Source organism: Pantoea sp. ICBG 828 (assembly GCF_002928355.1).
GTDB classification, from domain to species: Bacteria; Pseudomonadota; Gammaproteobacteria; order Enterobacterales; family Enterobacteriaceae; genus Pantoea; species Pantoea dispersa.
The window spans coordinates 57672-112016 of the sequence record NZ_POWN01000011.1 but is presented as its reverse complement, the minus strand read 5'-3'; the positions used below and the strand labels follow the sequence as shown (position 1 = coordinate 112016).

The 54345-nt window shown below is 58.1% G+C and carries 62 protein-coding genes (2 of these 62 running past the window's edge); 17 read left to right on the top strand and 45 right to left on the bottom strand.

Features of this window, described 5'->3' with window-relative positions; genetic code table 11:
- The 16 genes from rplB to fkpA all read right to left on the bottom strand — a co-directional run.
- Window positions 1-697, bottom strand: the 5' portion of a protein-coding gene (rplB, locus tag C1Y43_RS21335; protein ID WP_010618573.1) for a 50S ribosomal protein L2. 125 nt of this gene lie to the left of the window's left edge; the window shows 697 of its 822 coding nt (coding positions 1-697); its start codon is at window positions 695-697; the stop codon falls past the left edge of the window.
- Between the two features lie 17 nt (window positions 698-714).
- The gene (rplW, locus tag C1Y43_RS21330; protein ID WP_010618574.1) at window positions 715-1017 is read right to left on the bottom strand and encodes a 50S ribosomal protein L23; all 303 of its coding nucleotides are present in this window, start codon (window positions 1015-1017) and stop codon (window positions 715-717) included.
- Window positions 1014-1619, bottom strand: a complete 606-nt coding sequence (rplD, locus tag C1Y43_RS21325) for a 50S ribosomal protein L4 (protein WP_021508215.1) — start codon at window positions 1617-1619, stop codon at window positions 1014-1016. The genes rplW and rplD overlap by 4 nt, the downstream gene beginning before the upstream one ends.
- Window positions 1620-1629: 10 nt before the next feature.
- Window positions 1630-2256 carry a 50S ribosomal protein L3 gene (rplC, locus tag C1Y43_RS21320; protein WP_021508214.1) on the bottom strand — a complete coding sequence of 209 codons (627 nt, stop codon included), beginning with the start codon at window positions 2254-2256 and terminating at the stop codon, window positions 1630-1632.
- Between the two features lie 32 nt (window positions 2257-2288).
- Complete coding sequence (gene rpsJ, locus C1Y43_RS21315) at window positions 2289-2600, bottom strand: 30S ribosomal protein S10 (RefSeq protein ID WP_006120582.1); 312 nt, start codon at window positions 2598-2600, stop codon at window positions 2289-2291.
- A 306-nt stretch (window positions 2601-2906) separates the two neighbouring features.
- Entirely contained in the window at window positions 2907-3389 is a 483-nt protein-coding gene (bfr, locus tag C1Y43_RS21310) for a bacterioferritin (RefSeq protein WP_021508213.1), read from the bottom strand.
- A 103-nt stretch (window positions 3390-3492) separates the two neighbouring features.
- Window positions 3493-3687, bottom strand: coding sequence for a bacterioferritin-associated ferredoxin (gene bfd / locus C1Y43_RS21305; RefSeq protein ID WP_058776567.1), 195 nt, complete (start codon window positions 3685-3687; stop codon window positions 3493-3495).
- Window positions 3688-3863: 176 nt separating this feature from the next.
- Window positions 3864-5048: an elongation factor Tu gene (gene tuf / locus C1Y43_RS21300; protein ID WP_058770981.1), complete on the bottom strand. Its 1185-nt coding sequence runs from the start codon at window positions 5046-5048 to the stop codon at window positions 3864-3866.
- Window positions 5049-5117: 69 nt separating this feature from the next.
- Window positions 5118-7232 (bottom strand): elongation factor G, encoded by a 2115-nt coding sequence (gene fusA, locus C1Y43_RS21295; RefSeq protein ID WP_021507461.1) that lies wholly within the window; start codon window positions 7230-7232, stop codon window positions 5118-5120.
- 93 nt (window positions 7233-7325) lie between these two features.
- A complete protein-coding gene (rpsG, locus tag C1Y43_RS21290) occupies window positions 7326-7796 on the bottom strand; it encodes a 30S ribosomal protein S7 (RefSeq protein WP_007886246.1) in 471 nt (156 codons plus the stop codon).
- Window positions 7797-7892: 96 nt separating this feature from the next.
- Entirely contained in the window at window positions 7893-8267 is a 375-nt protein-coding gene (rpsL, locus tag C1Y43_RS21285; protein WP_010616440.1) for a 30S ribosomal protein S12, read from the bottom strand.
- Between the two features lie 124 nt (window positions 8268-8391).
- The gene (gene tusB / locus C1Y43_RS21280) at window positions 8392-8679 is read right to left on the bottom strand and encodes a sulfurtransferase complex subunit TusB (RefSeq protein WP_058759912.1); all 288 of its coding nucleotides are present in this window, start codon (window positions 8677-8679) and stop codon (window positions 8392-8394) included.
- A 9-nt stretch (window positions 8680-8688) separates the two neighbouring features.
- A complete protein-coding gene (gene tusC, locus C1Y43_RS21275; RefSeq protein ID WP_021507459.1) occupies window positions 8689-9048 on the bottom strand; it encodes a sulfurtransferase complex subunit TusC in 360 nt (119 codons plus the stop codon).
- Window positions 9048-9434, bottom strand: coding sequence for a sulfurtransferase complex subunit TusD (gene tusD / locus C1Y43_RS21270; protein WP_021507458.1), 387 nt, complete (start codon window positions 9432-9434; stop codon window positions 9048-9050). The genes tusC and tusD overlap by 1 nt, the downstream gene beginning before the upstream one ends.
- A complete protein-coding gene (locus tag C1Y43_RS21265; RefSeq protein ID WP_104094141.1) occupies window positions 9434-10156 on the bottom strand; it encodes a transcriptional regulator in 723 nt (240 codons plus the stop codon). The genes tusD and C1Y43_RS21265 overlap by 1 nt, the downstream gene beginning before the upstream one ends.
- A gap of 186 nt (window positions 10157-10342) precedes the next feature.
- Window positions 10343-11173 carry an FKBP-type peptidyl-prolyl cis-trans isomerase gene (gene fkpA, locus C1Y43_RS21260; protein WP_021507456.1) on the bottom strand — a complete coding sequence of 277 codons (831 nt, stop codon included), beginning with the start codon at window positions 11171-11173 and terminating at the stop codon, window positions 10343-10345.
- 280 nt (window positions 11174-11453) lie between these two features.
- Here fkpA and C1Y43_RS21255 point away from each other — a divergent pair, with 280 nt between their 5' ends.
- On the top strand, window positions 11454-11672 hold the full coding sequence (locus C1Y43_RS21255) for a SlyX family protein (protein ID WP_010616434.1): 219 nt from the start codon (window positions 11454-11456) through the stop codon (window positions 11670-11672).
- A gap of 55 nt (window positions 11673-11727) precedes the next feature.
- On the opposite strand, the gene slyD is transcribed toward C1Y43_RS21255, so the two are convergent.
- The 4 genes from slyD to kefG all read right to left on the bottom strand — a co-directional run bounded on the left by slyD (window position 11728) and on the right by kefG (window position 15079).
- Window positions 11728-12291: a peptidylprolyl isomerase gene (slyD, locus tag C1Y43_RS21250; protein WP_021507454.1), complete on the bottom strand. Its 564-nt coding sequence runs from the start codon at window positions 12289-12291 to the stop codon at window positions 11728-11730.
- A 195-nt stretch (window positions 12292-12486) separates the two neighbouring features.
- The gene (locus C1Y43_RS21245; RefSeq protein ID WP_021507453.1) at window positions 12487-12681 is read right to left on the bottom strand and encodes a YheV family putative zinc ribbon protein; all 195 of its coding nucleotides are present in this window, start codon (window positions 12679-12681) and stop codon (window positions 12487-12489) included.
- 44 nt (window positions 12682-12725) lie between these two features.
- Window positions 12726-14528 (bottom strand): glutathione-regulated potassium-efflux system protein KefB, encoded by a 1803-nt coding sequence (kefB, locus tag C1Y43_RS21240; protein ID WP_021507452.1) that lies wholly within the window; start codon window positions 14526-14528, stop codon window positions 12726-12728.
- On the bottom strand, window positions 14528-15079 hold the full coding sequence (gene kefG / locus C1Y43_RS21235; protein ID WP_021507451.1) for a glutathione-regulated potassium-efflux system ancillary protein KefG: 552 nt from the start codon (window positions 15077-15079) through the stop codon (window positions 14528-14530). Before kefG ends, kefB begins: the two co-directional genes overlap by 1 nt.
- A 114-nt stretch (window positions 15080-15193) precedes the next feature.
- Here kefG and C1Y43_RS21230 point away from each other — a divergent pair, with 114 nt between their 5' ends.
- Window positions 15194-17098 carry an ABC transporter ATP-binding protein gene (locus C1Y43_RS21230; RefSeq protein WP_104189617.1) on the top strand — a complete coding sequence of 635 codons (1905 nt, stop codon included), beginning with the start codon at window positions 15194-15196 and terminating at the stop codon, window positions 17096-17098.
- Between the two features lie 164 nt (window positions 17099-17262).
- Here C1Y43_RS21230 and tauD read toward each other — a convergent pair whose 3' ends face one another.
- Genes tauD through tauA form a run of 4 tightly spaced genes read right to left on the bottom strand, consistent with a single transcriptional unit; the run spans window position 17263 to window position 20684 of the window.
- Entirely contained in the window at window positions 17263-18102 is an 840-nt protein-coding gene (tauD, locus tag C1Y43_RS21225; RefSeq protein WP_021507449.1) for a taurine dioxygenase, read from the bottom strand.
- Window positions 18099-18929 carry a taurine ABC transporter permease TauC gene (tauC, locus tag C1Y43_RS21220; RefSeq protein ID WP_021507448.1) on the bottom strand — a complete coding sequence of 277 codons (831 nt, stop codon included), beginning with the start codon at window positions 18927-18929 and terminating at the stop codon, window positions 18099-18101. Before tauC ends, tauD begins: the two co-directional genes overlap by 4 nt.
- Window positions 18926-19693: a taurine ABC transporter ATP-binding subunit gene (gene tauB, locus C1Y43_RS21215; RefSeq protein WP_021507447.1), complete on the bottom strand. Its 768-nt coding sequence runs from the start codon at window positions 19691-19693 to the stop codon at window positions 18926-18928. The genes tauC and tauB overlap by 4 nt, the downstream gene beginning before the upstream one ends.
- Window positions 19694-19703: 10 nt before the next feature.
- The gene (tauA, locus tag C1Y43_RS21210; RefSeq protein WP_104189641.1) at window positions 19704-20684 is read right to left on the bottom strand and encodes a taurine ABC transporter substrate-binding protein; all 981 of its coding nucleotides are present in this window, start codon (window positions 20682-20684) and stop codon (window positions 19704-19706) included.
- Window positions 20685-20919: 235 nt separating this feature from the next.
- On the opposite strand from tauA, the gene C1Y43_RS21205 reads away from it, so the two are divergent.
- On the top strand, window positions 20920-21900 hold the full coding sequence (locus C1Y43_RS21205; protein WP_021507445.1) for a LacI family DNA-binding transcriptional regulator: 981 nt from the start codon (window positions 20920-20922) through the stop codon (window positions 21898-21900).
- A 1-nt stretch (window position 21901) separates the two neighbouring features.
- On the opposite strand, the gene C1Y43_RS21200 is transcribed toward C1Y43_RS21205, so the two are convergent.
- Window positions 21902-22504: a LysE family translocator gene (locus C1Y43_RS21200; RefSeq protein WP_104189615.1), complete on the bottom strand. Its 603-nt coding sequence runs from the start codon at window positions 22502-22504 to the stop codon at window positions 21902-21904.
- Between the two features lie 60 nt (window positions 22505-22564).
- On the opposite strand from C1Y43_RS21200, the gene C1Y43_RS21195 reads away from it, so the two are divergent.
- The 3 genes from C1Y43_RS21195 (at window position 22565) to C1Y43_RS21185 (ending at window position 24733) form a co-directional block, all read left to right on the top strand.
- Window positions 22565-23581, top strand: a complete 1017-nt coding sequence (locus C1Y43_RS21195) for a hydrolase (RefSeq protein WP_058759291.1) — start codon at window positions 22565-22567, stop codon at window positions 23579-23581.
- Window positions 23582-23583: 2 nt separating this feature from the next.
- Window positions 23584-23802 (top strand): YheU family protein, encoded by a 219-nt coding sequence (locus C1Y43_RS21190; protein WP_021507442.1) that lies wholly within the window; start codon window positions 23584-23586, stop codon window positions 23800-23802.
- Between the two features lie 61 nt (window positions 23803-23863).
- Complete coding sequence (locus C1Y43_RS21185) at window positions 23864-24733, top strand: phosphoribulokinase (protein WP_021507441.1); 870 nt, start codon at window positions 23864-23866, stop codon at window positions 24731-24733.
- Window positions 24734-24803: 70 nt separating this feature from the next.
- Here the strand turns inward: C1Y43_RS21185 and C1Y43_RS21180 are convergent, their stop codons facing one another.
- The gene (locus tag C1Y43_RS21180) at window positions 24804-25208 is read right to left on the bottom strand and encodes an OsmC family protein (RefSeq protein WP_021507440.1); all 405 of its coding nucleotides are present in this window, start codon (window positions 25206-25208) and stop codon (window positions 24804-24806) included.
- Between the two features lie 304 nt (window positions 25209-25512).
- Between C1Y43_RS21180 and crp the strand changes: the two genes are divergently transcribed.
- Both crp and C1Y43_RS21170 read left to right on the top strand, forming a co-directional pair.
- Entirely contained in the window at window positions 25513-26145 is a 633-nt protein-coding gene (crp, locus tag C1Y43_RS21175; RefSeq protein WP_000242755.1) for a cAMP-activated global transcriptional regulator CRP, read from the top strand.
- Between the two features lie 58 nt (window positions 26146-26203).
- On the top strand, window positions 26204-28279 hold the full coding sequence (locus C1Y43_RS21170) for a YccS/YhfK family putative transporter (RefSeq protein ID WP_021507439.1): 2076 nt from the start codon (window positions 26204-26206) through the stop codon (window positions 28277-28279).
- On the opposite strand, the gene C1Y43_RS21165 is transcribed toward C1Y43_RS21170, so the two are convergent.
- Window positions 28276-29493, bottom strand: a complete 1218-nt coding sequence (locus C1Y43_RS21165) for an aspartate aminotransferase family protein (RefSeq protein WP_058780170.1) — start codon at window positions 29491-29493, stop codon at window positions 28276-28278. The two genes, C1Y43_RS21170 and C1Y43_RS21165, sit on opposite strands and share 4 nt — an antisense overlap.
- An 87-nt stretch (window positions 29494-29580) precedes the next feature.
- Window positions 29581-30156 carry an aminodeoxychorismate synthase component II gene (locus tag C1Y43_RS21160; RefSeq protein WP_058770975.1) on the bottom strand — a complete coding sequence of 192 codons (576 nt, stop codon included), beginning with the start codon at window positions 30154-30156 and terminating at the stop codon, window positions 29581-29583.
- Between the two features lie 151 nt (window positions 30157-30307).
- On the opposite strand from C1Y43_RS21160, the gene C1Y43_RS21155 reads away from it, so the two are divergent.
- Both C1Y43_RS21155 and C1Y43_RS21150 read left to right on the top strand, forming a co-directional pair.
- Window positions 30308-30688 carry a type II toxin-antitoxin system RelE/ParE family toxin gene (locus tag C1Y43_RS21155; protein ID WP_233209873.1) on the top strand — a complete coding sequence of 127 codons (381 nt, stop codon included), beginning with the start codon at window positions 30308-30310 and terminating at the stop codon, window positions 30686-30688.
- Window positions 30666-30989, top strand: a complete 324-nt coding sequence (locus tag C1Y43_RS21150) for a DNA-binding transcriptional regulator (protein WP_104189611.1) — start codon at window positions 30666-30668, stop codon at window positions 30987-30989. The genes C1Y43_RS21155 and C1Y43_RS21150 overlap by 23 nt, the downstream gene beginning before the upstream one ends.
- Here the strand turns inward: C1Y43_RS21150 and C1Y43_RS21145 are convergent.
- From C1Y43_RS21145 to ppiA, 3 genes are all read right to left on the bottom strand, one after another.
- Window positions 30981-31583, bottom strand: coding sequence for a putative adenosine monophosphate-protein transferase Fic (locus C1Y43_RS21145; RefSeq protein WP_104189609.1), 603 nt, complete (start codon window positions 31581-31583; stop codon window positions 30981-30983). The two genes, C1Y43_RS21150 and C1Y43_RS21145, sit on opposite strands and share 9 nt — an antisense overlap.
- Window positions 31573-31743: a YhfG family protein gene (locus C1Y43_RS21140; RefSeq protein WP_021507436.1), complete on the bottom strand. Its 171-nt coding sequence runs from the start codon at window positions 31741-31743 to the stop codon at window positions 31573-31575. Before C1Y43_RS21140 ends, C1Y43_RS21145 begins: the two co-directional genes overlap by 11 nt.
- 100 nt (window positions 31744-31843) lie before the next feature.
- Window positions 31844-32416 carry a peptidylprolyl isomerase A gene (gene ppiA / locus C1Y43_RS21135; RefSeq protein WP_021507435.1) on the bottom strand — a complete coding sequence of 191 codons (573 nt, stop codon included), beginning with the start codon at window positions 32414-32416 and terminating at the stop codon, window positions 31844-31846.
- Window positions 32417-32677: 261 nt separating this feature from the next.
- Between ppiA and tsgA the strand changes: the two genes are divergently transcribed.
- On the top strand, window positions 32678-33856 hold the full coding sequence (tsgA, locus tag C1Y43_RS21130; RefSeq protein ID WP_021507434.1) for an MFS transporter TsgA: 1179 nt from the start codon (window positions 32678-32680) through the stop codon (window positions 33854-33856).
- Window positions 33857-33905: 49 nt separating this feature from the next.
- Here tsgA and C1Y43_RS21125 read toward each other — a convergent pair whose 3' ends face one another.
- Window positions 33906-35189: a cytosine deaminase gene (locus C1Y43_RS21125; protein WP_021507433.1), complete on the bottom strand. Its 1284-nt coding sequence runs from the start codon at window positions 35187-35189 to the stop codon at window positions 33906-33908.
- A gap of 235 nt (window positions 35190-35424) precedes the next feature.
- On the opposite strand from C1Y43_RS21125, the gene nirB reads away from it, so the two are divergent.
- The 5 genes from nirB (at window position 35425) to C1Y43_RS21100 (ending at window position 41052) form a co-directional block, all read left to right on the top strand.
- Entirely contained in the window at window positions 35425-37965 is a 2541-nt protein-coding gene (nirB, locus tag C1Y43_RS21120; RefSeq protein ID WP_104189639.1) for a nitrite reductase large subunit NirB, read from the top strand.
- Window positions 37962-38288 carry a nitrite reductase small subunit NirD gene (gene nirD, locus C1Y43_RS21115; RefSeq protein ID WP_021507431.1) on the top strand — a complete coding sequence of 109 codons (327 nt, stop codon included), beginning with the start codon at window positions 37962-37964 and terminating at the stop codon, window positions 38286-38288. The genes nirB and nirD overlap by 4 nt, the downstream gene beginning before the upstream one ends.
- A 30-nt stretch (window positions 38289-38318) precedes the next feature.
- A complete protein-coding gene (gene nirC, locus C1Y43_RS21110; RefSeq protein ID WP_104189607.1) occupies window positions 38319-39122 on the top strand; it encodes a nitrite transporter NirC in 804 nt (267 codons plus the stop codon).
- A 46-nt stretch (window positions 39123-39168) separates the two neighbouring features.
- The gene (gene cysG / locus C1Y43_RS21105) at window positions 39169-40533 is read left to right on the top strand and encodes a siroheme synthase CysG (RefSeq protein WP_104189605.1); all 1365 of its coding nucleotides are present in this window, start codon (window positions 39169-39171) and stop codon (window positions 40531-40533) included.
- Between the two features lie 72 nt (window positions 40534-40605).
- Entirely contained in the window at window positions 40606-41052 is a 447-nt protein-coding gene (locus tag C1Y43_RS21100) for a hypothetical protein (RefSeq protein WP_058780174.1), read from the top strand.
- A 40-nt stretch (window positions 41053-41092) separates the two neighbouring features.
- Here the strand turns inward: C1Y43_RS21100 and trpS are convergent, their stop codons facing one another.
- From trpS to pilM, 12 genes are all read right to left on the bottom strand, one after another.
- On the bottom strand, window positions 41093-42097 hold the full coding sequence (trpS, locus tag C1Y43_RS21095) for a tryptophan--tRNA ligase (protein ID WP_058770971.1): 1005 nt from the start codon (window positions 42095-42097) through the stop codon (window positions 41093-41095).
- Window positions 42098-42112: 15 nt separating this feature from the next.
- Window positions 42113-42790, bottom strand: a complete 678-nt coding sequence (locus tag C1Y43_RS21090) for a phosphoglycolate phosphatase (protein ID WP_021507426.1) — start codon at window positions 42788-42790, stop codon at window positions 42113-42115.
- Complete coding sequence (rpe, locus tag C1Y43_RS21085; protein WP_021507425.1) at window positions 42774-43457, bottom strand: ribulose-phosphate 3-epimerase; 684 nt, start codon at window positions 43455-43457, stop codon at window positions 42774-42776. Before rpe ends, C1Y43_RS21090 begins: the two co-directional genes overlap by 17 nt.
- Before the next feature lie 65 nt (window positions 43458-43522).
- On the bottom strand, window positions 43523-44335 hold the full coding sequence (gene dam, locus C1Y43_RS21080) for an adenine-specific DNA-methyltransferase (protein WP_021507424.1): 813 nt from the start codon (window positions 44333-44335) through the stop codon (window positions 43523-43525).
- Between the two features lie 96 nt (window positions 44336-44431).
- Window positions 44432-45454 carry an SPOR domain-containing protein gene (locus C1Y43_RS21075; RefSeq protein ID WP_104189603.1) on the bottom strand — a complete coding sequence of 341 codons (1023 nt, stop codon included), beginning with the start codon at window positions 45452-45454 and terminating at the stop codon, window positions 44432-44434.
- A gap of 94 nt (window positions 45455-45548) precedes the next feature.
- Complete coding sequence (gene aroB / locus C1Y43_RS21070; protein ID WP_104189601.1) at window positions 45549-46637, bottom strand: 3-dehydroquinate synthase; 1089 nt, start codon at window positions 46635-46637, stop codon at window positions 45549-45551.
- Window positions 46638-46676: 39 nt separating this feature from the next.
- Window positions 46677-47198 carry a shikimate kinase AroK gene (gene aroK / locus C1Y43_RS21065; RefSeq protein WP_010617392.1) on the bottom strand — a complete coding sequence of 174 codons (522 nt, stop codon included), beginning with the start codon at window positions 47196-47198 and terminating at the stop codon, window positions 46677-46679.
- 481 nt (window positions 47199-47679) lie between these two features.
- Window positions 47680-48939 carry a DNA uptake porin HofQ gene (gene hofQ, locus C1Y43_RS21060; protein ID WP_104189600.1) on the bottom strand — a complete coding sequence of 420 codons (1260 nt, stop codon included), beginning with the start codon at window positions 48937-48939 and terminating at the stop codon, window positions 47680-47682.
- Entirely contained in the window at window positions 48881-49261 is a 381-nt protein-coding gene (locus C1Y43_RS21055; protein WP_088517932.1) for a HofP DNA utilization family protein, read from the bottom strand. The genes hofQ and C1Y43_RS21055 overlap by 59 nt, the downstream gene beginning before the upstream one ends.
- Complete coding sequence (locus C1Y43_RS21050; protein WP_166718452.1) at window positions 49251-49739, bottom strand: flagellar hook-basal body complex protein FliE; 489 nt, start codon at window positions 49737-49739, stop codon at window positions 49251-49253. Before C1Y43_RS21050 ends, C1Y43_RS21055 begins: the two co-directional genes overlap by 11 nt.
- A complete protein-coding gene (locus C1Y43_RS21045) occupies window positions 49732-50274 on the bottom strand; it encodes a PilN domain-containing protein (protein ID WP_104189598.1) in 543 nt (180 codons plus the stop codon). The genes C1Y43_RS21050 and C1Y43_RS21045 overlap by 8 nt, the downstream gene beginning before the upstream one ends.
- Window positions 50274-51083, bottom strand: coding sequence for a pilus assembly protein PilM (gene pilM, locus C1Y43_RS21040; protein ID WP_104189596.1), 810 nt, complete (start codon window positions 51081-51083; stop codon window positions 50274-50276). Before pilM ends, C1Y43_RS21045 begins: the two co-directional genes overlap by 1 nt.
- A 148-nt stretch (window positions 51084-51231) precedes the next feature.
- Between pilM and mrcA the strand changes: the two genes are divergently transcribed.
- Window positions 51232-53781 (top strand): peptidoglycan glycosyltransferase/peptidoglycan DD-transpeptidase MrcA, encoded by a 2550-nt coding sequence (gene mrcA / locus C1Y43_RS21035; protein ID WP_031279687.1) that lies wholly within the window; start codon window positions 51232-51234, stop codon window positions 53779-53781.
- Between the two features lie 83 nt (window positions 53782-53864).
- Here mrcA and nudE read toward each other — a convergent pair whose 3' ends face one another.
- Window positions 53865-54345 carry the 3' portion of an ADP compounds hydrolase NudE gene (gene nudE, locus C1Y43_RS21030; protein ID WP_058774993.1) on the bottom strand. Its footprint extends 86 nt past the window's final position, so only the last 481 of its 567 coding nucleotides appear in the window; its start codon lies beyond the right edge, outside the window; its stop codon occupies window positions 53865-53867.

Sequence of the window (54345 nt, the reverse complement as noted above, 5' to 3'; positions counted from 1 at the left end):
CGTGCGGGTGATCGACTGGGTTCATCGCAGTACCGCGAACGGTAGGACGAACACCACGCCAACGGGTTGCACCGGCTTTACCCAGAACGCGCAGCATGTGCTCAGCGTTACCGACTTCGCCCAGGGTTGCGCGGCAGTCAGCTTCGACTTTACGCATTTCGCCTGAACGCAGACGCAGGGTAACGTAGGAACCTTCACGCGCAACGATCTGCACGTAAGCACCAGCAGAACGGGCAATCTGACCGCCTTTACCTGGTTTCATTTCTACGTTGTGCACGGTTGAACCAACCGGGATGTTACGCATCGGCAGGGTGTTACCTGCTTTGATCGCAGCATCAACGCCAGACTGAATCTGGTCGCCAGCTTTCAGGCCTTTAGGGGCCAGGATGTAACGGCGCTCGCCATCTTTGTACAGAACCAGTGCGATGTTCGCAGAACGGTTCGGATCGTACTCAAGACGCTCAACAACTGCCGGGATACCATCTTTGTTGCGTTTGAAGTCAACAATACGGTAAGCCTGCTTGTGACCACCACCGATATGACGGGTAGTGATACGACCATTGTTGTTACGACCACCGGATTTGCTGTTTTTTTCAACCAGCGCGGCAAAAGGCTTGCCTTTGTGCAGCTCAGGGTTCACCACTTTAACAACGTGACGACGACCCGGAGATGTCGGTTTACATTTAACAACTGCCATTGTCTTTCTCCTCCGACTTACTCAGCGCCGCCGACGAAGTCCAGGTTCTGGCCTTCTTTCAGGGTGACGTAAGCTTTTTTCCAGTCGCTACGACGACCGATACGCTGTCCGTGACGCTTAACTTTACCCTTAACAACCAGGGTGTTTACGTCTTTCACTTCTACTTCGAACAGTTTCTCAACAGCAGCAACGATCTCTGCTTTGGTCGCGTCTTTGGCAACTTTGAGAACGATGGTATTGGTTTTTTCCATCGCGGTTGATGCTTTTTCAGATACGTGCGGCGCGCGCAGTACTTTCAGCAGACGTTCTTCACGGATCATGCCAGCATCTCCTCAACTTGCTTAACTGCTTCTGCAGTCATAACGACTTTGTCGAAGGCGATCAGGCTAACTGGGTCGATACCCGCTGCATCACGCACGTCAACCTTGTACAGGTTACGCGCAGCCAGGAACAGATTCTCATCCAGTTCACCGGTGATGATCAGCACGTCTTCCAGCGCCATGTCTTTCAGTTTCTGTACCAGCAGCTTAGTTTTAGGCGCTTCAACAGAGAACGACTCGACAACGATCAGACGGTCCTGACGTACCAGCTCGGACAGGATGCTTTTCAGCGCGCCGCGGTACATCTTTTTGTTAACTTTTTGACTGTGGTCCTGTGGACGCGCAGCGAAGGTCACGCCACCTGAACGCCAGATCGGGCTCTTGATAGAACCTGAACGCGCACGGCCGGTGCCTTTCTGACGCCATGGCTTTTTGCCTGAACCAGTTACTTCAGCACGAGTTTTCTGCGCGCGAGTACCCTGACGAGCACCTGCAGCGTAAGCAACAACAACCTGGTGAACCAGCGCTTCGTTGAAATCACGACCGAAGGTAGTTTCGGAAACAGTCAGCGCGCTCTGCGCGTCTTTCAGTACTAATTCCATTGCTATCCCCTTACGCCTTCACAGCTGGTTTAACAATCAGGTCGCTGCCGGTTGCACCCGGGACAGCACCTTTGACCAGCAGCAGGTTGCGCTCAGCGTCAACACGTACTACTTCCAGGCTCTGAACGGTTACGCGCTCATTACCCAGCTGACCAGCCATTTTCTTGCCTTTGAACACTTTGCCCGGAGTCTGGTTCTGACCGATAGAACCCGGAACGCGGTGAGACAAGGAGTTACCGTGTGTAGCGTCCTGGGTACGGAAGTTCCAGCGCTTAACGGTACCTGCGAAACCTTTACCTTTAGAGGTACCGGTAACGTCTACTTTTTTAACGTCAGCGAAAATTTCAACACTGATGCTCTGGCCAACAGAGTATTCTTCACCTTCGGTGCGGAATTCCCACAGACCACGGCCAGCTTCAACGCCAGCTTTAGCAAAATGACCTGCTTCCGGCTTACCAACACGGTTTGCTTTTTTCGCACCGGTGGTAACCTGGATCGCCTGGTAACCATCGTTTTCCAGACCTTTGACCTGGGTAACGCGGTTTGCTTCAACTTCGATTACGGTTACTGGGATTGAAACGCCTTCTTCAGTGAAGATGCGCGTCATGCCCACTTTTTTACCGACTAAACCAATCATTGTATCAACCTCTCAATCGCTCGATGACCTGATTAACCCAGGCTGATCTGCACGTCAACACCGGCAGCCAGATCCAGACGCATCAGAGCATCAACGGTTTTTTCAGTTGGCTCAACGATGTCTACCAGACGCTTGTGAGTGCGGATTTCGTACTGATCACGCGCATCTTTGTTAACGTGCGGAGAGATCAGAACGGTGAAGCGCTCTTTGCGAGTCGGCAGCGGGATCGGACCACGTACCTGCGCACCAGTGCGCTTGGCAGTCTCGACGATTTCCGCGGTTGATTGATCGATCAGGCGATGATCAAACGCTTTAAGACGGATACGGATTCTTTGGTTCGACATGAGACCAAGGCTCCAAACATTTTATAAACGAAAAAAATTACTACCCGCACCCATTACGATTGATGGGGGAGTGTAATCGTTCAGCATATAACTCCCCAATCGGGAGTATTGTCAGGCGATACACTAATCGCTATCGCCTGCGATTCTGCTCGAATCGCGCCACACCAATATCGGCAGGCCCGCGCATTATACGCAAATCTGTTCAGGAAGCAACCCATGCTGCGTTTTTAACCGCAAAAGCGCGCGCCGGTAAAAAAGCCCGCACGGGGCGGGCTGCAATGGATAGATGGAACGGCACGGCAAACGCTACTTATCGCCCTCTTCTTTCAGCTGGGCCTGCAGATAGTTTTGCAGACCCAGTTTCTGAATCAGGTCGAGCTCAGTTTCCAGCCAGTCGATATGGTGCTCTTCATCCGCCAGAATCTCGATCATCATGTCGCGGCTGACGTAATCATGAACTTTATCGGCGTACGCAATCGCTTCGCGTAAGTCTTTCGCCCCTTCCAGTTCGAGCGTCAGGTCCGATTGCAGCATTTCCGGTACGTCTTCACCAATGCGCAGCCGGCCGAGATCCTGCAGATTAGGAATGCCTTCGAGAAACAAAATGCGTTCGATGTACTTGTCCGCATGTTTCATTTCATCAATGGATTCATGGTATTCGACATCGTTGAGGCGTATCAGGCCCCAGTTTTTGAACATGCGCGCATGTAGAAAGTACTGATTGATTGCAACCAGTTCATTTCCCAGCAATTTATTGAGGTGAGTAATAATTTTGCCGTCGCCCTTCATTTTGCTTCCTCCGCTTGCAGATAAATAGAGCGTAGATGCGGATAAAAAGAAGTCAAAAAAACGCGACAGTTTTTGGGGTTATTCAGGCGAAGCGGATGCGTAGTTACGCTATCTCTTTGTAAAGCGGCACGTTTTGCATTTCATCATCCATAATCTCGCGCGCCACGCGAATACACTTGCCGCACTGCTTGCCGACAGGCACCAGCTGGCGCAGTTGCTGAATCGATTTGGGTTGATAACGGCGGACAACTTCACGCAGGGTTCGGTCGCTTACGGCATTACACAGACAGACGTACATTTACAGCCCACTCCAGTACAATTTCTGATCAAAGTGTAAATGAGAATGGTTTTTATTTCAACGTAACTTTTGTGTGGGATTAGGCGTGCCGGTCAATGCAAAGCAAAAAAAAGAGCACCGAAGTGCTCTTTTTCATGCTGCGGTGGCAACCGGAGTTACCACCGTTATTAACGCAATTAAGCGAGAACTTCAGCAACAACGCCCGCGCCAACGGTACGGCCGCCTTCGCGGATTGCGAAACGCAGACCCTGGTCCATCGCGATTGGGTGGATCAGCTCAACGGTCATTTTGATGTTGTCGCCTGGCATTACCATCTCAACGCCTTCTGGCAGTTCGATGTTGCCGGTCACATCAGTAGTACGGAAGTAGAACTGTGGACGGTAGCCTTTGAAGAACGGAGTATGACGGCCGCCTTCGTCTTTAGACAGTACGTACACTTCTGATACGAACTTGGTGTGTGGCTTGATGGTACCTGGCTTAGCCAGAACCTGACCACGCTGGATCTCTTCACGCTTGATACCGCGCAGCAGAACACCACAGTTCTCGCCTGCCTGACCCTGGTCCAGCAGTTTGCGGAACATTTCAACACCGGTACAGGTAGATTTAGCAGTCGCTTTGATACCAACGATTTCTACTTCGTCGCCCACTTTCACGATGCCGCGCTCAACACGACCGGTAACAACGGTACCACGGCCAGAGATTGAGAATACGTCTTCGATTGGCAGCAGGAACGGCAGATCGATAGCACGTACTGGATCTGGAATGTAAGTATCCAGGTGACCAGCCAGCTCAACGACTTTCGCTTCCCACTCAGCGTCGCCTTCCAGCGCTTTCAGCGCAGAACCGCGTACGATTGGGGTATCGTCGCCTGGGAAGTCGTACTGAGACAGCAGATCGCGAACTTCCATCTCAACCAGTTCCAGCAGCTCTTCGTCATCAACCATGTCGCACTTGTTCAGGAACACGATGATGTAAGGAACGCCAACCTGACGACCCAGCAGGATGTGCTCACGGGTCTGTGGCATTGGGCCATCAGTCGCAGCAACAACCAGGATCGCGCCGTCCATCTGCGCAGCACCGGTGATCATGTTTTTCACATAGTCGGCGTGGCCTGGGCAGTCAACGTGTGCGTAGTGACGGGTCGGGGTTTCATATTCAACGTGAGAGGTGTTGATGGTGATACCACGAGCCTTCTCTTCTGGCGCGTTATCGATCTGATCGAATGCACGAGCCTGGCCGCCGTAGGTTTTAGCCAGAACGGTGGTGATGGCTGCAGTCAGGGTGGTTTTACCGTGGTCAACGTGACCGATGGTGCCCACGTTTACGTGCAGTTTGTTACGTTGAAATTGCTCTTTCGCCATGGCGATAATCCTTACGTTATGCCTTCATCAGTGATGAAGGCATCAGTTCACAATTTTTAAACCGTAGCCTTATTTGCTACGAGCTTCAATAACGGCCTGAGCGACGTTGTTCGGCGCATCATCGTACTTCAGGAACTCCATGGAGTAAGAAGCACGGCCTTTGGTCAGAGAACGCAACTGAGTCGCGTATCCGAACATTTCAGACAGCGGAACTTCAGCGTGAATCTGAACGCCAGTTGCGTTAGATTCCTGACCTTTCAGCATACCACGACGGCGGCTCAGGTCACCGATAACGTCACCGGTGTTCTCTTCTGGGGTTTCTACTTCAACCTTCATGATTGGCTCAAGCAGAACCGGCTGTGCTTTCTTAAAGCCATCTTTGAAGGCGATAGAAGCGGCCAGTTTAAACGCCAGCTCAGAGGAGTCAACGTCATGGTAAGAACCGAAGTGCAGGCGCACGCCCAGATCAACTACCGGGTAACCGGCCAGTGGACCAGACTTCAGCTGCTCCTGGATACCTTTATCAACCGCAGGGATGTATTCACCAGGAATCACACCACCTTTGATATCGTTGACAAATTCGTAGCCTTTCGGATTCGAACCCGGCTCCAGTGGGTACATGTCGATAACAACATGACCGTACTGACCACGACCACCAGACTGCTTGGCGTGTTTACCTTCGATATCGGTAACTTTAGAGCGAATCGCTTCGCGGTAAGCAACCTGAGGTTTACCGACGTTCGCTTCAACGTTGAATTCACGCTTCATGCGGTCAACGATGATGTCGAGGTGCAGCTCACCCATACCAGCGATGATGGTCTGGTTAGACTCTTCGTCAGTCCATACGCGGAATGACGGGTCTTCTTTCGCCAGACGACCCAGAGCCAGACCCATTTTTTCCTGGTCAGCTTTGGTTTTCGGCTCAACGGCGATAGAAATTACCGGCTCAGGGAATTCCATACGCTCCAGAATGATCGGGTTAGATGGATCACACAGGGTATCACCGGTGATCACGTCTTTCAGACCGATTGCTGCAGCGATGTCGCCTGCGCGAACTTCGCTGATCTCTTCACGTTTGTTGGCGTGCATCTGAACGATACGACCGAAACGCTCACGTGCAGATTTCACGGAGTTCAGTACGGTATCGCCCGAGTTAACCACACCCGAGTAAACGCGGAAGAAGGTCAGGTTACCTACGAACGGGTCGTTGGCAATTTTGAACGCCAGCGCAGAGAACGGCTCGTCGTCAGTTGCGTGACGCTCAGCCGGGGTATCTTTACCGTCGTCCAGGATACCGTTGATCGCCGGAACGTCAGTTGGTGCTGGCAGATATTCAACGACTGCATCCAGCATCGCCTGAACACCTTTGTTCTTAAATGCAGAACCACAGGTCACGAGGATGATCTCGTTGTTCAGTACGCGCTTACGCAGAGCAGATTTGATCTCTTCTTCAGACAGTTCTTCACCGCTAAAGAATTTCTCCATCAGCTCTTCAGAAGCTTCAGCAGCTGCTTCAATCAGCTTGCCACGCCACTCTTCAGCCAGTTCCTGCAACTCAGCACGGATATCTTCGTAAACGAAGGTAGTACCCTGATCGGCGTCGTTCCAGTTGATCTCTTTCATCTTGATCAGGTCAACAACACCGGTGAAGTTCTCTTCTGCGCCGATAGCCAGCTGCAGTGGAACCGGAGTTGCGCCCAGACGTGATTCGATCTGACCAACAACTTTCAGGAAGTTCGCACCCATACGGTCCATTTTGTTAACGAACGCGATACGTGGAACTTTATATTTGTTTGCCTGACGCCATACGGTTTCAGACTGCGGCTGCACGCCACCTACTGCACAGTAAACCATTACTGCGCCGTCGAGCACACGCATAGAACGTTCTACTTCGATGGTGAAGTCAACGTGTCCCGGGGTGTCGATGATGTTGATGCGGTGCGGCTCAAACTGCTTCGCCATACCTGACCAGAACGCAGTGGTCGCTGCAGAGGTGATGGTAATACCACGCTCCTGCTCCTGCGCCATCCAGTCCATGGTTGCAGCGCCATCGTGCACTTCACCGATTTTGTGGTTAACACCGGTGTAGAACAGGATACGCTCGGTGGTAGTGGTTTTACCGGCGTCAATGTGTGCGCTGATACCGATGTTACGGTAGCGCGCAATGGGTGTTGTACGAGCCATTTGATTCCTCTGATTCTCGGACGTTCAATGTAAGTCGACCCCAGCGGGTTGGCTGAATGAGCGCCCGCTGGTTTAACAACAACTACGTGGCGATTACCAGCGGTAGTGTGCGAACGCCTTGTTGGCTTCAGCCATACGGTGAACGTCTTCACGTTTCTTCACTGCAGTACCTTTGTTTTCTGCAGCGTCAGAAAGTTCGTTCGCCAGGCGGAGAGCCATCGATTTATCACCGCGTTTACGAGCAGCTTCTACGATCCAACGCATTGCCAGGGCATTACGACGAACCGGACGGACTTCAACTGGAACCTGGTAGGTTGAACCACCAACGCGACGTGACTTAACTTCGACAGTCGGACGTACGTTTTCGAGTGCAACTTCGAAAGCTTCCAGACCATCTTTACCAGCACGTTGAGCCAGGGTATCAAGTGCGGTATAGACGATTGATTCAGCAGTAGATTTTTTACCATCTACCATCAGGATATTTACAAATTTAGCCAGCAGCTCTGATCCGAACTTAGGATCCGGCAGAATTTTACGCTGACCAATGACGCGACGACGTGGCATGGAAATACTCCGTTGTTAATTCAGGATTGTCCAAAACTCTACGAGTTTATTTTGACATTAAAGTTAAAACGTTTGGCCTTACTTAACGGAGAACCATTAAGCCTTTGGCTTCTTCACGCCGTACTTGGAGCGAGCCTGCTTACGGTCTTTAACACCTGAGCAGTCCAGCGCGCCACGAACGGTGTGGTAACGCACACCTGGCAGGTCTTTTACACGACCGCCACGGATCAGGATCACGGAGTGCTCCTGCAGGTTATGACCTTCACCGCCGATGTAGGAGGTGACTTCAAAACCGTTAGTCAAACGCACACGGCAGACTTTACGCAGTGCGGAGTTTGGTTTTTTCGGGGTAGTGGTGTAAACACGAGTACAAACACCACGTTTTTGCGGGCAAGCTTCCAGCGCCGGCACGTTGCTTTTAGCAACCTGACGAACGCGTGGTTTGCGAACCAGCTGGTTAACTGTTGCCATTAAATAGCTCCTGGATTTAGCTTTTGCTTCGTAAACACGTAATAAATCGCCTCGTATTACTACGAGGAGGCAGAATTTTAGGGCTGTGCCCATAGGGTGTCAAGAAATAACCAGGTTTTACCCTTCACCAGGCCACTTGTTGTGGATGCTTCGTCGTCAGCGTAACGAAACCAGTATAGTTCAGACGCGACACATTGGTCGAAATTTGCGCAGTCAGCCCGCGCGCCATCACGTCTTCTTCTAATACCCACAGCGTGGCGGGCGATGCCAGCAGCTGCTGCAGCTTCTCACTGCCTGCCAGCGCGGCCGTCACACCATCCTGTAACAGCAGCACGTCATCGCCCTCCTGCAACAGCAGCAGCAGGCTATCGAAATCGCATTGCCAGGGAGAGTGCAGCAGGGTGTAGAGCATGGTCAGTTCTCAGAAACGGAGGATACGGTCATAAGTTGCCAGCGTCTGGCGCAGCGCGGCAGGTTCAAGCAGCTGCGCATCCAGCACGCGCGCTGCCGTGAGGCTCTGGCCACGTGCCAGCAGTGACGCCTGACAGATATAGCAGCGATCGATGTCGTATAGCGCCAGCACGCCAAAGGTCGCAATATAGTCACGCGCCAGAATCTGCGCCGGCTGCTGATCGCGGTTGAGCTGCAGCACGCCGTCGCCAATAAAGAACAGGCCGATATCCTCGCTCAGCGCGCCGGTCGCCAGCACGGCATCCAGCCCTTCCCGGCCAGCACTGCTGCCGTGCGGAGCCTGCGTAAACAGAAACGCCACGCGGTTCATCAGAACTGCACCAGGCGATCGCAGCTCAGCGCGGCTTCCGCCAGTGCGCCCAAACCGCTAAGGGTAAATCCGGGCTGCAGATTGCTGCCCGCCAGCTGCAGGCGCGCCGCCTCCTGCGCATCGGTCACGCCGCGCCGTAACGCGGCTGCCACACAGATATTCAGCGCCGCGCCACTGTCGTCGCGCAGCTGCTGCCAGGCGCGCACCATGTCCACTTCATCGCTGGCCGGCGCGCTGAGCTGGTTAGCATTCAGTACGCCTTCGCGGTAAAAGAACACGCTTTCCAGCTGATGTCCCTGCGCCAGCAGCGCACGGGCAAACAGCAGCGCGCTACTGGCGTGCTGTGTGCCGTAAGCCGGCCCGGTGACCAGAAGCGTGTAGCGCATTAGCGTTCCTGCCCCTGCAGATCGCCACTCTTAAACTGGCGGATATACAGATACACGGTGTGCTTAGAAATATTGAGGCGATCGGCCACCTGGTTAATGGCGTCCTTAATATCGAAAATGCCCTTCTCGTACAGATTGAGGACGATCTGGCGATTCTTGGCGTTATTCGACACGTTGCGATCGGCGCTCACCTCTTCAATAGTGAACTCCAGCGTCTGGGTGACCAGATCCTCTACCGAGCTGGCAAAGTTGACGTTGGAATCCACCTGCTGCGTCTCTGGCGGCATGAAAGTCGACATAATTTGCGAAAACGGTACGTCCAGGTTCATATTGATGCACAGCAGACCAATCACCCGCTGCTGCCGGTTACGAATCGCAATGGTTACCGACTTCATCAGCACGCCACTTTTGGCCCGCGTGAAGTAGGCGCGCGACACATTGCTCTCCGCGCCGTGCATATCATGCAGCATGCGCAGCGCCAGATCGGTAATTGGGGAACCCACTTTGCGGCCGGTATGTTCGCCATTGGCGATACGCACGGCGGAGCATTTAAGATCTTCCAGAGAGTGCAGCACGATTTCGCAGTGCGAGCCAATCAGCATCGCCAGACCGTCGACCACCGCTTCGTAGGATTTAAGAATATCGTAGTCTGCTTGTTCGAACGGACGCTGCTCCAGTAAATCGAAGTCAGTCAGTTCGCCGGGATTGAATGGATTAGACATCGAAGACATTACCCTAAATGGCTGGAGCCTGTCTCGACAGCATTGGGGCAGACTCATCTTATGATCATTGTGCAGGCGCTAGTCTGGCAAATGTCGCCGTTTTTAGCCAGAGCTTTACTCATCGCGCCGCAAATTCAGGATGAGCGAAAACAAAACCGCCGCCCGAAGGCGGCGGTGCAAGTCAGCTTACTGTGCTTTCTTGTCAGCAGCGGCCGGAGCCTGCGCTTTCTCATCGGCTTTCGGCGCCGGCTTGATGTCGAGCAGCTCAACATCGAACACCAGCGTTGAGTTGGCCGGAATACCCGGCACGCCGTTTTTGCCGTAAGCCAGGTTCGGTGGGATCACCAGCTTGATCTTACCGCCTTTCTTCACGTGCTTCAGACCTTCGGTCCAGCCCGGGATTACGCCGTCCAGACGGAACGACAGCGGCTCGCCGCGCGTGTAAGAGTTGTCGAACTCGGTGCCGTCAATCAGCGTACCTTTGTAGTTAACCACCACGGTATCGCTGTCTTTCGGGGTTTCACCGCTGCCCTCTTTCTCTACCTGATACAGCAGGCCAGATTCGGTTTTCTTCACGCCCTTCTCTTTGGCGAACTTGTCTGCGTAAGCGGTGCCTTTGTCGGCATTCTCTTTCGCGTCTTTTTCCATCTTCGCCTGAGCGGCCCCTTTCACGCGGCCTTCAAACGCCTGCAGCGTCTGCTCGATCTCTTCGTCAGACAGCTTGCTCTTGCCGCCAAACGCATCCTGAACACCGGCAATCAGCTGGTCTTTGTCCAGTTTGATACCCAGTTTCTCCTGCTCCTTCAGAGAGTTGTCCATGTAGCGACCCAGGGAGGCGCCCAGCGCATAGGCTGACTGCTGGTCTTCGTTTTTGAAGGCAGCATTTTTCGGCGCCTGTGGCGCAGCCTGCGCTGCGTCAGCCGGTGCCGCAGTGGTTTCTGCTGCCATTGCCAGCGGTGCATTCAGCGCGACGGCCATGGTGGTAGCTAACAATGTGACTTTAAACAGTGATTTCATCCTTTCTCCAAAACCGAAGCTTCAAAACCTCGGGAATCATTGCGGACAGTGGCCCACACTATAACTTTACGTGGCAGTGGCGAACACTCCCACAGTGTAATTACCCGGTCAACCTCCGACCTTTTTTGCTTCAGGAAGTTTCATCAGAGATATAGGCGCAACGCGGGAATTCAATGCATACGCCAGAACGAAGGTGAAATATCAGGTGATTCTGACACGAAAGACCGTAGAATCACGCCCGACAAGATCAACGCGCAGCACCGTGACAGGAGGAGTGATGATGCAACAACCAGAATGGGATCAACGCCTTGAGGCGCTGGAGAGCAAGCTGGCTTTCCAGGAACATACCATTGAGCAGCTCAATCAGACGGTGGTTCAGCACGAGCTGGAAATGAGTAAACTGCGTGAGCAGGTGCGTCTGCTGGTGGATAAAGTGAAGGCCGCCGCCCCGTCCATGGTCGCTTCGCAAGCGGAAGAGACCCCGCCGCCGCACTATTAATATCGCGTGCTTTGCTGCCCAATAAAAAGGCCACCCGCAGGTGGCCTTTTTACGCTTAGTGGTTGCAGCCGCAACCACCGTGGCCGCCGCAGCCGCCGTGACCGTGCTCATGATCGTGACCATGGTCGTGGTCATGATCGTGATGATGGCCGTCAGCGCCATGAACGTGGCCGTGAGCGATCTCTTCTTCCGTGGCTTCACGGATAGCAACCACTTCCACATTGAAGTTCAGGTTCTGACCCGCCAGCATGTGGTTACCATCAACCACCACGTGCTCATCTTCCACTTCGGTGATCTCGACCGGCACCGGGCCCTGGTCGGTTTCTGCCAGGAAGCGCATGCCAACCTGCAGCTCGTCAACGCCCATGAACACGTCTTTCGGTACACGCTGCACCAGGTTGTCATCGTACTGGCCGTACGCGTCGTTTGCCGGGATATGCACGTCAAACTTGTCGCCGACCGCGTGATTTTCCAGCGCTTTTTCCAGACCAGAAATCAGGGAACCATGACCGTGCAGATAATCCAACGGCGCACTCACCGGTGACTCGTCAACCAACACACCGTCTTCGGTACGAACCTGATACGCCAGGCTCACCACCAGGTCTTTTGCTACTTTCATGATATCTCCTAACCGTTGAGAACAAAGAATCCCGTCTCATTGGTCTATTCTCGCGTGCAATAACCAACCAGAAAGGTTCAGTACTGAGGATGCCAACAGTGCTGTTGGACCATACTGCTCAGCGTTAATGGCGCCGATTGTAGCGGAATTCAATACCGCTGTAAGGCTAAGCTTAAAAAAAGCTGCGCCATCGCGCTACTCCGGATGAAAAATGCCAATCACTTGCTCAGTGCTGCGAACCTGATCGCGCGCCTGCTTGTCCGCCTCACGCATCTGGTGGCCGCACTTCACGCACTCCACCACATCGACATTGTTTTCACGCCACATCGCCAGCGTGTCTTTCTCCTGACAGTGCGGACAGACCGCACCAGCAATAAAACGTTTACGCATAGTCTTTCCTGCCCGTTATCAGAACGGATACGTTAAGTGTAGCCTTACTCATCATCCCAGCCGTCAAACTGCCGTTTTTCATGCTGCATTTCACGCTGGAAAATGTCCTCCAGCTCGCGTCGCGCCTCACGCACGCGTGAAACCTGCACGCTGTCGTCGTGGCTCGGCACCAGCTCACGCAGCATGCGCATATCCAGCCGGCGGAAGTGCTGCTGCGCGCGCTGCGCCTGATGCGGATGCATGCCCAGCGATATCAGCGCTTTGCGGCCTAACTCCAGCGCGCTGGAGAAGGTTTCACGCGAGAACAGCGTGACGCCCGCCTGCAGCAGCTCATGCGCCTCGACACGACCGCGCGCCCGCGCCAGGATCTCCAGCTGCGGGAAGTGCTGCTGGCACAAGTGCACGATGGTCATCGAATCTTCCGGATCGTTACAGGTGATGACAATCGACTGCGCATTCTCCGCCCCGGCGGCACGCAGCAGCTCGAGCTCAGTGGCATCGCCATAGTAAACCTTGTAGCCATATTTGCGCATCAGGCTGACCGCAGAGATATCGCGCTCCAGCACGGTGATGCGCTTGTTGTTGGCCATCAGCAAACGCCCGACCACCTGACCAAAACGGCCAAAGCCCACCACTATCACCTGGGGCTGATCGTCCTCGACAAACGGCTTTTCGCCGTCCTCTTCCGGTTCGTTGAAGCGGCGCGCCAGAATCTTATCCACGCCCTGCATCAGCAGCGGCGTGGTCATCATCGACAGCGTCACCGTGACCAGCAGCAGCGGCAGCTGATCGCCGCTGAACAGTTTTGCCGACGACGCCGCCGAAAACAGCACGAAGGCGAATTCACCGCCCTGACTCAGCACGCCGGCAAACTGCAGACGCTCCGAACTGCGCAGGCCATAAATGCGCGCCAGCACATAGAGCACCAGCGTTTTCACCGCCACCAGCAGCACCACGCCGATCAGAATTTCGAGGATGTGGGTATAAAGCACGCCGAGGTTGAGCGCCATGCCCACCGAAATAAAGAACAGCCCGAGCAGCAGCCCTTTAAACGGCTCAATGGCAACTTCCAGTTCGTGGCGATACTCACTCTCTGCCAGCAGAATACCGGCGATGAACGTCCCCAGCGCCATCGACAGGCCCAGCGCATCCATAAACAGCGCCGAACCGAGCACCAGCAGCAGCGAGGCGGCGGTAAACACTTCCCGCACGCCGGACGCGGCGATGAAACGGAAAATCGGCCGCAGCAAATAGCGTCCGCCCACCAGCATACCGGCGAATGCCAGCACCTTCATGCCCACCTTGAGCCAGTCGACATGGCCACTGTCGCTGCCGGCCAGCAGCGGTACCAGCGCCAGCGCCGGAATCACCGCCAGGTCCTGGAACAGCAGCACCGAGAAGCCCAGCTGCCCCGCTTCGCTACGGTTCATGCCTTTGTCGCGCATCAGCTGCAGCGCCATGGCGGTCGAGGACATCGCCAGGCCGATACCGCCAATCACCGCGGCCTGCCAGCTGAAGTCGGTCAGCCACAGCAGCACGCCGAGGATCGCTGCCGAAACCAGCACCTGCGCGGCACCGACGCCAAAAATAGAGCGCCGCAGCGCCCACAGCTTGGCCGGGTTCAGCTCCAGCCCGATGATAAACATCAGGAACACCACGCCAAGCTCCGAGAAGTGCAGAATCTCGTCCACATCGCTGATGAAGCCCAGCCCCCACGGGCCAATGGCGATACCGGCCAGCAGATAGCCCAGCACCGCACCAATGCCGAGCCGGGCGGCAATCGGCACCACCAGCACCGCCGCCACCAGATAAATCACGCCGGCGGTGAGTAACGTTTCGCCTTGCATCACACTCCTCCGTTCGGCAGCGGTGACGCCAGCCAGTCGCCATAGGCGCGCGCAAAATTGCGCAGCACCTCGGGTGTCTGACGACGCGCCCAGTAAATCACCATCGGCGTCAGCCAGTGCATGCGACACATCTGCGCCGTCAGCTCAAACGGTCGCATAATGTCGCTCATCGGGTAGCGATTGAGGCCGCTGTGGTGATACGCCGTCTCCGGCTCACCGGTCGTCACCACGCTGCGCCAGTATTTACCTTCCAGCGCATTACCGTCCTGGCCGCTGGCAAAGCCGCGCGACAGCACGCGATCCAGCCACTCTTTCAGCAGTGCCGGACAGCTATAGGTATAAAGTGGATGCTGAAACACCACGATTTGATGGTCGCGCAGCAGTTGCTGCTCGTAATGAATATCAATAAAGAAATCCGGATAGTGGGCGTATAAATCGTGCACCGTGACGTGGTCCAGTTCCATAGCCGACTGCAGCAAAACCCGATTAGCAATCGAATCCTGTGATTCCGGATGGGCGTAAAGCAGCAATATTTTGGGCGGCTGCGACATCGTTCCCCTCCAAAGCGTCGTCACCGCGGCGGAATTCCGCTACCATGCTCGACGCAACAAACATTATCGAATTATGTTGCCGATAAATTAACATATTCTGACGATACGGCGCTTATGATTGTCTTTTCCGCATTACAAATCCGTCGCGGCACTAATGTGCTGCTGGATAACGCAACGGCCACCATTAACCCGGGGCAAAAAGTCGGCCTGGTGGGTAAAAACGGCTGCGGTAAATCCACGCTGCTGTCACTGCTGAAGGGTGAAATCAGCAGCGATGCCGGCAACGTCACCTTTCCCGGCAACTGGGCGCTGGCATGGGTGAATCAGGAAACCCCGGCGCTGAGTAAAGCCGCGCTGGAATATGTTATCGACGGTGACCGCGAATATCGTCAGCTCGAATCCGAATTAGCGGCAGCTAATGCGCGCGACGATGGCAACGCCATTGCGCTGCTGCACGGCAAGCTGGACGCTATTCAGGCGTGGAGCATACACGCACGCGCCGCCAGTCTGCTGCACGGATTGGGCTTCAGCCAGGAACAATTAATGCGGCCGGTGAGCGATTTCTCCGGCGGCTGGCGTATGCGTCTCAACCTTGCTCAGGCGCTGGTATGCCGTTCCGACCTGCTGCTGCTCGATGAACCGACCAACCACCTCGATCTCGACGCGGTGATCTGGCTGGAGCGCTGGCTGAAGAGTTATACCGGCACGCTGATCCTGATCTCGCACGACCGCGACTTCCTCGACCCGGTGGTGGACAAAATCATCCATATCGAACAGCAGACGATGTTCGAATACACCGGCAACTACAGCTCGTTCGAGCGTCAGCGCGTAGCCAAACTGGCGCAGCAGCAGGCGCTGTACCAGAGCCAGCAGGAAAAAGTCACGCACCTGCAAAAGTACATCGATCGCTTCCGCGCGCAGGCCACCAAAGCCAAACAGGCGCAGAGCCGCATCAAGATGCTGGAGCGTATGGAGCTGATTGCCCCGGCGCACGTCGATAACCCGTTCAGCTTCAGCTTCCGCGCGCCAGAAAGCCTGCCTAACCCGATCCTGAAAATGGAGCAGGTTTCGGCGGGTTACGGTGAGCGGGTGATTCTGGATGCCATCAAACTCAACCTGGTGCCGGGTTCGCGCATCGGCCTGCTGGGGCGTAACGGCGCCGGTAAATCCACGCTGATCAAACTGCTGGCGGGCGAGCTGGAGCCGCTGGCGGGCAAAGTGGGTCTGGCGAAAGGGATCAAGCTGGGTTACTTCGCGCAGCATCAGCTTGAGTATCTGCGCGCCGATGAGTCGCCGCTACAGCATCTGGCGCGCATCGCCCCGAAAACGCTGGAGCAGCAGCTGCGTGACTACCTGGGCGGCTTTGGTTTCCAGGGCGATAAAGTCAGCGAAGCCACCGAGCGTTTCTCCGGCGGCGAGAAAGCGCGACTGGTGCTGGCGCTGATCGTCTGGCAGCGGCCGAATCTGCTGCTGCTCGACGAACCGACCAACCACCTCGATTTGGATATGCGCCAGGCGCTGACCGAAGCGCTGATCGACTTTGAAGGCGCACTGGTGGTGGTGTCGCACGATCGTCATCTTCTGCGTTCGACCACCGACGATCTTTACCTGGTGCACGACCGCAAAGTGGATGTGTTCGAGGGCGATCTGGATGATTATCAGCAGTGGCTGAGCGACCTGCAGAAGCAGGAAACGCAGCAGGATGCCGCGCCGAAGCAGGACAACGCCAACAGCGCGCAGTCCCGCAAAGATCAGAAGCGCCGCGACGCCGAGCTGCGCGCGCAGACGCAGCCGCTGCGCAAAGAGATCGAAAAGCTGGAGAAGCAGATGGCCAAATGGCAGACGCAGCTCAGCGAAGCCGAAGCACAGCTGGCCGACAGCGCCATTTACGAGCAGAGCCGTAAGGCCGATTTAACCGCCGCCCTGCAGCGCCAGGCGGAGAGCAAATCGGCGCTGGAAGAGGTCGAAATGGCGTGGCTGGAGGCGCAGGAGCAGCTGGAGCAGATGCTCGCGGGGTAAAGGTACGCGATGATGTCATAGAGGGTGCGCGATGATGCCCTCACCCTGACCCTCTCCCATAGGGAGAGGGAATAAACCTAACTCCGCCTTACCTGCTACGCACGGTCGGCCCCCTCTCCCGCTGGCGGGAGAGGGTTGGGGTGAGGGCAATCAACGCTCCGAAATCACACCGGCACATCCCCTAACACCGTCGCGCGATGCATCACGCGTCGCGCCGGATAATAATCCGCGTTGGCATAATGCTGCGTCACGCGGTTATCCCAGATTGCCACATCGTTCGGCTGCCAGCGCCAGCGCACCTGAAACTCCGGCTTGGTGGCGTGCGCAAACAGATAGCCCAGCAGCGCCTCACTCTCCTTCTCGCTTACGCCCAGCAGCCTGGTGGTAAAACCTTCATTAACAAACAGCGCCTTGCGTCCGCTCACCGGATGGGTGCGGATCACCGGATGCTGCACCGGCGGATGCTTCGCCACGGCCTGCTGCCAGCGCTGATGCTCCTCTTCCGTCTTACGGTACTTATACTCCTGGAACGATTTCTTAAAATCGTGCTCCGCCTGCAGGCCACTCAGCAGCTGTTTGAACGGCTCTGACAGCGCCTCGTAAGCGGCAATCCCGCTGGTCCACAGCGTATCGCCACCGCTCTCCGGCAGCAGCTTTGAGGCCAGAATGGCGATCGCCGGCGGCGTCTGAATAAAGGTGACGTCGGTATGCCAGTTATCGTTGTCCGGCGGATTATCCTGATGCGTATCCAGCACGATAATCTCTTCCACGCCTTCGGCATGCGGATAAACCGGATGAATGTGCAGATCGCCGAAGCGGATCGCCAGCGCGCGCTGCTGCTCCGGCGTAATGCGCTGATCGCGCAGAAACAGCACCTGGTGACGCAACAGACCATGGTAAAGCTGCTCAAACTGCGCGTCACTCAGCGGACGGCTGAGGTCGACATCGCTGACCTGCGCCCCGATATACGGACCCAGCGCGGTAAAATTCACTCGTTCGTTCATTGCTGTTCTCCATTCCAGGGCGTCAGTCGGCGCTGTAGCGCACGTAAACCCAGTTCTAAACTAAAGGCAATCAGGGCGATCACCGCGATGCCCGCCAGCACCACATCGGTGGCGAGAAACTCCCCAGCTGACTGCACCATAAAGCCCAGCCCGCGCGTCGCGGCAATCAGTTCGGCCGCCACCAGCGTGGACCAGCCCACGCCAAGACCGATGCGCAGGCCGGTGAGAATCTCCGGCAACGCTCCGGGCAGAATGACAAAACGCAGCAGCTGCCCGCGCGTCGCCCCCAGCGCCTGAGCGGCACGGATCCGCACCTGCTGCGTATTCTTCACGCCGGCCAGGGTGGATAAAGTCACCGGCGCGAAAATTGCCAGATAAATCAGTAAAATCTTTGAGGTTTCGCCAATGCCAAACCAAATCACCATCAGCGGCAAATAGGCCAGCGGCGGTACCGGTCGATAGAGTTCAATCAGCGGATCGAGCAGCCCGCGCACCGCCGGGCTAAGCCCCATGGCAATGCCCACCGGAATGCCGATCAGCGCGGCAAAGAACAGCGCCACCAGCATGCGCGTCAGGCTGGCACCAAGATGCTGCCATAGCGTGGCATCCATAAAGCCCTGCGGACCGGCAATAACCAGCAGCTTATGCAGCACCTGCTGTGGTGGCGGCAGGAACAAGGGCGCAATCAGCCCCAGCGCGGTCACGCCCCACCACAGCAGCAGCAGCACGGCCACGCTCAGCAGGCTCAGCGACAGCTGGCGGGAAAAGGGCCAGCGCAGGCGACGAACGCGGGACGTCCGGCGCTTGTCATCAATAACGGCACTCATACAAACGCCTCCCGCTGCGCGAATACCTGGTTCAGGACATACTCACGTCGTTCGATAAATGCCGGATCGGATTTAATGCTGCGGCACGGCTCGCCCGCGGCGAAGCGCTGGCCAAAGTCGAGCTTCAGGCGTTCCACTACGCGACCCGGACCCGGCGACAGCAGCACCAGTTCGCTGGCGAGAAAGACGGCTTCTTCGATGTCATGGGTGATCAGCAGAATCTGCTTGCCGGTATCGCGCCATAACGTCAGCAGCAGCGTCTGCATCTGCTCGCGCGTGAAGGCATCCAGCGCACCGAACGGCTCATCTAACAGCAGCAGCTGCGGATCAGCGGCCAGCGCACGGGCAATCCCCACGCGCTGACGCTGCCCCCCAGAGAGCTGCCAGATAAAACGCTTTTCTGCGCCCTCGAGCCCGACCTTACGGATCAGACGGCGAGCGATCGCGTGCCGTTCAGCTTTTGCCATACCCGCCAGCTGCAGGCCGAACGCCACGTTATCGATAACGTTACGCCACGGCAGTAGCCCTTCGTTCTGAAAGACCACGCCGCGCTCTGCGCCCGGTCCGCGTACCGGCTTGCCATCCAGCGTGATACTGCCGGACTCCAGCGGCAGAAAACCGGCGATCAAGTTCAGCAGCGTGGTTTTGCCACAGCCGGACGGCCCCAGCACCACCAGTAATTCGCGGCTGGCCAGCTGCAGATTGATATCCTGCAGCGCCGGTTGCCCGGCGTAACGTGCGTTGAGATGGGTGATGCTGAGCATAAGGCCTCCGTTATTTGGCTAAGGGGGCAACAAAGCGCGTGGTGACAAAGCTGCTGTAGTCACTGGCGGCATCCGGCACTTTGCCCTGCTCTTTCAGAAACTGTGCGGTATCGACAATCGCCTTGTTGACCGGTTTGCCCAGCTGTTCCACCTGCTGCTGCGCCGTCAGGTAGGTATTGCCTTTCACCAGTCCGGGGACGTCACTTTCCGGCACGCCGCTCAGGCGCGACAGCTTGCTGAGGTTATCCGGTTGCTGCAGCCACTGTTCCGGGTTGGCGATATAAGCCTGCTGCGCGGCAATCGCGCTGCGGGCGAAAGCGGTGACCACTTCAGGATGCTGCCGGGCAAAATCCTTGCGCACCACCCAGACGTCGAGCGTCGGTGAGCCCCACTGCCCGACCTGCGACGAGTCGGTCAGCACCTTGCCGTCTTTCTCCAGTTCATTGACGGCGGGCGCCCAGACATAGGCGCCGTCGATATCACCGCGCTGCCAGGCAGCAATGATCGCCGGCGGCTGCAGATTAACCAGTTGCACCTGGGTGGGTTTGATGCCCCAGTGTTTCAGCGCGGCCAGCAGGCTGTAATGGGTGGTGGAGATGAAGGGAACGGCAATGCGTTTGCCGATCAAATCTTTGGGCGAGCTGATGCTTTTTTTCACCACCAGCGCTTCAGAATTGCCCAGCTGTGAAGCCAGCAGGAAAGCTTCAATCGGCAGCTGCTGCGTGGCGGCCACCGCCAGCGGGCTGGAACCAATGTTGCCAATTTGCACATCGCCCGAGGCTAACGCACGCAGGACGCTGGCGCCGCTGTCGAATTTGCGCCAGTCAACCGTGGCACCGCTCTCTTTGGCAAAGGTATTGTCAGCCTGCGCCACTTTGGCCGGTTCCGCCGACGTCTGATAAGCCACGGTCACATTGACCGCCTGCGCCTGAAAGGTCATCAGCGCTAACGCGGCTGCTACCGCGCTTATTGTTTTGGTTACTGCCATCATCATGCACCCCAATGTTGAGTCGTGACGGCAGTGTCGCCAGCAGCAATGATTTCATAAAGGAATTAAAAATTATCCCTAATAAAAATCGGTTCTTAGATCAACATCGGGTAACGCTATGCAAAAAGTGCAAATACAAAACCGCTGGTGTGGAAGAAATATGTCAGGCGCTCACATGCCGACTGTGGTATTGATCTCGTCTTGATTTTTTCCCCCTTTTACAGCGGTACTGGCCTCCATGTCGATTGAGAAAGTTGCGCGCCTCGCGGGCGTGTCGAAAGCCACGGTTTCACGGGTGTTAAACCAGCATCCTGGCGTCCGGCCAGATACGCGTAAACGGGTGCTGGCCGCAATTAATGTGTGCGAATACCAGCCCAACCTGCTGGCGCGCCAGCTGCGTACCGCGCAAAGCAACATGTTGCTGGTGCTGATTTCCGATATCACCAATCCGTTCTGTTCACGGGTGGTGCAGGGCATCGAGGCGGAGGCCGAAGCGCACGGCTATCACATCCTGTTATGTAATTCCGCGTCACAGCTGCGGCGCGAAACCGCCTATCTGGCACTGCTGGCCGGCAAAGTGGTGGATGGGGTGATCACCATGGACGCCGCGGCCTGTCTGCAGGGACTGAAAGAGTTGATTGGTGATGCGCCGTGGGTGCAGTGTGCGGAGTACGATCCCTCGGTGAACGCCTCAAGCGTCACCATCGATAACCGTCAGGCGGCCTATGACACGGTGCACTATCTGGCCGGCAAAGGGCGTCAGCGCATTGCGCTGGTCAACTGTGATATGCGCTATCTCTATTCGCACCAGCGCGAAAGCGGCTATCGCGACGCCATCACGCAGCTGGGGCTTGACTGGCACGGCGTCGCTTACGCCAGCGACATCTCCTGCGAAGCGGGCAGCGCGGCGCTGCGCGAACTGCTAACGCAGCCAGAGCGGCCGGATGCGGTGTTTGCGGTATCGGACGTGCTGGCGGTTGGCGTGATTCACGCTGCTCTGGAGGCCGGACTGCGCGTGCCGGAGGATCTGGCGGTGGTCGGCTTTGACGGCATTCCGTTCACCAGCAGCATCAACCCGCCGCTGACCACCATTGCCCAGCCGATGAACCAGATGGGTGCCCGCAGCGTGCAGCTGCTGCTGGCGCGCATCCGTCAGCGCCAGGCGGCCGTGGTGCATGAAGTGCTGCCGTGGACGCGCATTGAGCGCGCCTCCAGCTGACTCAGTGCCAGATCAACAGCACGCAGGCTGCGGTCAGCGACCCCATGGCGAGGTTGAAGATTTTCCACGCGCGCGGACTGCGCAGCAGCCGGCCAATCAGCGAGCCGAAACCCATCCAGATCACGCCGGAAACCACGTTCACCAGCGCCATGCCGAGGCTGATCGCCACCACGGAATGCAGATAGGCGCTGCCGGCAAGGCTGAAGCTGGCGACCGCACCCAGCGCCATCAGCCAGGCTTTCGGGTTGATCAGTTGCAGTAACCCGCCCTGCCAGAAAGGCATCTGCTTCACGCTGGCATCGTCGGTCTCCAGCGTTTCGTATTCGGCGGTGGCAATTTTCCACGCCAGCCACAGCAGATAGAGGCTACCGGCCACTTTCAGTACCAGATGCAGTGAGGGATAGAGCAGAATCAGGCTGCCGATGCCAAACGCCACCATCAGCAACATCACCTGCATGCCAATCATGATACCAATCAGCAGTGGAAAGGTGCGCAGGAAGCCAAAATTAGCACCTGAGGCGGTAAGTAACATATTATTGGGCCCTGGCGTGATGGCCGCGACCCAGAGAAAGCCCAGCATTGATAAAAAAAGACTCAGTTCCATGTATATTCGGGTGCTCCTCACCCAGAAAAGCGAACAACCCATCGAAGCTATCAGCGAGTTATGCATCAGACAAGTACTATCCCAGGCTATTTTGATCGCCCGAGCGGCGAGCGCTTTACCCCGCTGCGCGGCTTCGGCAATGCGCATCTGCAAACGCTGCTGCCGCGCCTGCTGCGCCGGCGCGTCACGCTGCGCCCGCACTGGCAGCGCCTCGATCTCCCAGACGGCGACTTCGTCGATCTGGCGTGGAGCGAAGATCCGGCACAGGCACGTCACAAGCCGCGCATGGTGCTGTTCCACGGGCTGGAAGGCAGTTTCCGCAGCCCGTATGCCCATGGGCTAATGCAGGCGTGTCAGGCGCGCGGCTGGCTGGCGGTGATCATGCACTTCCGCGGCTGCAGCGGCGAGCCTAACCGTCTGCAGCGCATCTATCACTCCGGTGAAACTGAAGATGCGACCTATTTTCTGCACTGGCTGCAGCGCGAATGGGGCACGGTGCCGACTGCCGCGGTCGGCGTTTCGCTCGGCGGCAATATGCTGGCCTGTCTGCTGGGGCTGCAGGGCACGTCGGCCCCGCTGGATGCCGCGGTCGCCATTTCCGCGCCGCTGGCGCTGGAGCCGTGCAGCCAGAAGCTGGACGTGGGCTTTTCACGCTTTTATCAGCACTACCTGCTGACCCAGCTGAAGAAAAACGCCACGCGCAAACTGCGCGCCTGGCCGGGCACGCTGCCGGTCGATCTGACGCAGCTGCGCGCCTTCCGCCGGCTGCGTGAGTTTGATGATGCGATTACCGCCCGCGCCCACGGGTTTATTGATGCGCGCGACTATTATCAGCGCGCCAGCGCCATGCCATTGCTGACCGGCGTGCGCAAGCCGCTGCTGATCATCCATGCGAAAGACGATCCCTTCATGACCGATGCGGTGATCCCGCAGCCGCAGCAGTTGTCTGCCACAATTGAGTATCAGCTGACGCAGCAAGGCGGTCACGTCGGCTTCGTGGGCGGCAGCCTGCTGCGACCCAAAATGTGGCTGGAGCAGCGCGTGCCGGACTGGCTCTCAACTTATCTGGATATGTAATTGTGATTATTCCCTGGCAAGAACTCGACCCGACAACGCTGGAAAACCTGATAGAAAGTTTTGTGCTGCGTGAAGGCACCGATTATGGCGAGCAGGAGCGCAGCCTGACGCAGAAAGTGGCCGACGTGCGCCGCCAGCTCGAGCAGGGCGAAGTGGTACTGGTGTGGTCAGAATTGCATGAATCGGTCAATATTATGCCGCGGCGGGAATTTCGCGGCTGATGCGTCAGGCGGCAATTCGTGGTAACAATGCTCATCGCCGGACTTCACAGGGAGCGCTGTTATGTCAGCCAGGCATCCAGTCATAGCCGTTACCGGTTCCAGCGGCGCCGGAACCACCACCACCAGTCTCGCCTTCCGTAAAATTTTCCAGCAGCTGGATCTGCACGCGGCGGAAGTAGAAGGCGACAGTTTCCATCGCTATACCCGTCCGGAAATGGACATGGCGATTCGTAAGGCGCGCGACCTCGGGCGTCACATCAGCTACTTTGGCCCGGAAGCCAACGACTTCGGCCTGCTGGAGCAGACTTTTCGCGACTATGGCCAGAGCGGACTCGGCCAGTCGCGCAAATATCTGCACACCTACGATGAAGCGGTGCCGTGGAATCAGGTGCCGGGCACCTTTACACCCTGGCAGCCGCTGCCGGAAAACACCGATGTGCTGTTCTATGAAGGCCTGCACGGCGGCGTGGTGACGCAGCAGCATAACGTGGCGGAACATGTCGATCTGCTGGTTGGCGTGGTACCGATTGTTAATCTGGAGTGGATTCAGAAACTGGTGCGCGACACCAGCGAGCGCGGCCATTCGCGCGAAGCGGTGATGGATTCGGTGGTGCGTTCGATGGAAGACTACATCAACTACATCACGCCGCAGTTTTCCCGCACGCACCTCAACTTCCAGCGCGTGCCGACCGTGGATACCTCGAACCCGTTTGCCGCGCGTGAGATCCCGTCGCTGGATGAGAGCTTTGTGGTGATCCATTTTCGCGGCCTGGAGGGCATCGCTTTTCCTTATTTACTGGCGATGATCCAGGGCTCGTTTATTTCCCACATGAATACGCTGGTGGTGCCGGGCGGCAAGATGGGACTGGCGATGGAGTTGATCATGACGCCGCTGGTGCAGCGGTTGATTGAAGGAAAACGCATTGAATAGCGCAGGCTAACGCGCCAGTTTCGCCGGGAGGAGCTGAGATCGGGAGCGCAGGGCCGCGCTCCCGGCTGGATTACAGCTCCACCACTTCGTAGCTGTGCGTTATCTCGACGCCCTTGCCCAGCATGATCGCGACCGAGCAGTACTTCTCCGCGGACAGATCCACCGCGCGCGCCACCGCTTTATCGCTCAGCGCTTTGCCGCTGACAATAAAATGCAGATTGATATGCGTAAAAATGCGTGGCGCTTCTTCGCGGCGTTCCGAGGTCAGTTTGACTTCACAATCGGCGACATCGTTGCGCCCCTTTTGCAGAATCGACACCACGTCAATCGCGCTGCAGCCGCCCGCAGCCATCAACACCATCTCCATCGGGCTGGGCGCTTTATCACCGGAATTGCCGTCCATTAATACCTGATGACCGGATGAGGATTCTCCGAGAAAGGTCAGCCCTTCCACCCATTTCACTCGTGCCTGCATTATTCTTTCTCCTGAAGCGGCGGTTTTGCCGCCAGAGTACGCTTTCACCTGACAAACAGCAATGCAGACGCATCCCCCACCTGCTGAAGCGAGACAACAGGAGACAGGTTGCAAAAGCTATGCTACAAACAGTGCTGAAAATATTTTCGTCACGAAAGACGAAAGCGGGACGAATCAAAAGCATCGCTTACGAATCCACCCCCGAATAACTGTCCCTCACGGGAAACGCTGGACGATTTCACCGCCTGACAGGGAAAACTGCCCCCTGTATTTTGGGCACGATTACAACAGAGGATAATAGCGAATGGTTCTCGGCAAACCGCAAACAGACCCTACACTCGAATGGTTCCTGTCCCATTGCCATATTCACAAATATCCATCCAAAAGCACCCTCATCCATCAGGGTGAGAAAGCGGAAACGCTGTACTACATCGTGAAAGGTTCCGTCGCGGTACTGATTAAAGATGAAGAAGGCAAAGAGATGATTCTCTCCTACCTCAATCAGGGGGATTTCATCGGTGAGCTCGGCCTGTTTGAAGAGGGCCAGGAGCGTAGCGCCTGGGTACGTGCGAAAACCGCCTGCGAAGTGGCTGAAATTTCCTACAAAAAATTCCGTCAGCTGATTCAGGTCAATCCGGATATTTTAATGCGCCTGTCGGCGCAGATGGCGCGTCGCCTGCAGGTAACATCTGAAAAAGTCGGCAACCTTGCCTTCCTCGATGTGACCGGCCGTATCGCGCAAACGCTGCTCAACCTGGCGAAACAGCCTGATGCCATGACGCACCCGGACGGTATGCAGATTAAAATCACCCGTCAGGAGATTGGTCAGATCGTGGGCTGCTCACGCGAAACCGTGGGTCGTATCCTGAAAATGCTGGAAGATCAGAACCTGATCTCCGCACACGGCAAAACCATCGTCGTTTACGGCACCCGCTGATTTCTTCTCACCCACGGCGTGATGGCAACATCGCGCCGTTTCTGTTTACGATGAGCTGATGTGGCGTCGAATCATCTATCATCCGGAAGTTAACTATGCGCTGCGGCAAACGCTGGTGCTGTGCCTGCCTGTGGCGCTCGGCTGGCTGTTTGGCGATCTGCAAAAAGGGCTGCTGTTCTCCCTGGTGCCGGCCTGCTGCAACATCGCCGGTCTGGATACGCCACATAAGCGGTTCTTCAAACGGCTGATTGTCGGCGGCGCACTGTTCGCCAGCGGCAGTTTTCTGATTCAGTACCTCACGGCTTACGCTGTGCCGCTGCCGCTGATTCTGCTGGTGTTACCGCTGCTGGTGGGCGTGACCGGTGAAATCAGCCCGCTGCATGGTCGTTTGCTGCCCGGCACGCTGATCGCCGCCATCTTTACCTTAAGCCTCGTCGGCCGTATGCCGATGTGGGTCCCGCCGCTGCTGTATATCGGCGGGACGCTGTGGTACGGGCTGTTTAACTGGTTCTGGTTCTGGCTGTGGAAAGAGCAGCCGATGCGCGAGACCCTCAGCCTGCTGTACCGCGAGCTGGCCGATTACTGCGACGCCAAATACACCTTGCTGACGCAGCTGACCGATCCGGAAAAAGCGCTGCCGCCGCTACTGGCGCGTCAGCAGAAAGCGGTCGATCTGATCACCACCTGTTATCAGCAGATGCATATGCTGTCCGCCAGCCGTGATAACAGCCACAAACGCCTGACGCGCGCCTTTCAGGTTGCGCTCGATCTGCAGGAGCATATCTCGGTCAGCCTGCACCAGCCGGAAGAGGTGCAAAAGCTGGTGGAGCAGAGCCACGCCGAGGCGGTGATCCGCTGGAACGCGAAAATCATTTCGGCACGGCTGCGCGTGCTGGCCGATGCCATTCTCTATCACCAGCTGCCGGAACGCTTCCACATGGAGAAGCCGCTCGGCGCGCTGGAGAAAATTGCCCGGCAGCACCCGGATAATCCGGTCGGTAATTTCTGCCTCTACCATTTCAGCCGCATCGCGCGCGTGCTGCGCACGCAGAAGCCGCTATACACCCGCGACCTGATGGCCGATCGCCAGCGTCGCCTGCCGCTGTTGCCGGCGCTGCGCAGCTACCTGTCGCTGAAATCTGCCGCGCTGCGGACGGCGGCGCGCTTCGCGGTGATGCTGATGTTCGGCAGCGCGCTGGCGCTGTTCTTCAATATTCCCAAGCCTTACTGGATTCTGATGACCATCATGTTTGTCAGCCAGAACGGCTACAGCGCCACGCGCGTTCGCATTCAGCACCGGGCACTCGGCACCTTCGCCGGCTTGCTGATCGCCGCGGCGTCGCTGCGCTTTGCCGTACCGGAGTCGATTGCCCTGCTGACCATGCTGGTCATCACCCTCGCCAGCTATCTGATCACGCGTAAATATTATGGCTGGTCGATGATTGGCTTTACGGTGACGGCGGTGTATTCGCTGCAGCTACTGTCACTGAATGGCGCGCAGTTCCTGCTGCCACGCATGATGGATACGCTGATGGGCTGCCTGATTGCCTTCGCCGGTATGATCTGGCTATGGCCGCAGTGGCAGAGCGGGCTGCTGCGCAATAATGCGCACGATGCGCTGGAGGCTTATCAGGAGGCGCTGCGCCTGCTGCTCGGTCCGGAGCAGGCGCCGGAGAAGCTGGCGTATCAGCGCGTCAAGGTTAACCAGGCGCACAACGCGCTGTTTAACTCGCTCAACCAGGCGTCTACCGAACCGGGCTTTAACTTCCAGTATCTGAAAGATATGCGCCTGTGGGTGACCCACAGCCAGTTTATCGTTGAACACATCAACGCCATGACCATTCTGGCGCGCGAGCACACCATGCTGACGCCAAAGCTGGCGGAGCGCTATTTGCAGTCCTGTGAAATCGCGCTGCAGCGCTGTCAGCAGCGGCTGGCTTACGACGGGCCGGGCAACGACAGCAATATTCTGGAAGCGCCGGAGAATCTGAATGAGGGGCCGGTGACGATTGTCGAACAGCATGTGAAGCGCATTCTGCAGCATCTCAATGTGATGCACACCATTTCTTCACTGGCGTGGAGCCAGCGCCCGCATCACGGCCGCTGGCTCAGCGTGCTGAAGCCGAAAGGTTAGTTCAGGACTTTCGCGATCGCCCGGGCAAAGCGCGCCATGCCTTCTGCGATATCGGTTGGCTCAATCACCAGCGACGGCACAAAGCGAATCACATCGCTGCCGGCGGTCAGTACCATCAGACCTTCAGCGGCGGAAGCGTTGAGGATATCGCGCGCTTTGCTGGCGTGCTGCGCGTTGAGTACGGCACCCAGCAGCAGCCCTTTGCCCCGAATTTCACTGAAGATGTCGAACTGCTGATTGATCTTCTGCAGCGCCGAGACAAACTGCTCACGACGCGCGTCGACACCATTCAGTACCTCGGGCGTATTGATGATATCCAGCGCGGTTTCGGCAATCGCACAGGCCAGCGGGTTGCCGCCGTAGGTGGTGCCGTGCACGCCCGGCGCCATCACCGAGGCGATTTCATGGGTGGTCAGCATCGCGCTCACCGGGAAACCGCCGCCCAGCGCTTTAGCGGTGGTGATGATATCTGGCTTGATACCATAGTGTTCGTAAGCAAACAGCTTACCGCTGCGGCCCATGCCGCTCTGCACTTCATCCAGCACCAGCAGCGCGTTGTGCTGATCGCACAGCGCACGCAATCCCTGCATGAATTCCGTCGTTGCCGGCATCACGCCGCCTTCCCCCTGAATCGGCTCCACCACAATCGCGCAGGTGTGGTCGTCAATCACCGCTTTCACCGCGGCCAGATCGTTAAACGGCACATGGACGATATCCGCCGGCTTCGGACCAAAGCCATCGGAGTATTTCGGCTGACCGCCCACCGAGACGGTGAACAGCGTGCGGCCGTGGAAGGCGTTGTGGAAAGCGATAATTTTGCTTTTGAACGGGCTGTGCTTTTTGCAGGCGTAGTAGCGCGCCAGTTTGAACGCCGCTTCGTTCGCTTCGGCACCGGAGTTACCGAAGAATACCCGCTCGGCGAAGGTCGCCGCGATCAGTTTACTGGCGAGGCGCAGTGCCGGCTCATTGGTGAACACGTTACTGGTGTGCCACAGGGTTTCGCCCTGACTTTTCAGCGTTTCCACCAGCGCCGGATGACAATGGCCAAGCGCGGTGACCGCGATACCACCGGAGAAGTCGATATACTCTTTGCCCTGTTGATCCCACACGCGGCTGCCTTTGCCTTTGACCGGCACAAACTGCGCAGGTGCATAAACAGGCAAAATAACGTTATCGAACGTTTCCCGGCTTACCGCTAGATTTTCCGCTGCCATTGATGACCTCATCGGGTTATTTGTTGAGCTGATGTGAAATTATAATCACAAAATATGCATAAAAAATCATGCAATGGCAAACGGAAGTTACATATTGAGGAAATTCGCCAGCAGCTGATGCCCCTGCTCGCTGAGAATGCTCTCCGGATGGAACTGCACGCCCTCGAGCGGCAGCGTACGATGGCGGAAGCCCATGATCTCATCGGCAACGCCATCGCGCAGACTCCAGGCGGTGACTTCAAACTCTGGTGGCAGCGTGTCGCGCGCCACAATCAGCGAGTGATAGCGCGTGACGGTCAGCGGATTATTCAGGTTGCGGAACACGCCCTGGCCGGTGTGCTGCACCGCAGAGGTTTTGCCATGCATCACCTGGCGCGCGCGCACCACCTGCGCACCGTAGGCCTGGGCGATGGCCTGATGGCCCAGGCATACCCCGAGAACCGGCAACCGTCCGGCAAAGTGGCGAATGGCTTCGAGCGAAATGCCGGACTGATCCGGCGTACAGGGGCCCGGCGAGATCACCAGATGACTCAGCGGCAGCGCTGTCATCTCTTCCAGCGTCATCGCATCGTTGCGCACCACGCGCACCTGCGCGCCCAGTTCACAGAAGTACTGGTAGAGATTCCAGGTAAAGGAGTCGTAGTTATCAATTAGCAGCAGCATACATTACAGATGAATTGAGTGGGTGCTGTCGGTAGGCGACAAGCAAGAAAGGTCGCAAAAAAGCAATGTTACCACCTTCGACCTCAATCCCCGCTAGCTGTCAAAAAAGAATCTGATTACTCTCGCACCAGGTGCTATATTCTGGAGAGTAATGATGTCAGTAACAAGCCGCGTATTTAAAACGAAATGGTTCAGCAAACAGGCTCAGCGCCACGTAATCGCAGACAGTGAGCTTTGCCAGGCCATTGTCGCAGTACAGAAAGGTCAGGCTGACAATCTGGGTGGAGGTGTTTTTAAAAAACGCCTGCAGCAGAATCGCGAACGCGCAATCATTCTGGCGAAAGGCGGCCGAAACTGGATATATACCTTTCTGTTTGCCAAGCAGGATCAGTCCAGTCTGAGCGAAAGCGAACTTACTGGCTTTCGTGAGTTAGCTAAGCACTATTCGCTGCTCTCTAATGAATCTCTTAATCGTCTGATTGCAGTAAAAGAACTGGTGGAGATATGCCATGACCGCAACGCGAAAATTTAAAAGCCCAGCCCTGGAGGCAATTCACAGTGCAGCAACAGGCCTGTTTGAAGCCGGAGCCCTGAATAAACAGAGCATGCGGGATTTTGACCAACGCTGTCTGGAAGAGGTTAAAGCGCTGGAGGCCGGAGATATCAAAGCGCTGCGCGAAAACCTTAACGTGAGTCAGCCCGTTTTTGCCCGCTACCTCAACACCAGCGTTTCCACGGTGCAGAAATGGGAGAGCGGAGTAAAACGCCCTGGAGGCATTTCACTCAAATTGCTCCACATCGTGCAAAAACACGGGCTGGAAATATTACTTTAGCGGTGAGGCCGGGCTCACCACTTTCGCAAACTGCGCGTTGAGCGGCGCGAGATCGCCGCCGACGCCGGCGACGATGGCCTTGTGCCAGCTTTCAGGCTCCAGCGTATCCCAGTTCAGCAGATAGCCCGCGTGCAGCGCCAGCTGTTCGAAAAAGATGCGCTGTGCCCGCCCGTTACCGGCACGGAACGGATGCAGGACATAGATTTCACAGTAGTAATGCGCGATGCGTGCCACGAAGGTCTGCGGGTCGAGGTCGCACAGGCCCTCTTCCTCTTCCAGTGCGCTCATCAGCGCATTGCCCTCGTTCTCGATGTACTCGCAGTGGCAATAGGGCGTGTCGTCGCGCCAGATGTCGATGGTACGCAGTTCGCCGGCCCAGCTGTAGATATCCTGAAACAGCGTGCGGTGAATCTGGCGCAGGTGCGGCAGGCCAGGCGTGGCCGGTCCGAGCGCCAGTGTGGCCAGCCGCGCCGCGCTGAATGCCAGCTCGGCTTTACGCAATTGCGCCACGTCGTGAATTTCCAGCAGGTTTTTCAGCACGTCATCGTTGTGCCACAAATAGGGATCGCGCACCGCCAGGCTGTTATCCGCCATATTGCCTCCTCAGCGATGCCAGACGATCGTCCGCCTGGGCGCTCTCGACGGCAGGTTCATTCAGCGTATAACCGGCCAGTTTGCAGCTGGCCTGATAATTGGCCGCACGGGTTTGCTGCCACAACGTGATTTTCTGTTTTTCGGTGAGTTTGCTGCTCATAGCGCCTCCGGCAAGCAGGATGTGCCCTAAGTATAAGAGCAAATTTCAGCTTTGCCGGAGCGCGGCAGACGGCGCCACCCAGAGGTGGCGCGCAGAGGGATTACGGCAGGACTTTCGCGGAAGTGATAACAATCGGTTTTGACGGCACATTCTGGTATGGCCCGACATCTTTGGTCGGCACCTGGGCGATCTTGTCGATCACATCCATGCCTTTCACTACCTTACCAAACACCGCATAGCCGAAGTCGCGCTGGCCATGGTCAAGAAAAGCGTTGTCCGCCACGTTCAGGAAGAACTGGCTGGTGGCACTGTCTTTCTCAGCGGTACGCGCCATGGAAATGGTGCCACGCAGGTTGCGCAGGCCGTTATCCGCTTCGTTTTTGATCGGCGCGTTGGTCTGCTTCTGCTGCATATCCGCCGTGAAGCCGCCGCCCTGAATCATGAAACCCGGGATCACACGATGGAAAATGGTGTTGTTGTAGAAGCCGTTATTCACGTAATCCACAAAGTTTTTTACTGAAACCGGGGCTTTCTGATTATCCAGTTCAAGTTCGATATTGCCCGCAGAGGTGGTGAGCAGCACGTGCGTATCCCCTTTCGCCGCCAGAGCCGAAGCAGATACAGAAGAGAGCGCTAACAGGGCAACCGCCGCTGTCAAAGTACGTTTAAGCATGAAAGATTCCTTACCTTGGAGAGCAAGCTCAAAAACGAGATTGATTGTAAAGAGCATGTAATACAAGAGCCAGCGTTTTACCTATATTTACGCTGATGTTGCTATCGTCATACTTTTCCCGTCGCGCAATCATTTGCGTGACGAAAATCACACTATTAATGAAATATTTCTCGCACGTTTCACTGCTTGTTTATTACGATCACAGATCCATTTACAATTCATGACACTTTTTGCCACGTCGGCGCATCACAGGTTCAGAACATGACAAACCGTAATCGCATTGGCCTTACCTGGATCAGCTTTTTCTCCTATGCGCTCACCGGCGCACTGGTGATCGTTACCGGTATGGTGCTGGATAATATTGCCCAGTATTTCCAGCTGCCCATCTCAGAGATGAGCAACACCTTCACTTTCCTTAACGCCGGTATTCTGGCGGCGGTGTTCCTGAACGCCTGGCTGATGGTGATTGTGCCACTCAAGCGCCAGCTGATCTTTGGCTTTGTGCTGATGATCCTCGCCGTGGCCGGGCTGATGACCAGCCATAACCTCACGGTGTTCTCGCTGTGCATGTTCGTGCTCGGCGTGGTCAGCGGTATCACCATGTCGATCGGCACCTTCCTGATTACCCATCTGTACGATGGTCGCCAGCGCGGTTCCCGTCTGCTGTTTACCGACTCGTTCTTTAGCATGGCCGGCACCATCTTCCCGATTATCGCGGGCATTCTGCTGGCGCGCGCGCTGCCGTGGTACTGGGTTTACGCCTGCATTGGCGTGATCTACGTGGCGATCTTCATCCTGACGCTGATGGTCGAGTTCCCGGTACTGAAGAGCGAAGCCGCGGTGCAGGGCGGCGAAAAAGAGAAGTGGGGCATCGGCGTGCTGTTCCTGTCGATCGCGGCACTGTGCTACATCCTCGGCCAGCTCGGCTTCATCTCCTGGGTACCGGAATACGCCACCAAATCAATGGGCATGGATATCGCCGCCGCCGGTCAGCTGGTCGGTAACTTCTGGACCGCCTATATGGTCGGCATGTGGGCGTTCAGCTTCCTGCTGCGCTTCTTCGACCTGCAACGCATTCTGGTGGTGCTGGCGCTGCTGGCCACCGGCCTGATGTTCTGGTTCGTGAAAACCACCGATGCCAGCATGCTGCACTGGATCATTATGTCGCTTGGCTTCTTCTCCAGCGCCATTTACACCACCATCATCACGCTGGGCTCGCTGCAGACCAAAGCGTCATCGCCGAAGCTGGTGAACTTCATCCTCACCTGCGGCACCGTCGGCACCATGCTGACCTTCGTGGTCACCGGCCCGATCGTGGCGAAAGGCGGTGCCCACGCGGCGCTATCCACCGCGAACGCGCTGTACGCGGTGGTGTTCGTGATGTGTGTGCTGCTCGGCTTTGTCACCAAACATCGCCAGCACGCACACCAGACTGCCTGATCCCCCGAGCGGCGCGAAGCCTCGCGCCGCTATTCCCCTTCCCGCTCCCTTAACGCCGGAACGTCACCGCTTCGCTAGCACCGAGATAAATTTCACTGCTTGCCGGCTGTGTGGCCGCCACCAGCACGCCCTTGCGCAGCGAATAGCGCACCGGCACCTGACGGCGCAGCGCATCGAACCCGTTATCAGCAGGCAAAATAATCAGGCTGGCCGCGTTGCCCACCTGCACGCCATAATCCGCCAGCTGCATAGTTTTCGCACTGTTGTGCGTGATGAGTTGCAGACCGCTGTCGATCTGCTCATAGCCCATCAGCTGACAAACGTGCAGCCCCATGTGCAGCACCTGCAGCATGCTGGCGGTACCGAGCGGATACCAGGGATCGAACACATCATCATGGCCGAAGCAGACGTTGATACCCGCCTCCAGCAACTCTTTCACCCGCGTCACGCCGCGCCGTTTCGGGTAGCTGTCAAAGCGTCCCTGCAGATGAATATTCACCAGCGGATTGGCGACAAAGTTAATCTGCGACAGCTTCAGCAGGCGGAACAGCCGCGAGGTATACGCGTTATTGTACGAATGCATCGCCGTGGTGTGGCTGGCGGTGACGCGCGCGCCCATGCCCTCGCGGTGCGCCAGCGCCGCCACGGTTTCGACAAAGCGTGACTGCTCATCATCAATCTCGTCACAGTGCACGTCCACCAGCCGGTCATAGCGCTGCGCCAGCGCAAACGCCTTGTGCAGCGATTCGACGCCGTATTCGCGAGTAAATTCATAATGCGGGATCGCGCCCACCACGTCAGCACCGAGGCGCAGCGCCTCTTCCAGCAGCGCTTCGCCGTTGGGATAAGAGAGAATGCCTTCCTGCGGAAAGGCCACGATCTGGATATCGATCCACGGCGCCATCTCCGCTTTCACCTCCAGCATCGCGGTTAAGGCGGTCAGCGTGGGATCGGACACATCCACGTGGGTGCGCACGTGCTGAATGCCGTTGGCAATTTGCCACTTCAGCGTCTGCCGCGCGCGCTGCTTCACATCCTCATGGCTAAGCAGCGCCTTGCGTTCAGCCCAGCGCTCAATGCCTTCAAACAGCGTGCCGGACTGATTCCACGCCGGTTCGCCAGCGGTTTGCGTAGTGTCGAGATGAATATGCGGCTCGATAAACGGCGCGCTCGCCAGGCCACCGGCGGCATCCAGCGCATCCGGCTGGGCGGCCGCGTGCGGCGGCTGCGGAATGATGGCGCTGATGTTGCCGTGGCGAATTTCGATCTGCCATAAACCCGGTTGGCCTGCCAGGCGCAGGTTGTTTATCCACTTAAACGCTTGCTGGGTCATATCCTTCTCCGCTGAAAACGCAACATCTTAAGCTAGCACGAAAAACGGCCGCGCCGCTGGCAACTTTTCTGCCGCCATTGGGTAATTTTCAACCAAATAAAAGACTTAGATAAAAACGCGTAAAATCAGCAACATACCTCTAAATGGGTATATAAAGCCGCAGTTGATGTACGTCAATAAGCGCCAGAAACAGCGCGCTAAGGTAGGCGCAGATCCCGCAAATTTTGAGGCAAGCATGAGCAAGCACAGTGTCGTTATTATTGGCAACGGCATGGTTGGCCACCGCTTTATCGAAGAACTAATCGACAAAGCCGCCCCTGAGCAGTTCGCGATAACCGTTTTCTGTGAAGAGCCCCGCGTCGCCTATGATCGCGTCCATCTCTCCGCCTATTTTTCCCACCACACCGCCGAAGAACTCTCACTGGTGCGCGAAGGCTACTACGAAAAGCATCAGGTCAATCTGCTGCTTGGCGAGCGCGCCATTACCCTCAACCGTGAGGAAAAGCTGATTCACTCCAACACCGGTCGTGCGGTGCATTACGACACGCTAATTCTGGCCACCGGTTCTTATCCGTGGATCCCGCCGATCGCCGGCGCGGAGGGCAGCGACTGCTTTGTCTATCGCACCATCGAAGATCTCAACGCGATAGAAGCCTGCGCGCGCCGCAGCAAACGCGGTGCGGTGATTGGCGGCGGTCTGCTCGGACTGGAAGCGGCGGGCGCGCTGAAAAATCTCGGCATTGAAACGCACGTGGTTGAGTTTGCACCGGTGCTGATGGCGGAACAGCTGGATACACAGGGCGGCGAACAGCTGCGGCGTAAGATCGAACAGATGGGCGTGCAGGTCCATACCGGCAAAAATACCCGGCAGATTGTGCATCACGCTAAAGGCGGTAAAACGCTGGCGTTCGCCGATGGCAGCGCGCTCGACGTCGACTTTATCGTGTTCTCCACCGGCATTCGCCCGCAGGATAAGCTGGCGCAACAGTGCGGCCTGGCGCTCGGCCAGCGCGGTGGCGTTGCCATCAACGATCGCTGCCAGACCAGCGATGCGGCGATCTACGCGATTGGGGAATGCGCCGCCTGGCAGGATCGGATTTACGGTCTGGTGGCGCCGGGCTACAAAATGGCGCAGGTCGCCAGCGATGCGCTGGTCGGGCGTGACAGCGTCTTTGCCGGTGCCGATATGAGCGCCAAACTCAAGCTGCTGGGCGTGGACGTCGGCGGCATTGGCGATGCGCACGGCCGCACGCCGGGCGCGCGCAGTTACATCTGGCTCGATGAACAGCAGCACGTGTATAAGCGCCTGATCGTCAGCGAAGACAACAAAACTCTGCTCGGCGCGGTGCTGGTGGGCGACACCAGCGACTACGGCAATCTGCTGCAGCTGGCGCTCAATCACATCGCCTTACCGGAAAACCCGGCGCTGCTGATTCTGCCGGCGGGCAGCGGCGAAAAACCGGCGCTGGGCGTCGATTCGCTGCCGGACAGCGCGCAAATCTGCTCCTGCTTTGACGTCAGCAAAGGCGATATCGTTAACGCGGTGCAGGCGGGTTGCCACACCGTGGCGGCGCTGAAAGCCGAAACCCGCGCCGGTACCGGCTGCGGCGGCTGCATCCCGTTGATTACGCAAGTGCTGAACGCTGAGCTGAGCCGTCAGGGCATCGAAGTCAATCATCACCTGTGCGAGCATTTCGCCTATTCGCGCCAGGAGCTGTATCACCTGATCCGCGTGGAGGAGATCAAGTCGTTTGACGCGCTGCTGGCGAAGTATGGCCAGGGTTACGGCTGTGAAGTGTGTAAACCGACCGTCGGATCGCTGCTGGCCTCCTGCTGGAACGAATACATCCTCAAGCCGCAGCATACGCCGCTGCAGGACAGCAACGATCTCTATCTCGGCAACATCCAGAAAGATGGCACCTACTCGGTGATTCCGCGCACCGCCGGCGGTGAAATCACGCCGCAGGGGCTGATGACGCTGGGCGAAGTGGCGCGGCAGTACAACCTTTACACCAAAATCACCGGTTCACAGCGCATCGGCCTGTTCGGGGCGCAGCGCGATGACCTGCCGGCCATCTGGTCACAGCTGATTGCCGCCGGCTTTGAAACCGGACAGGCTTATGCCAAAGCGCTGCGCATGGCGAAAACCTGCGTCGGCAGCAGCTGGTGCCGCTATGGCGTTGGCGACAGCCTCGGCTTCGGCATTGAGCTGGAAAACCGCTACAAAGGCATCCGCACGCCGCACAAGATGAAGTTTGGCGTCTCTGGCTGTACCCGTGAATGCGCCGAAGCGCAGGGCAAAGATGTCGGCGTCATCGCCACCGAAAAAGGCTGGAACCTGTACGTGTGCGGCAACGGCGGCATGAAACCGCGCCACGCCGATCTGCTGGCGGCTGACCTCGACCGCGACACGCTGCTGCAGTATCTCGACCGCTTCATGATGTTTTACATCCGCACCGGCGACCGCCTGCAGCGCACTTCGCTGTGGCTGGAGAGCATGGACGGCGGCATCGACTATCTGCGCAGCGTGATTATCGACGATCGGCTCGGCCTTAACGCGCAGCTGGAACAGGAGCTGACGCGTCTGCGCGCTGACGTCCGCTGTGAATGGACCGCCACGGTTAACGACCCGCAGCAGCAGGCGCACTTCGCCACGTTTATTAACAGCCCGCAGCGCGACCCGCTGGTGCAGCACGTCAGTGAACGCGAGCAGCATCGCCCGGCGCGTCCGGCGGAGCGCATCGCGATTACCCTGATCGAGGAGGCTGACGCATGAGCCAGTGGTACACCGTGTGTGAACTCACACAAATCCTGCCCGCTACCGGCGTGTGCGCGCTGGTTAACGGTCAGCAGATCGCCATCTTTCGCCCGCGCGACGATGCGCAGCTGTACGCTCTGAGCAACATCGACCCGTTTGCTGAAGCCAGCGTGTTGTCGCGCGGCCTGATCGCCGAACACCAGCACACGCTGTGGGTCGCCAGCCCACTGAAAAAACAGCGTTTTCGCCTGAGTGATGGCGTTTGTCTGGAAGATGAAAGCCGCTCGGTGGCGAGCTATGCGGTGCGCGTCAGCAACGGCCAGGTCGAAGTCTGCGCCTGACAGAATTCCTTCACTTTATGAGACGTCACTATGTTTTCTGACACCCTGAACACCTGCGCCGCCAATGCGGCGCGCATTGTACGCACCGCACAGCACAGCCCGCTGGCCTTCTGGATCGGATCGGCGATGGCCGGCGCTTACGTTGGCCTGGCGATCATCCTGATCTTCACCCTCGGCAACCTGGCGGACCCGGCATATCGTCCACTGCTGATGGGCGCCACCTTCGGTATTGCCCTGACGCTGGTCATCATCGCCGGTTCCGAGCTGTTTACCGGTCATACCATGTTCCTCACCGTGGGCGTCAAAGCCGGCACCATCAGCCACGGCCAGATGTGGTGCGTGCTGCCGCAAACCTGGCTGGGTAACCTGATCGGCTCGGTGTTTGTCGCCCTGCTCTACTACTACGCCGCTGGTGCGCTGCTGCCGAACGCCGGTTCGCTGATCCACAGCGTGGCGCTGGCAAAAACCACGCAGACGGCGATGGCGCTGTTCTTTAAAGGCGCGCTGTGCAACTGGCTGGTGTGTCTGGCGATCTGGATGGCAGTGCGCAGCGAAGGGGCCGCGAAGTTCATCGCTATCTGGTGGTGCCTGCTGGCGTTTATCGCCTCCGGTTACGAGCACTCCATCGCCAACATGACGGTATTTGCGCTGTCGTGGTTTGGCCAGCACAGCGCCGACCTGACGCTGAGCGGCATCGGCCACAACCTGCTGTGGGTGACGCTCGGCAATATGTTCTCCGGCATGGTGCTGATGGGCCTCGGCTACTGGTATGCCACGCCGCAGGCGCAGCGCCAGCAGACGCAAGCCCAGGCTTCGCCGCTGAAATCGGTATAATCCCTTCCACAGCCCGCACCGTGCGGGCTTTTTTTCAGGATTCGCTATGAATTACTTTCCGCTGTTTTGTCGGCTGCAAGGCAGGCGTTGTTTACTGGTTGGCGCAGGCGACGTGGCTGAACGCAAAGCGCGTTTGCTGCTGGAGGCCGGCGCAGAGCTGTACGTCGGCGCGCGGGATTTTTCCCCGGCATTTCAGCTGTGGGCTCAACAGGGAAAAGTGACGTTACTGCACGGCGCATTTACCGATGACTGGCTGGATGCATGCTGGCTGGCGATTGCGGCCACCAACGATAATGCCGTCAATCAGCAGGTGGCTGACGCCGCCGAACAGCGCCACCTCTTCTGTAACCTGGTGGATGCGCCGCAGCAGGCCAGCGCCATTATGCCGTCGATCGTCGACCGCTCGCCGCTGATGATCGCCGTCTCTTCCGGTGGCCGCGCGCCGGTGCTGGCGCGTCTGCTGCGCGAGAAGCTGGAGGCGATGCTGCCCCAGCATCTCGGCGAACTGGCTGCGCTGGCGGGCTCACTGCGCGAGCGCGTGAAGCAGCATTTTAGCGCCATGGCGCCACGCCGCGCCTTCTGGGAGCGCTTCTTTGCCAGCGATCGGCTGGCCCAAACGCTGGCCAACGGCGATCGGGCACGCGCTGCCGCGCAGGTCGATGCCTTGTTTGCGGCGCCGCTGACGCAGCAGGGCGAAGTGGTGCTGGTCGGCGCCGGGCCGGGCGATGCCGGTCTGCTGACGCTGAAAGGGTTGCAGGCTATCCAGCAGGCTGATGTGGTGGTGTATGACCGGCTGGTGTCGGAGCCGATTCTTAATCTGGTGCGGCGCGATGCCGAACGCCTCTTCGTGGGTAAGCAGGCGGGCCATCACTGCGTGCCGCAGGAACAAATCAACCAGCTGCTGCTGGAGCAGGCGCAGCGCGGCAGGCGTGTGGTGCGCCTCAAAGGCGGCGATCCCTTTATTTTTGGCCGCGGCGGCGAAGAGCTGGAGGTGCTGGCGCAGCATAACATCCCGTTCAGCGTGGTGCCGGGCATCACCGCCGCCTCCGGCTGTGCCGCCTACAGCGGTATTCCCCTCACCCACCGCGACCATGCCCAGAGCGTGCGCTTCGTCACCGGCCATCTGCAGCAGCACGGCGAAATGGAGTGGGGCAAACTGGCGGCGGAGCAGCAGACGCTGGTGTTTTATATGGGCCTCAGCCAGGCGGCCGACATTCAGCAGCAGCTGTTACGGCACGGGATGGACGCAGCGATGCCGGTGGCTATCGTGCAGCACGGCACCACGCCGCAGCAGCGCGTCGCCTGCGCCACGCTGCAGGAGCTGGCAACGCTGGCACAGCAGTTTGCCAGTCCGGCGTTGATCATTGTGGGCCGCGTGGTCAGCCAGCGCACGCAGCTGCGCTGGTTCTGATGCGGTAAAATACTGTACAGCGCTGCGCTTTGCCGCCAGACTGAGTAGCCAAATCAATCACAAGGAGTTTCCATGCGCATTATTTCTCTGGCCGCGGCGCTGCTGATGCCGCTGAGCGTGGCGGTGAGTGCCGCCCCGGTAACGTGGTCATCGGTCACGGGCGAATGGCAGGTGGTTGCCGTGACGCCGAAAAAGGAGAACGGCCAGATTTACATCAAAAACGATCCGCAGTTTATGGGCGCGCGCGTGGCGTTTAAACCCAATGCGATCAGCTGGACGCGCGGCACTGCCGAACGCGGCATCAATCCGGCGACCGACAATTGCCAGGGAAAACCGCGCCTGAGCGCCGCCAGCGGGGCCGGACAGGATCGTGATTTCAGCTTTCGCTATGGCTTCAACGTGCACTGTGGCAATCAGGCGTGGGGACCGGCACCGGGCGCGGTACTGAGCGTGCTGGCCGACGGCAATGCGCGGCTATTCTGGGATGGCGCAGAGCTGACGCTGCATCGGGTGAAGTAAAGCCTGGGGGGCGCGTTGTGCTGCGCCCCGGCAAACCGGCTTATGGCTGCGCCACGAAGCCTACGGCGTCATACACTTTCTTCAGCGTTTCCTGGGCATGCGCACGGGCTTTCGCTGCGCCATCGCGCATTACCTGGTTGAGGAACGCTTCGTCATTGCGGAAACGATGATACCGCTCCTGCAGCTCAGTCAGCATCTCAGACACAGCATCTGCCACCGCGCCTTTCAGGTGACCATACATTTTGCCTTCGAACTCCTGCTCCAGCTGCGCAATCGACTTACCGGTCACGCCTGACAGGATATCCAGCAGGTTAGACACGCCCGCTTTCTCTTTGATGTCGTAACGCACCACTGGCGGCTCTTCTGAGTCGGTCACTGCGCGCTTAATCTTCTTCACCACCGATTTGGTGTCTTCCAGCAGACCAATCACGTTATTGCGGTTGTCATCGGATTTCGACATCTTCTTCGTCGGCTCCAGCAGTGACATCACGCGCGCGCCCGACTTCGGAATAAACGGCTCAGGAATTTTAAACACGTCGCCGTACAGCGCATTGAAGCGCGCGGCGATATCGCGGCTCAGCTCAAGGTGCTGCTTCTGATCTTCGCCGACCGGCACCTGGTTAGTCTGATACAGCAGAATATCGGCCGCCATCAGCACCGGATAATCGAACAGACCGGCGTTGATGTTCTCTTCGTAACGTGCCGATTTGTCCTTGAACTGCGTCATGCGGCTCAGTTCGCCGAAGTAGGCGTAGCAGTTCAGCACCCAGCTCAGCTGCGCGTGCTCCGGTACGTGCGACTGCACGAAGATGGTGCTTTTTTCCGGATCGATACCGCAGGCAAGGTATAGCGCCAGCGTATCCAGCGTGGCTTTGCGCAGCGCGGCCGGGTCCTGACGAACGGTGATGGCGTGCAGATCGACGATGCAGTAAATGCAGTGGAAATCATCCTGCATCTGCACCCACTGACGCAGCGCACCCATGTAGTTGCCAATGGTCAGTTCACCGGAAGGCTGGGCGCCGCTGAAAACGATGGGTTTGCTCATGTTATGTCCTGATAATCACAGCCCGAGAACGGGCAAAAGTTCGCTAAAAGTATCGAGAGTTAAATCTGGCTGGCTGGTGGCAATCGGCTCACCGTAGTTGTAGCCGAAGGTCATCGCAACGTTTGGCACGCCCGCCGCCTGGGCAGCGAGAATATCATTGCGCGAATCACCGACAAACAGCAATTGTCCTGGAAGCACGCCGAAACGGCCGAGAACGAGGAAAATCGCCGCCGGATGTGGTTTTTTCACCACTACATCGTCGCCGCCGATGATCAGAGAAAAGTAGTCGGCAATGCCGAGCGACTGCAGCAGCGGAGCAACAAACGGTGTGGGTTTGTTGGTGACGATGGCCAGCGGCAGACCGCTGGCATGCAGCGCAGCCAGCGTCTCCTGCACCTGTGGAAACAGCGTACTGCCGGCTTCCACCGTTGCGGCGTAATGTTTGTCGAACAGCGCACGCGCGTCGCGCTGCTCGTCGGCCTGCGGCTCACGGCCCAGCGCCCAGCTGAGCGCCCGCGCCATCATGATGTCCGCACCGTTGCCAATCCAGGTTGAGACGCGCTCAACGCCTGCGGGCGGCAGCTGCAAATCGGCCAGCGCCAGATCGATCGCCTGTGCCAGGCCTGGCGCGCTGTGCACCAGCGTGCCATCGAGATCGAACGCCAGCGCGCGGATATCAGTGAAATGAGCCATTAACTTTCTCCAGTTCGCTGCGCATCTCATCGATCACCTTCTTGTAATCCGGATGACCGAAGATCGCCGAGCCGGCAACAAACATATCAGCCCCGGCCGCCGCGATCTGACCGATGTTATCGATCTTCACGCCGCCATCCACTTCCAGACGGATTTGGTAACCGCTCTGGTCAATGCGACGACGCGCTTCGCGCAGTTTATCCAGCGTGCCTGGAATAAAGGACTGGCCGCCGAAGCCGGGGTTGACCGACATCAGCAGAATGATGTCGAGCTTATCCATCACGTAATCGAGATAGCTGAGCGGCGTTGCCGGATTGAACACCAGACCGGCTTTACAGCCGTGCTCTTTGATCAGCTGCAGCGTACGGTCAACGTGCTCGCTGGCTTCGGGATGGAAAGTAATGAAGCTGGCACCCGCTTTGGCGAATTCCGGGATCAGCGCATCGACAGGTTTGACCATCAGATGCACATCGATGGGCGCGGTGATGCCGTAATCGCGCAGCGCTTTCAGCACCATTGGCCCCATGGTCAGATTGGGAACATAGTGGTTGTCCATCACATCGAAATGCACCACGTCGCCACCCGCTTCCAGCGCTTTAGCGGTATCTTCGCCCAGGCGGGCAAAATCAGCGGCAAGGATTGATGGGGCCAGTAAAAATTGTTTCATCCGAATCTCCCAATTTTGTGCGCCAGCCGGAGCTGGCGTGATGCGTTGGTCGCGGACGAAACAGGCTAGCGGAAAAGCGCCAGCAGTTCGTCAACCTGAGTGCGACCACTTATGCTTCGGCTGATGGAACGCCGGGCTTTAACTACGTGTAAATCCGCATGCTGATACCACTCGCGCGTCAGCAGGGTATCGTGGTTTGAAATCAGTACCGGGATGCGGCTCTCCTGCGCCAGCTTACTGGCCAGTTCCGCCAGGTGCTGCTGCTCGCGCAGGCTAAAGCTGTTGGTGTGGTAAGCGGTAAAATTAGCCGTCGCCGACAGCGGCGCGTACGGCGGATCGCAATAAACCACTGAGCCTGCAGGGGCGTTGCCCAGAGTAACATCGTACGATTCACAGACAAAGGTGGCTTTTTGCGCGCGCTCGGCGAACCATAACAGTTCGGCTTCCGGGAAGTACGGCTTACGATAGCGACCAAAGGGCACATTAAATTCACCGCGCAGGTTGTAACGGCACAGGCCGTTGTAACCGTGGCGGTTAAGATAAAGAAACAGCACGGCGCGCTGATAGGTATCCGTGCTGGCGTTGAACGCCGTACGCTGGGCGTAATAGGTTTCCGCCGTATTGCCGCTGGCGCTGAACAGCTGGCGCGCGTCTTCAATAAACGAGGCGGTGCGCGTTTTGACGATATTGTAGAGATTGATCAGATCACCGTTGATGTCCGCCAGGTGATAACGGTCATAATCGGTGTTGAGGAATACGGAACCGGCGCCGACAAAAGGTTCGATTAAACAATCACCTTGTGGCAGATGACGACGGATATCGTCAAGCAGCGGGTATTTCCCTCCGGCCCATTTCAGGAAAGCGCGATTTTTCTTCATGCTGTCGTGGCTATTACATCTTAATTATTGGCTGTGGCGAAACCGACAGCAGATCTGCGCTTAGAACGGGGCCGCAGCAGCGCGGCCCCACATCACTTACTGGCTCTCTTTCTTCACCTGGCTGAGCGGTTTAACCCACGGGTTCGCCGCACGCACTTCCGCCGGCAGTGAAGCTACTGCACGTTTGGCTTCGGCCGGTGTGGCATAAGCGCCGCTCACCAGCACGTACCACGGCTGGCCGTTACGCGTGGTTTTATACACGTGATAACCGCTCAGATTCTGTTTCTTCGCCCAGGCGTTCAGGCTCGCTTCTTTCGACGCACCGCTCAGCTGCAGCGTGTAGTTGCCGCCCGATGGCAGCGACTTGCTGGCACCGCCACTGCTGGCCGGTGCGCTGTTGTGCGCGGTGGTGGTGTGCGTTTTGTTATCTTTCACTGCAGCCGGTTTGCTGGCAGCCGGGGTTTTGTGGCTGCTGCTGGCACCGAGGCTGCGCGGTGGCGTCTCAGCGCGTACCGCAGGCGGCGTGACCGCTTTGCCGGCGCTGCCGCTGACCGTTGCCGGTGCGGTAGGCAGCGAACTGTTGCCCTGTGCGCCCTGCGCCGCGGCATCAACGGAACCCTGCTGATTGTTCAGCGCGGTGTTGAGATCGCCCGGCAGCGTTACGCGCTGCTGGTTGGCCGGTGTGTCAACCGGTGCTGCCTGAGTCGGCGTGGAGGAGACAGACGGCATGGAGATTGACTGACCGTCACTGCCGGTAGGTGCGGCGTTACCGGCGGTATTCTGCGGCGCACTGCCCTCAGCCGACGGCGTGGCATTCTGCTGGCCGCTCATGGCGGTTGAACCTGACAGGTCGATATTCTTTTCACTGCCGCCGCCAGCCGGTGCCGCGCTACCGGTGCTGGCGCTGTTGCTGGCCGGTTTCTTCTCGTCCGGGCCGGTCAGCGCGGAGCCAATGCCCAGCACCAGAATCAGCAGCACCAGAATGCCGATGCCCATCATCATATGCTGACGGGAAACCGGTACTTTCGCTTTCGGCGCAGAAGACGATTTGCGAGGCCGCGTGGGACGGCGGTCACTGGCGTCAGGTTTTAACTCGTCTTCCGGTTTGAACTCATCCATTTAGCCTCCTCCGTAAAACGGCACGCTTCCCACGTGCCGCATCACTGCTCACTGTTCCCCCGCCGGACAGCAGCCCGACGTAGTCCGGGGATAATCAAGATACTTTGCAATCGTTAATCGCAGCCAGCACCATATCATGCGCCACGCCGCCACGCACTTCGGAGCGGCCAATAGCGAGAGGCAGCACCAGACGCAGCTCGCCGCCGAGCACTTTTTTATCGCGCATCATGTGCGGCAGATAGGCTTCTGCCGTCATGCTCGCCGGGCCGTTAACCGGCAGACCGGCACGCTGCAGCAGCGCAATAATGCGGTCAGTATCGGCCGCACTGAACTGACCCAGACGCTCAGCGGTGCGCGCGGCCATCACCATGCCCGCCGCGACCGCTTCACCGTGCAACCAGTTGCCATAACCCATATGCGCTTCAATCGCATGGCCAAAAGTATGACCGAGATTGAGCAGCGCACGCAGGCCGGTTTCACGCTCGTCGGCCGCCACCACGTCGGCTTTCAGCTCGCAGCAGCGGCGAATGCAGTAAGCCATGGCGGTGTTATCCAGCGCCAGCAGCGCATCAAGATTCTGCTCCAGCCACTGGAAAAATTCACCGTCGAGAATGATGCCGTATTTGATCACTTCCGCCAGACCGGAGGCCAGCTCGCGCGGCGGCAGCGTAGTGAGGCAGTCGGTATCCACGATCACCGAAGCCGGCTGGTAGAAAGCACCGATCATGTTTTTACCGAGGGGATGGTTCACCGCAGTCTTGCCCCCGACCGAGGAGTCAACCTGCGACAGCAAGGTGGTCGGCACCTGAATAAAGCGTACGCCGCGCTGGTAGCTGGCGGCCGCAAAACCGGTCAGATCGCCAATCACGCCACCGCCCAGTGCAATCAGCGTGGTGTCACGGCCGTGCGGCTTCTGCAGTAGCGCGGTGAAAACCTCGTCCATCACCGCCAGCGTTTTGTACTGCTCACCGTCGGGCAGAATCACCTGATCCATTTTCACCCCGGCGTTGCTCAGCAGCGTCGCGAGTTTGTCCAGATAGATCGGTGCCAGCGTCTGATTCGTCACCAGCATGGCATTGTCGCCGGCTTTCAGCGGCCAAAAAGAAGCCGGATCGTTAAACAGTCCGGCAGCGATGGTGATGGGGTAACTGCGATCCCCCAGTGAGACAGTGATCTTCTCCATGATGACCGATACCTATTGCTGAGCCCTCAGGGTGCTGGATTAATTTTTTTCCAGCATGTTGATGATCTGATTGGCGACAACTTTTGCACTTTGATCGTCAGTGCGAATGGTGACGTCAGCGATCTCTTCATAAAGCGGATTACGTTCGCCAGCCAGCGCTTCCAGTACTTCGCGCGGCGGTTCGTCAACCTGCAGCAACGGACGCTTTTTATCACGCTGAGTGCGGGCAAGTTGCTTTTCGATGGTGGTTTCGAGGTAGACGACCACACCGCGGGCGGAGAGACGATTACGGGTTTCACGGGATTTGACGGAGCCGCCACCGGTCGCCAGGACAATGCCCTGTTTCTCGGTCAGCTCGTTGATGATTTTCTCTTCACGATCGCGAAAACCGGCTTCGCCTTCCACATCAAATACCCAGCCTACATCCGCTCCGGTACGTCGCTCAATTTCCTGATCGGAATCGAAAAATTCCATATTGAGTTGCTGAGCTAACTGACGACCAATAGTGCTTTTGCCGGCACCCATCGGCCCAACCAGAAAGATATTGCGTTTCTCTGCCATTTTGTCGGTATTACTAAGAATTCGTTGATGATACCCCGCGTTCAGCACATTGCTGGCGGGACAGGAACTGAGACCTCATGAGCGTTAGCAAGAGTCAGACGGAAAATTATCTCAACACTCATGGCCGTTTGGCAACCGAATAAATTGCCCCCGGCGACCTTCAAACAGGACCGGTCTGTGGTTCGCGAGACGGTAACGCTCTTCCTTTTTTGCCATCCTTGTGCGCGCTACAGGTGCGCTGGCTGGGCCTGTCGCTCCCGACAGCTTACCTGCGTAAACTGTGGAATTGGTGCCGTTGCTGACGTCCTGTACCACCCAAAATTCGGGCATATTTCTTTCGATGCCAGTATCGCTTGTCACTGACACCCGCCGGAAGGTTATCCTGCCGCGTTCCGTTACACCGTTTTAAAATCGCTAAACCTTGTATGCTAATTCCTGCCCTGCGTCAACGCAGTTGGTCATATGGAGCGAATTTTCCGCTTTATCCGGCGGTAAGCGCTGCTTCCCTGACCAGTCGCGGCGTGATGAAGATCACCAGCTCACGTTTTTTGCGCTCGTCGGTCTGCTGACGAAACAGACTGCCGAGCAGCGGCACCTCGCCCAGCCACGGCACGCGCTTTTCGCCCTGGGTGCGCTGCTGCTGGAAAATACCGCCCAGCGCCAGCGTTTCACCGTCGCGCAGCGTCACCTGAGTGGCGATTTCCTGCTTATCGATGCTCAGCACCTGACTTTCCCCCATCGTCAGGCTGCGACCCGGCATGTTCTGGCTCAGCCGCAGCGTGAGCTGAATACGCCCGTTGCCCAATACTACTGGCGTCACCTCCATGCCCAGCACCGCCTCTTTGAACTCAATCGCCGTCGCACCGCTATTACCGGATTTCACCTCGTAGGGAATTTCGGTGCCCTGCTTAATGGTGGCGGTCTGCTGGTGTGAGGTAAACAGCCGCGGGCTGGCGATGATTTCGATCTGATTCTCCTGCTCCAGCGCGCTCAGCTCCAGGTTAAGCAGTTCGCCACTCATCGGTCCGAGCGTGATGCCGGCGCGTATCGCCGGATTGCTCACCGTCAGCGGCACCAGCAGCTGCGGATTGCGCAGCGCCCCGGTGACGACATCGCCGGGTGCGGTGCTCCAGCTGACGCCGAGCTCGCGCAGATGCTCTTCATTGATGGTGACAATGTGCGCTGACAGCTCCACCTGCTCCAGCGGCAGATCCAGCGCCTGCAGCCAGCGCTCGGTGTCGCGCAGCGCCTGCGCGCTGTCCCGCAGTAACAGGCTGTTGGTACGACTATCCACCGTCACGCTGCCGCGCGGCGTCATCAGCGAGCGTTCCGCCTGCAGGCTGCGGTAGACATCGCTGGCGCTGGCGTAGTGCAGCGTGACGGTGCGCTGCTCAAGCGGCGCCTGCAGCTGCTTCTCTTCACGCTCCGCCTGTGCCTGCTGTGCCTGTCGCTGCTGCCAGCTCTCCGGATAGACCAGCAGCACACTCTCCTCCTGGATCACCGTGAGTTTCGCCAGCCGCGTGACCAGCGCCAGTGCGCGCTCCCAGCCGACGTTATCGAGTCGCAGCGACAGCCGCCCCTCGACGCCCGGCGCGATCAGCAGGTTGGTTTGCTGATAGTCAGCCAGCGCCTGCAGAATGCGCTCGACCGGCGCATCATCAAATACCAGGCTCAGGGGCTGATCAGCGGCGTGCAGCGGATTGCTCAGCGCCAGCCACAGCAGCAGCATCATCCTTTTCATAAAATCCTCCTTTTATTACCCATGTGATGTGCTGCGGCGGACAGCTTTGCGTGGCGCTCAGTACCAGCGTATGTGCACTGAGCTGGGTCACCTGCCACGGTGCCACCGGAAAAGCAGCCGGTGCACTCAGCCGCTGACGTTTGCCCTGCGGTGAAACCAGCCAGGCCACAAAGTGCGGCGCGCGACCAATGATGCCCTGTAAGCGCCAGCCCTGCGGCACGGCAGCGGGGACCTGACACTGGCTGGCAGCCAGCGGCTGGAACGGATCGCGCGCCAGCGCCCAGCTGCTGCACAGCAGTAACACCAGTGCGCTACTCCGCATCGTCACTCTCCAGCCAGAACTCGCTGTGTAACACGCCCTGATCCGCCTGCAGCTGAAAACGCTGTGGCACCGCTAACGCCGTCGCAGCCAGCCCGCTGAACAGCGGCAGAAATTGCGGCCAGCTCAGGCGCAGCGCCAGCTGCTGTGGCTGGCTGTCCGGATGCCATGCCTCGAGCAGATTGCCGCGCGCCGCCACCAGTTGCTCTAACGATACGGACGCCGCCGTTGCCGCTGGCTGCAGCGTTGCGATCTCCGCCTGAAGCTGTCCGATGGCCGGTCGCGCGTCCAGCTGCTGCTGACGTTGCTGGTGCTGCTGCGCCAGTTGTGACAGCTGCTGTTGCAGCGTGCTGAATTGCTGCTGTTGCGGACGCAGCAGCAGTAGCCACGCCAGCCCGAGTAGCAGCAGCGCCAGCAGTTGCAGGCTGGCTATTCGCCACGTCAGTGCCAGCTGCAGCCAGCGCTGGATGAGTTCATTCATCGGTCGCCTCCTGCAGCCGGGCGCGCAGCGCGAAGCGGTAATCCCCCTGCGCCTGACGCTGTACGCTGCCCTGCTTCACCGCCGCAAATAGCGGTTGCGTCTGCAGTTGATGGCGGAACGCGCTGACATCAGCCAGGCTTTGCGCCAGACCGTCCAGCACCAGTTGCCCCTGACGCCGCTCCACGCGACTCAGCCACAGCGTCTCCGGCATCAGTGCGGGCAGTTGCTGCCAGAACTGCTGCCAGCGTTGATGCTGCTGCAGCCGCTGTTGCTGCGCCTGCTGCCTGCGTAACAGATCATCCCGCTGCGCCATCAGCGTTTGCTGTTGCGCCAGCCGCTGCTGTATCTGCTGGAGCTGCATGGTCATATCGGTGTGCTGCCGGGCTGCCTGCTGGAGCCGCTGTTCAGCGCGCCACCACAGCAGCAGCGTGAGTAACAGCGTTACCAGCAGCACGGCAACCAGCAGCGCCACACTGTGCTGGCGGCGTAGCAGCAACTGCTGTGCCCGCCACGGGAGCAAATTGACCGCCAGCATCAGTAATCCTCCGGACGCAGCGCCAGGCCTAGCGCAATCGCCAGCGCGCCCGCCTCTGCCGGTAGCGGCGGTTGCAGATAATGCAGCAGCGCCAGCGGCTTGCAGCGCTGTACTTCCGCCTCCGGCAACGCCTGCGGTGAGGTGCAGAACACCGCTTGTGCCTGGGGAAAGGTGTCACGCAGATGGGCGAGCGTCAGGGGTTCGGTCGCCGCGCCGCAGGCGCTATTTTCGCCGGCCAGCGTCCACAGCCAGTGGTCGCCGAGCGGATGGATCAGCAGCTGATGCGGGCGCAGCGGAACGCGCATGGCGATCTGCGTCAGCGCCAGACTGCTCAGCTCAAACACGTCGGGGCGCAGTCCGGCCTGCTGCAGCGGCGCCAGCCACTGGGCGATGACGTCACGGCGCGCGGCGGTGACGTGCAGCTGGCTGCCGCTGCCGCCCAGCCGGTAATCCAGCGACAGCGAGGCGGCTTCGACCGGGAACAGGCGTGATGAGGACGCGTTAACGTAGCGGCTGAGCGCCGGCTCGCGCAGTGAGGTTTGCGGCAACGGCAGCGTACGCTGCAGCACCAGCTGTGGCGGCAGGCCAACGCGCAGCGAGTAGCGCCTGGGTAAATGACGCTGCCAGCGCACCAACATCTCCTGTAACACTGGCGAGGTTTGCAACACGCCGTTGCGTAACGTATCGTGCGGCAGCGGCTGCTGCCACCAGTGTCGCAGCTGCCATCCGTGACGGCGTCGTTCAATGCCAAGGGCGCAGAGTTGCCCGTTCTGGATGTCCAGTCCAATTTGCCAGCGCTGAAAAGCCATGCGCGCGATCTCCTTATCGTTACAGGAAAAAGGATGATTACCCGCATTGCATGAAGAATGACGGGTATATCAAAGCGTCAGGCTTGCCTTTATACTACCGCGCGATTGTTTATAAACTGCCCAAACGCCAACAGATGGGAATTCTCAGGTGAAGTTCGTAAAGTATTTATTGATCCTTGCAGTGTGTTGCATTTTGCTGGGAGCCGGCACGGTTTATGGTTTGTACAAATACATAGAGCCGCAGCTGCCTGATGTGAACACATTGAAAGATGTGCGCCTGCAAACCCCGATGCAGGTTTACAGCGCGGATGGCGAGCTGATCGCCCAGTATGGTGAAAAGCGCCGTATCCCGCTTACCCTGCAACAGATGCCGCCTGAGCTAATCAAAGCGTTTATCGCCACCGAAGACAGCCGCTTTTATGAGCATCACGGCGTCGATCCGGTGGGGATTTTCCGCGCCGCCAGCATCGCGCTGGTCTCCGGCCACGCCTCGCAGGGCGCCAGTACCATTACGCAGCAGCTGGCGCGTAACTTCTTCCTCAGCCCTGAACGCACGCTGATGCGTAAAATCAAGGAAGCCTTCCTGGCGATTCGCATCGAGCAGTTGCTGAGTAAGGATGAAATCCTTGAGCTGTATCTGAATAAAATCTATCTCGGCTATCGCGCTTACGGCGTCGGTGCGGCGGCGCAGGTTTACTTCGGTAAACCGGTCGATCAGCTGTCGCTGAGTGAGATGGCGATGATCGCCGGCCTGCCGAAAGCGCCGTCAACCTTTAACCCGCTCTATTCACACGCCCGTGCGCTGGCGCGCCGTAATGTGGTGCTGGCTCGCATGCTGGATCAGAACTACATCACGCAGCAGCAGTATAACGACGCGCGCAACACGCCGCTGACCGCCAGCTATCACGGCCCGGAAATTGCCTTCTCTGCACCGTATCTCACCGAGTTAGTGCGTCAGGAGATGGTGAAACGCTACGGCGACAGTGCCTATGACGATGGCTACAAGGTGTATACCACCGTGACCCGCCATCTGCAGGAAGCCGCACAGCAGGCGGTGCGTAACAACGTGATGGCGTACGATATGCGTCACGGCTATCGCGGTCCGACCAACGTGCTGTGGAAAGTGGGTGAAGCCAGCTGGGATCACACCCGCATCGTCAATACGCTGAAAAATCTGCCGGTCTACGGTCCGCTGAATGCCGCCGTGGTCACCAGCGCCAGCGCCGACGAAGCCACCGCCATGCTGAAAGATGGCAGCAGCGTTTCGCTGACTTTAGCCGGCGTGCGCTGGGCGCGTCCGTATAAATCCGACACCCTGCAGGGCCCGACGCCGCGCAGCGTCACTCAGGTGCTGCAGGCTGGCCAGCAGATTTGGGTACGCAAAGTCGGTGACGCGTGGTGGCTGGGACAGGTACCGCTGGTGAATTCGGCGCTGGTGTCGCTTAATCCGGAAGACGGTGCGGTACGCGCGCTGGTGGGCGGTTTTGACTTCAACCAGAGCATGTTCAACCGCGCCACCCAGGCGCTGCGTCAGGTCGGCTCGAACATCAAGCCGTTCCTGTATACCGCCGCCATGGACCGCGGCCTGACGCTGGCCTCCATCCTCAACGACGTGCCGATTTCACGCTGGGATGCCGGTGCCGGCGCAGACTGGCGACCAAAGAACTCGCCGCCGACCTATGCGGGTCCGATTCGTTTACGCCAGGGGCTGGGTGAGTCGAAAAACGTGGTGATGGTGCGCGCGATGCGTGCTATGGGCGTTGATTACGCCGCTGAGTATCTGCAGCGCTTTGGCTTCCCGGCGCAGAACATTATCCATACTGAGTCGCTGGCACTGGGCGCCGCATCCTTCACGCCAATGCAGGTGGCTCGCGGCTATGCGGTGATGGCCAACGGCGGCTTCCTGGTCGATCCTTACTTCATCGCGAAGATCGAGAACGAACAGGGCGGCGTGATTTTCCAGGCGCAGCCGAAGATCGCCTGCCCGCAGTGCAATCTGCCGGTGATCTATGGCGACACCAAAAAGTCGGTGGCGCTGAATGAAGAGAGCGTGGAAAACGTTGCCACCTCGAATCAGCAGCAGAATCAGACCGTGCCGCAGCCCGAGCTGGAGCAGGTACCGGCGCAGCCGCAGCCGGCCGGCGATCAGCAGTATGCGCCGCACGTGATCAACACGCCGCTGGCGTTCCTGATTAAGAGCGCGCTGAACTCCAACATCTTCGGTGAACCGGGCTGGATGGGAACCGGCTGGCGTGCCGGTCGCGATCTGAAGCGTAACGATATCGGCGGCAAAACCGGTACCACCAACAGTTCCAAAGATGCCTGGTTCTCCGGTTATGGTCCGGGCGTGGTGACGTCGGTGTGGATTGGCTTTGATGATTCGCGCGCGCTGGGTCGCACCACGGTATCGGGTGCGATTCCGGATCAGATCTCCGGCTACGAAGGCGGCGCGAAGAGTGCGCAGCCGGCATGGGATGATTACATGAAAGTGGCGCTGGATGGTGTGCCGGTGCAGCCGCTGACACCGCCGGACGGCGTGGTGACGGTGACCATTGACCGCAGCACCGGCAAGCTGGCCAACGGTGGCGGCAACACCCGTCAGGAGTACTTCATCAACGGCACCCAGCCGACCGAATATTCGGTGCATGATGTGGGCACCACTATTATGGACAACGGTGAAAGCCACGAACTGTTTTGATCAAAAAAGCCGGGGGAAATCCCCGGCTTTTTGTTTTTACCCCGTGCGACTTTCCGCGCCTTTTATTGCGCCGCCAGGTGTCCTCAATAACTCAACCGCCCCTGCTTCACCAGCCACTCACGCACCATGAACAGCGCGCTGACGTTACGCGCCTCGCGAAAATCCGGCTCTTCCAGCAGCGCCAGCAGATTGCTGAGCGGCCAGCGGCGTACAATCAGCGGCTCCGGCTCATCCCCTTCCAGCTTCTCTTCGTACAACCCTTCAGCTACCACGATATTCATCTTGCTGGAGAAATAGGACGGCGCCATGGTGAGTTTGCCCAGCGCGTCCAGCTGGTGCGCGCCAAAGCCCACTTCTTCTTTCAGCTCACGGTTGGCGGCTTCAAAAACGCTTTCACCAGGATCGATTAAACCTTTCGGGAAGCCCAGCTCATAGGTTTCCAGTCCGACGGCGTACTCCTGGATCAGGATCACGTCATCGCCAATGATCGGCACAATCATCACCGCTTCACGATCGGAGGGCTTCATGCGCTCATAGACGCGACGCGCACCGTTGCTGAAGGCG

Coding starts and splice junctions, on each gene's coding strand:
- rplW (WP_010618574.1), bottom strand. CDS start 1,017: ATGATCCGTGAAGAACGTCTGCTGAAAGTACTGCGCGCGCCGCACGTA.
- rplD (WP_021508215.1), bottom strand. CDS start 1,619: ATGGAATTAGTACTGAAAGACGCGCAGAGCGCGCTGACTGTTTCCGAA.
- rplC (WP_021508214.1), bottom strand. CDS start 2,256: ATGATTGGTTTAGTCGGTAAAAAAGTGGGCATGACGCGCATCTTCACT.
- rpsJ (WP_006120582.1), bottom strand. CDS start 2,600: ATGTCGAACCAAAGAATCCGTATCCGTCTTAAAGCGTTTGATCATCGC.
- bfr (WP_021508213.1), bottom strand. CDS start 3,389: ATGAAGGGCGACGGCAAAATTATTACTCACCTCAATAAATTGCTGGGA.
- bfd (WP_058776567.1), bottom strand. CDS start 3,687: ATGTACGTCTGTCTGTGTAATGCCGTAAGCGACCGAACCCTGCGTGAA.
- tuf (WP_058770981.1), bottom strand. CDS start 5,048: ATGGCGAAAGAGCAATTTCAACGTAACAAACTGCACGTAAACGTGGGC.
- fusA (WP_021507461.1), bottom strand. CDS start 7,232: ATGGCTCGTACAACACCCATTGCGCGCTACCGTAACATCGGTATCAGC.
- rpsG (WP_007886246.1), bottom strand. CDS start 7,796: ATGCCACGTCGTCGCGTCATTGGTCAGCGTAAAATTCTGCCGGATCCT.
- rpsL (WP_010616440.1), bottom strand. CDS start 8,267: ATGGCAACAGTTAACCAGCTGGTTCGCAAACCACGCGTTCGTCAGGTT.
- tusB (WP_058759912.1), bottom strand. CDS start 8,679: ATGCTCTACACCCTGCTGCACTCTCCCTGGCAATGCGATTTCGATAGC.
- tusC (WP_021507459.1), bottom strand. CDS start 9,048: ATGAACCGCGTGGCGTTTCTGTTTACGCAGGCTCCGCACGGCAGCAGT.
- tusD (WP_021507458.1), bottom strand. CDS start 9,434: ATGCGCTACACGCTTCTGGTCACCGGGCCGGCTTACGGCACACAGCAC.
- C1Y43_RS21265 (WP_104094141.1), bottom strand. CDS start 10,156: ATGTCTAATCCATTCAATCCCGGCGAACTGACTGACTTCGATTTACTG.
- fkpA (WP_021507456.1), bottom strand. CDS start 11,173: ATGAAATCACTGTTTAAAGTCACATTGTTAGCTACCACCATGGCCGTC.
- C1Y43_RS21255 (WP_010616434.1), top strand. CDS start 11,454: ATGCAACAACCAGAATGGGATCAACGCCTTGAGGCGCTGGAGAGCAAG.
- slyD (WP_021507454.1), bottom strand. CDS start 12,291: ATGAAAGTAGCAAAAGACCTGGTGGTGAGCCTGGCGTATCAGGTTCGT.
- C1Y43_RS21245 (WP_021507453.1), bottom strand. CDS start 12,681: ATGCGTAAACGTTTTATTGCTGGTGCGGTCTGTCCGCACTGTCAGGAG.
- kefB (WP_021507452.1), bottom strand. CDS start 14,528: ATGCAAGGCGAAACGTTACTCACCGCCGGCGTGATTTATCTGGTGGCG.
- kefG (WP_021507451.1), bottom strand. CDS start 15,079: ATGTCGCAGCCGCCCAAAATATTGCTGCTTTACGCCCATCCGGAATCA.
- C1Y43_RS21230 (WP_104189617.1), top strand. CDS start 15,194: ATGATTGTCTTTTCCGCATTACAAATCCGTCGCGGCACTAATGTGCTG.
- tauD (WP_021507449.1), bottom strand. CDS start 18,102: ATGAACGAACGAGTGAATTTTACCGCGCTGGGTCCGTATATCGGGGCG.
- tauC (WP_021507448.1), bottom strand. CDS start 18,929: ATGAGTGCCGTTATTGATGACAAGCGCCGGACGTCCCGCGTTCGTCGC.
- tauB (WP_021507447.1), bottom strand. CDS start 19,693: ATGCTCAGCATCACCCATCTCAACGCACGTTACGCCGGGCAACCGGCG.
- tauA (WP_104189641.1), bottom strand. CDS start 20,684: ATGATGGCAGTAACCAAAACAATAAGCGCGGTAGCAGCCGCGTTAGCG.
- C1Y43_RS21205 (WP_021507445.1), top strand. CDS start 20,920: ATGTCGATTGAGAAAGTTGCGCGCCTCGCGGGCGTGTCGAAAGCCACG.
- C1Y43_RS21200 (WP_104189615.1), bottom strand. CDS start 22,504: ATGGAACTGAGTCTTTTTTTATCAATGCTGGGCTTTCTCTGGGTCGCG.
- C1Y43_RS21195 (WP_058759291.1), top strand. CDS start 22,565: ATGCATCAGACAAGTACTATCCCAGGCTATTTTGATCGCCCGAGCGGC.
- C1Y43_RS21185 (WP_021507441.1), top strand. CDS start 23,864: ATGTCAGCCAGGCATCCAGTCATAGCCGTTACCGGTTCCAGCGGCGCC.
- C1Y43_RS21180 (WP_021507440.1), bottom strand. CDS start 25,208: ATGCAGGCACGAGTGAAATGGGTGGAAGGGCTGACCTTTCTCGGAGAA.
- crp (WP_000242755.1), top strand. CDS start 25,513: ATGGTTCTCGGCAAACCGCAAACAGACCCTACACTCGAATGGTTCCTG.
- C1Y43_RS21170 (WP_021507439.1), top strand. CDS start 26,204: ATGTGGCGTCGAATCATCTATCATCCGGAAGTTAACTATGCGCTGCGG.
- C1Y43_RS21165 (WP_058780170.1), bottom strand. CDS start 29,493: ATGGCAGCGGAAAATCTAGCGGTAAGCCGGGAAACGTTCGATAACGTT.
- C1Y43_RS21160 (WP_058770975.1), bottom strand. CDS start 30,156: ATGCTGCTGCTAATTGATAACTACGACTCCTTTACCTGGAATCTCTAC.
- C1Y43_RS21155 (WP_233209873.1), top strand. CDS start 30,308: ATGATGTCAGTAACAAGCCGCGTATTTAAAACGAAATGGTTCAGCAAA.
- C1Y43_RS21150 (WP_104189611.1), top strand. CDS start 30,666: ATGACCGCAACGCGAAAATTTAAAAGCCCAGCCCTGGAGGCAATTCAC.
- C1Y43_RS21145 (WP_104189609.1), bottom strand. CDS start 31,583: ATGGCGGATAACAGCCTGGCGGTGCGCGATCCCTATTTGTGGCACAAC.
- C1Y43_RS21140 (WP_021507436.1), bottom strand. CDS start 31,743: ATGAGCAGCAAACTCACCGAAAAACAGAAAATCACGTTGTGGCAGCAA.
- ppiA (WP_021507435.1), bottom strand. CDS start 32,416: ATGCTTAAACGTACTTTGACAGCGGCGGTTGCCCTGTTAGCGCTCTCT.
- tsgA (WP_021507434.1), top strand. CDS start 32,678: ATGACAAACCGTAATCGCATTGGCCTTACCTGGATCAGCTTTTTCTCC.
- C1Y43_RS21125 (WP_021507433.1), bottom strand. CDS start 35,189: ATGACCCAGCAAGCGTTTAAGTGGATAAACAACCTGCGCCTGGCAGGC.
- nirB (WP_104189639.1), top strand. CDS start 35,425: ATGAGCAAGCACAGTGTCGTTATTATTGGCAACGGCATGGTTGGCCAC.
- nirD (WP_021507431.1), top strand. CDS start 37,962: ATGAGCCAGTGGTACACCGTGTGTGAACTCACACAAATCCTGCCCGCT.
- nirC (WP_104189607.1), top strand. CDS start 38,319: ATGTTTTCTGACACCCTGAACACCTGCGCCGCCAATGCGGCGCGCATT.
- cysG (WP_104189605.1), top strand. CDS start 39,169: ATGAATTACTTTCCGCTGTTTTGTCGGCTGCAAGGCAGGCGTTGTTTA.
- C1Y43_RS21100 (WP_058780174.1), top strand. CDS start 40,606: ATGCGCATTATTTCTCTGGCCGCGGCGCTGCTGATGCCGCTGAGCGTG.
- trpS (WP_058770971.1), bottom strand. CDS start 42,097: ATGAGCAAACCCATCGTTTTCAGCGGCGCCCAGCCTTCCGGTGAACTG.
- C1Y43_RS21090 (WP_021507426.1), bottom strand. CDS start 42,790: ATGGCTCATTTCACTGATATCCGCGCGCTGGCGTTCGATCTCGATGGC.
- rpe (WP_021507425.1), bottom strand. CDS start 43,457: ATGAAACAATTTTTACTGGCCCCATCAATCCTTGCCGCTGATTTTGCC.
- dam (WP_021507424.1), bottom strand. CDS start 44,335: ATGAAGAAAAATCGCGCTTTCCTGAAATGGGCCGGAGGGAAATACCCG.
- C1Y43_RS21075 (WP_104189603.1), bottom strand. CDS start 45,454: ATGGATGAGTTCAAACCGGAAGACGAGTTAAAACCTGACGCCAGTGAC.
- aroB (WP_104189601.1), bottom strand. CDS start 46,637: ATGGAGAAGATCACTGTCTCACTGGGGGATCGCAGTTACCCCATCACC.
- aroK (WP_010617392.1), bottom strand. CDS start 47,198: ATGGCAGAGAAACGCAATATCTTTCTGGTTGGGCCGATGGGTGCCGGC.
- hofQ (WP_104189600.1), bottom strand. CDS start 48,939: ATGAAAAGGATGATGCTGCTGCTGTGGCTGGCGCTGAGCAATCCGCTG.
- C1Y43_RS21055 (WP_088517932.1), bottom strand. CDS start 49,261: ATGCGGAGTAGCGCACTGGTGTTACTGCTGTGCAGCAGCTGGGCGCTG.
- C1Y43_RS21050 (WP_166718452.1), bottom strand. CDS start 49,739: ATGAATGAACTCATCCAGCGCTGGCTGCAGCTGGCACTGACGTGGCGA.
- C1Y43_RS21045 (WP_104189598.1), bottom strand. CDS start 50,274: ATGCTGGCGGTCAATTTGCTCCCGTGGCGGGCACAGCAGTTGCTGCTA.
- pilM (WP_104189596.1), bottom strand. CDS start 51,083: ATGGCTTTTCAGCGCTGGCAAATTGGACTGGACATCCAGAACGGGCAA.